Origin of the sequence: Massilia rubra, assembly GCF_011682065.1 — a bacterium.
Classification (GTDB): Bacteria; Pseudomonadota; Gammaproteobacteria; order Burkholderiales; family Burkholderiaceae_D; genus Telluria_A; species Telluria_A rubra.
In genome coordinates, this window is the sequence record NZ_VUYU01000008.1 from 111839 (window position 1) to 169509 (window position 57671).

Sequence of the window (57671 nt, forward strand, 5' to 3'; positions counted from 1 at the left end):
AGGAAAACATGGCGCCGCGACCCAAGAATATGTATGGCGTGAGCAAGGCGTTCGGCGAAGCGCTCGCCTCCTTGTTTGCTGACGATGGCACGCTCGTCACGGTGGCTGTGCGGATAGCCAACGTGGCAACGTTCCATGCCGGCGAACGGCACAGCGCGCGCGATGTTGCCGCGTTCATCAGCGAGCGCGATGTGGCGCAGTTGCTGGCGCGCTGTATCGATGCCGACCTGAGCGGTTTTACGGTCGTCCATGGGGTATCGGACAACCGCTACAAGCGCCTGGCCATCGAACGCACGCGCAGTGCGCTCAATTACCGGCCGCGCGATGACGCTTTTACGATACTTGAAGGTGAAGCGGGCGCGCGGCGTAGCGCACCATCGCCCGCCATGACGGATGAGGTGGGCGCTACGCCGGCGCGACCTTTCGGATAGGGCCAGGCGGTCACGCCAGCATGCGCGAGTGCTTGGGCAATTTGGCCGACAGATAATCGTGCTGGTCGGCCAGCACATTCCTGCCGCTCAGGATAAAGTGCTCGAAACGGCATGGCACATACGGCACGTACAGCAGCGGATGAAAATCGTGCACCATGGTGGCCCCCTTGGCCTGGTTGCACGGCTTGCAGGCGGTGACGCAGTTGGTCCAGCTATCCTTGCCACCATGGGTGCGCGCCAGGATGTGGTCGCGCGAGAGGTGCTGGCGCGCAAACACATTGCCGCAATAAGCGCAGGTATGGCGGTCGCGCGCGAACAGCAACTGGTTGTCGTCTCCGAGCGGCAGCGCCACCCGCAGTTTCTTGGTCATGCGCTCGCTGCCCATGATCGAAATGATCGGCTTGACCGTCATGGTCGAGAGCACGCCCGCATTCGACACCCCGCCGCGAAACAGAAATTCACGGTCGCCCAGTTCCCACGCCACCTTGCCGACGGCGTAATAATGGATCGCTTCCTGGGCGGAGATCCATCCGAATGGATTTCCTGCGATGTCGAGTGCTAAGATTTGCGGAGTCATATTTTCACTTTTACTGATGCCTGTTTGAATGGAATAGCAGAAAAGGCCGGCGCCGTGGCGCTGGCGGGAAGATGAAAATCCGGACAGGTGTTAAACGTGATAATACGCCTTGCAGGCAAACCAGCAAGCACGAAAATAAGGCGCAGCGCACCGCGCATTCCCGGGCGCCGTGAGGGACGCCCGAGCGATATCGCTTGCGCTGCATTGGAGTGGGGTGCCGGATTCGAACCGGCGAACAACGGTGTTGCAGACCGCGCCCTTGGACCGCTCGGGCAACCCCACGTAAAAAATGGCATCCCAGGAAGGAGTCGAACCTTCAGCCTTCGGTTTTGGAGACCGCTGCGCTGCCAATTGCGCCACTGAGATAGTGCATGGTTGATTGCGGCGCCGGGCGCGCAATCGAAAAAATGGGGTGACGTACCGGAATCGAACCGGCCGTCGCTACGGCGGTGGCCCTTGGACTCACAATCCAAAGCTCTGACAACTGAGCTAACGTCACCATTGAAAACCTGAATAACTTACTTGTTGCTGCCGGAGCAGGCCGCGATAGCGCTGTCAAGGCGGTTATGCCAGTACGAACTGCTGTCCTCATCACGGACCACCGCATCCTTGAGCGCATTCAAGCGCTCCAGCAGCAGGGGGCTGGCCATCATTTCAGCGGCGTCCAGTTCAAAGACCATGCAATTGCCGTCTAGGCGCTCCAGCAACACTGCGATGACGCGTTCATCCTTGCGTGACGCCAGTCCTGCCAGGGCTTCGCCGCTGACGCTGTCATCACTGTCGCCCAGGTTTAGCCACAGGCGCTCGCGGATCTCGACAGTGTCTGCCTCATGAATGGAGCCGAGAGCGAACGTGGCCCAATCGCGTGTGGCGTCGTCCGGGTCGGTGGCCAGTACCAGCAGTGCCTCGACCGAGGCATCGTCGCGATACGCCGCCAGGGCGAATGCCACCTTAAAGCGAATGTCCGCATCGGGGTGCGTGGCGAATGCGAGTAGCGCCGGCAGTGCCAATGGATGCGGGCGGTGACCAAAGCCGGAAATGGCCGCCGTTACCACGTTTGTTATGGGGTCCTTTAACCCGGCCAGGAGCAAGGCGTGCGTTTCCTTCACGGCATATTCGTCGCTGACGGCGCCCCATTGTTTCGAATAGCGCTTGCGCCTGAGTTGGGACGCGATATACATCGCCAGGGCGCGTTTGTGCGCGTTCTTGCTGGTCGCGAACCGTTGCGCCATCGCTAAGGTATCGGGCGAACCCAGCATTTGCAGCTCGCTGATGGCTTCCCAGCTCGCCTCGTTCTCCCATGACTGCAGCGCAATGCCGGCCAGGCGTTTCAGAGATAAGTTTTTTAGAGCGGTCTTGTTCATGGTTGCCGATCGATGAATGAATGCGGCCCAGTATAGGCCCGCTCCATGCCGCGGCAAACATGGGTTATTGGTGCGCTCGGAGGGCGTCGAACCCCCAATGCCTTGCGGCGCCAGATTCTAAGTCTGGTGTGTCTGCCATTTCCACCACGAGCGCGGTGCGGGTCCCGGTTGCCTGCCGGGGTAGTGCGCATCAAACTTTCGGAGCGCACCACGGCTTGCGCGTGCCGGGCTGATATCCGGAACTCGCGCACGGCTTTCGCCACGAACCCTATCCGGGAACTATGGGAATACCGCATGCGGGCGACACGTGCCTTGCTTGGACCCACCTGCAGGATTCGAACCTGCGGCCTCGACGTTCGTAGCGTCGCGCTCTTCCATCTGAGCTAAGGTGAGAATAATGGGGTGAGGTACCGGATTCGAACCGGTGGCCCTTGGAATCACAATCCAAAGCTCTGCCAACTGAGCTAACGTCACCATTGAAAAACTGCGTCATAGACTTGTTGCTGCCGCTGCGGATCCGCGCAAACGGCGTGATTGGTGCGCTCGGAGGGCATCGAACCCCCAATGCCTCGCGGCCCCGAATTTTAAGTCCGGCGTGTCTGCCATTTCCACCACGAGCGCGGTGCGGGTAACGGTCGCTGCCCAGATTCACAGCGGCGGCCTGGAATCACAATCCAAAGCTCTGCCAACTGAGCTAACGTCACCATCGAAAACGTGAACTACTTACTACTTACTACTTACTACTTACTACTTACTGCTTGCTGCCGGCGCAGGCCGTAGCAAACCCGGTATGTGGTGCGCTCGGGGGGCGTCGAACCCCCAATGCCTTGCGGCACCAGATTTTGAATCTGGCGTGTCTGCCATTTCCACCACGAGCGCGGTGCGGGTCCCGGTTGCCTGCCGGGGTAGTGCGCATCACCTTGTCGGAGCGCAGCACGGCTGTCGACCTCGCGCTCATTGAACTGAGCCGGGGTGGGAATAATGGGGTGACGTACCGGATTCGAATCGGCCGTCGCTACGGCGGCGGCCCTTGGAATCACAATCCAAAGCGCTGCCAACTGGGCTAACGTCACCATTGAAAAAGAACCGCGCGGTCATGCGCGGCAAACTGGCAGTGGATGCAGGGTTCGAACCTGCGACAACTTGAGTCAAAGTCAAGTGCTCTACCAGCTGAGCTAATCCACAATTGAAACTGGCTCCCCAAGCAGGATTCGAACCTGCATAACCCTGTCGGGCCTACAACGCATTAACAGTGCGTCCGCTTACCAGTTAGCGTATCGGGGAAAAGAAGGATGCCCGGCAAAGCCGGTGCATAAAAAAGAGTGGGCGACCAGGGATTCGAACCCCGTATGCACAAAGACGGCGGATTTACAGTCCACTGCAGTCACCAATGCTGCTCGTCGCCCAAGGATGATATTGGCCATTTCACAAAGCCTCTCGGCGTGACTGGCCCCTGGCAGGGCCATGCGCTGTTTGAAAGCGCTTTGTGGAATGGCGCGGGAGGGGAGATTCGCACTCCCTGTCTCAACCCATCAGGGTTGCGCTCTGCGATTGAGCTATTCCCGCACCGGTTCCACCCGCACTGGTATCGCACGTGAGGGTGCGATACCGATACAGGCGGAACCGTTTTAGTACCTGTCCGAATTGTGAAAGAACTGCGTCTGGTCCGGGTTGTCCGGGGACGGCCTCAAACTGAAAGGGCTTGACTGCGATTGCTGCGGTGCTGCGGTGCTGCGGTGTTACGGTGCTGCGGTAAAACTGTCGGCCAAAACAAAAAGGGCCCGGAGTCCTTGCGGAACATCCGAGCCCTTGAGCTTGACCTGTCGGTCAGCCGGGGAGGGGTAAGCCTCCGCAGCTAGGGGTTGCCCCCTCGGATGTTCGTTATCGGTTCCAAATTCGCGCCGCCACATGCCGGCCACTGGTGATGTTGGTGGTAATACGGTGCTGGCAATGGACGGAGCGCATTATTCGCGGCGGCGGCCAGGGCGCCGAGGCCCTTGTCCGCTGCGGCGCTGACGCCTTGCAGGGCGGCCAGCAGCGCAACTTGCAGCGACGCCAACAGACTGCAAGCGAGCAGCGACAGGCCGCGCGCTGGGCGCTGCGTCGTCATCTGTTGCTGTTGCGTCGTTGTTTTCACGGTAAATCCCTGTGGTCGTTGCTGCGGTTGGTGCTCTTGCTGAGCGAGTGAATGCATTCTGACATGCACAAAATCGGAACGCAAGCAAATTTGGAAAATAATTTGCATCAGATGCAAATAAATCGCCCTGCTTGGGTTTTTTTGCAACACATGAAAACGGGGTCAGCGGCAAACGGGTATGATGGCGCCTGTCGTAGTGAGGTACGACCAACCCATGCACACACTAAAACCATCCCCTATCTCCAAGCCCCTCCAGGGGCCACAGCGCAAAGCCGTCCTACGGGTCCAGGTTTTGATGGCTGAACACGACATCCGTTTCGTCACAGAATTGTGGAAACGCCTGAGCGCCATGGGCGTGGAAATTTCGCACTCCCAGCTCACGCGCGTGGTCAACAACAGCACCAAGTCCCTGAGCATCGACCTGCTCGAGGGACTGGCCAGCCTGTTCGACTGTCCGGTATCGGCGCTGTTCAAGGACGGCTAGCGCGACAGGGAACTAAGGGACAATCCCTTGATTGTGGAATCGCTCAGCCATTTGGTCCCATTTCTTGCGAAGATCCGCATTCGACTTATGCCAAATAGCATGCCCGCCCGGATCATTAATGATGGCAAGGAGGAGGAAGCCGTAGGCCGCGCCACCGTCGACGTAGAAAAGATAACGATCACTTTTGTTGCCGCGCTTTTTGCGGAAATTCTCCTTCCAGCGCGCCGCTTCGGCGGTTCCCAAGGGAACCATGTGCACATGGCTAAGGATTGTAGAACCTGCGTTCAAGCTGTTGCGCCCGAATACCGCTGTTTCTGCGTCGCGTCCCGGCATGGCTTTCCAATGATCGAAATCGGCGATCAACTGAGCCACACTCATATTGTTTGCTGCGAACTGCGCGTGAATGAAGCTGGACGCCTGCGTGGGCTTGGCCACAACGGGAGGTTTCAGCTACGGGTGCGTTTGGATCCGGGTGAGGACGATTCTCCGAGAAAGTGTCGGCGAGCATCATCGATGGAAAAACCGTTCTCGGATGTCAACGCGCTATACAGCGCAATCTGCTCCGCAGTCAGCTCTTCAGAGAGGGCGGGTTGGGCAATGGCGACTGGTGATTTGCGCCGTCCAAGGCCATTGACCGTGAGCGGCTTTTTTTTCAGTTGGGGCATGATGTTTTTGACCTTGCGAAGGTCTCTCAATCTAGCATGTTCCAGCGGCCCGATCAAATGCCAGTCCAATGTCGATTTGCTTGAAATCAAACAAACTTCGTATTCGGCTTCATTGTCCTCAACGTGCGGAAACGTTGACTGCTGCAGCGGTTGTTGTTAACGACGGCCGCTGCAGTCAGTCCCATCCTTACGGCTGGTAAGTCGCCTTCACGCTCAGGTTGTTATACGCCGCGTACGCATAGATACCCACATAATAGCGGCCCGCCGCCGGCGCATTGACGCTGCAGTTTTCCACGCTGCTCGGCCCGTCCGACTTGCAGTTGTAGCTGGCCGTGCTCGGGATGCCGCCGAGTTTGACGAACATGTCGGCGTCGCCATTGGCGCCGTTGAGCGCGAACGCGACCTGGCTTTTCCCCGCCGGAACGTCAATCGTGAAATATTGCCAGCCGCCCGTCGCCGCGCCCTGGCCGTTCAGCGCCTGGCCGTTGCCCAGCACCGGATAGCCGGAGCCGCCCGCGCCCGTCAGCGTCCCCTTCATCGCGTAGTAACCGAGCGAGGAATAGTTCGAGAAACCATTGGCCGGCGTGCCCTCGGCGCCGCCGCGCACCACCAGCCGGTAGCTGCCGGCCGGCAGCGACAGATTGGTGAACTGGGCCGAGCGGTTGACCGCCAGGTTGCTGCGCGCCACCACGGCTCCCGCCGCGTTGACGATGCTGGCGTCGACGTCGAGCATGCGCAGGTATTCGAGCGGGTCGATGCGCAGGTTCAGGGTGCTCACGCCGGTGGTCGTGAAGGTGAAGGTGTCGCTGTCGGTATTGCGTTCGATCTGGCCGAAGTTGCGGGTCGGATCGATGGCACCGCCCGTGCCCAAGGTCAGCGCGCGCGTGTCCGGGATGTCGTCGGCCATGTAAGGCACGGCCTCGTCCACGTTCATGATGCGCAGGTCGTCTTCGAAATTGCTGGCGGTGGTGTATTCGCCGCGGCTCCAGGTAAACAGTTGGTTGGCCCAGCCGCCGCCCATCCAGTAGTTGCCCATGATCGGCCCCCACTGATAGGCGGCAATGCCTTCGAAATACTCGCCGCCGCTGCCGCCGCGGTCGTGGTTCATGCCCATCTGGTGCCCGACTTCGTGGGCGCCGGTCATGCCGATGCCGTAACCGTAGTCGAAACCGGAGGAGGGATTGCGGTACAGGGTGCCGGCGGCGGTGGTGCCGAAGGCGCGCAGCGGCGCGAACGAGCGGCCATCCTGGTTGACGAAGTTGATGATGCCGGTGCGCAGCACGTTGGCCGTGCGCGCGGCGTCGTACACGGCGCGGCTGGTGGTCACGTTCAGGTTCAGCATCGAGTACTGGTCGGCGATCGATTGCCAGGCGCGGTACATATTGTCCTTGGTCACGCCGTTCAAGGGCGTGCTGCCGCTCATCACCGCCGTGGTGTTGAGGTAGAACACGTACGGGCTGCCCGGCTTGCTTTGCAGCTGGGTCACGTCTTCATTCTGGTACGGGCCGATATGGCGCGCCTGGCGCAGCGCCATCGGGCTGTAGACCGGGTGCGACACCGCCAGCGCCAGCATGGCCGGGGTGCGCTTGTCGCGGAAATCGGGGTCGAAGTCGGGCACGATCTTGGTGATCGGCACTTCCGTCAGCCAGACCTTGCCGGCGCTGTCGGTGGTGTATTCCCAGGCTTTCCGGGTGTCGTACTTGAGCAGGTAGCCGTACACGGCTTTTTTGTTCCCCTTGAGCACGAACACCGAATCGGGCGTGTCGATCGCGGTACCGGTGATCGATACCACGCCATTCTTGTCGGCGTAGTCGCGGATGTGGGCGGCGACGGTGTTGCCGCCGACCGATTGCACTTGCAAGCTGCGGCCGTTGGCGTGTTGCGCGGCAAAGCCGCTCAGGACCGCGTCGACGCTGCCGATCTGCAGGCCGGCGGCGGGGCGAGCCCCTTGCGCGCTGGCGATATCGGTCTGGGCGGTGGCGCTGCCGGCGAGGGCGGCAGCCATGAGCAGGAACAGGGTGGGCGAGGATGTCATTCAGTCTCCGGTTTTATCATTTTTTATCAATCTGGCACTTTCCGCGCGGATTGACAGGAAGTTGTCGGCAGGATATCTATTCCCACTGCATAACGTTACCATGAGGGAAAGATGCCGTATGTATCCAAACGGCACAACAAGACCAGTGGCGACAACGACGCCGTTCATTCACGCAAGCCGAATTTTCTTACTGTAAATACCAAAATTTCGCGAGATTGCTAGCTATAAGGGGCCTCAGTTCCACGCTTATTCGGCACAGGCCGCTGATTTCCGTTTTCCCTATGCAAGGTGGATAAGCCGGCACAGCGGCGCGCCCTGCTGACGGGGCGCAAACGATGCTATACACTACTTATCATTGAACAACTTTCGAGGCGCCACATGGGCCGCAATCCGAACGACGTCGCGGTAACCCATGTTCCAGGTGTCATTGCCGATGAAACAGGCCTGTCCGCGCCGGTCGCCCCCGAGCGGCGCGCACCGCCCCAGCCGAGCGCTTTCGGGCTGTGGAAGAAGCGCATCCCCGAGGATGGCGTCAGTTACCAGCACAGGTTGCGCGACGAATGGTAAAAGCGCTATTCGATACCAATATCCTGATCGACTATCTGAATGGCGTCGCGCAAGCGGAACTGGCCTGCGATCACTATGTCGACAAGGCCATCAGCGTGGTGACGTGGATGGAAATCATGGAAGGCGTGTCCGACGACGAGGACGAACGGCTGCTGGTCGAAGCCTTCCTGGGCCAGTTCGAACTGCTGCCGATCGACCACCTGCTGGCGCTGGAAGCGTCGCGCGTCCGGCAGGCGCACGCCATGCGCCTGCCGGACGCCGTGATCCTGGCCACCGCGCACCTGTCCGGGCGCGTCCTGGTCACGCGCGACACCCGCGATTTCGTGCCGGGCGAGAGCGTGCTGGTACCCTACACCCTGGCCGCCGCCGACCCGCTGTAAACGGCGGCGGCGCGGGCGCCTGTTCTTCTCGTTCCCCTGAGAAATCGATATAGAATATCAAGTAAGTGCGCATAAATTCTTGTAATTTCCAGCTTTCATAAGCGGCGCCTTGCTGCGTTGCCCACCGCTAGCAGTGCTCGCACTGCGTCGCGGCGTGCGCCTTGCCAGGCATCCGCTTCTGTTCGCTAGAAATCACAATCATTCCTGCACACTTACTTAGAGCGCAAAGACCGGCCACCCAGGCCGGCGCAGCGTTGTCCAGCCACTCATTTCACGTTGCACACGATAGGGAAGTCATGTCAGTTACCAGATCAGTTACCAGATCCAAGGCGCACGCCGGCGCTGCCGTGGTGTCCGCATTATTACTGCTGGGCGCCGTCAGCGCTTGCGGCAAGACCGAAACGTCGGCGTCGCTGGTGGCTGACGCCAGGCAGTTCATCGCCAAGGGCGACAGCAAGGCCGCTGTGATCCAGCTCAAAAATGCGCTGGTGAAAAACCCGTCGGATGCCGACGCGCGCCTGACCCTGGGCCTGGTGTATCTCGACATCGGCGACGCCGTCTCGGCCGAGAAGGAATTGCGCAAGGCCATCGAACTGGGTGCGCCCAAGGACAAGGCCGTGCCCGCCCTGGCGAAAGTCCTGATGATGCAGCAGCAATTCCAGAAGGTGCTGGACGAGACCGCAAGCGCGACTGCCGACGCCGACATGCTGGCGCTGCGCGCCGAGGCCAGCGCCGGTCTCGGTCACGCCGACCAGGCCAAGGACTTGTACGCCCAGGCCCTGGCCGCCAAACCCGGCCATGTCGGCGCCCTGATCGGCGCGGCGCGCCAGGCGCTGGCGCGCAAGGACCTGGAAGAAGCCAACCGCCTGGCCGACCAGGTCGTCGCCAGCAACCCGTCCGACGCCACCGCCTGGATGTTCAAGGGCGACCTGCTGCGCGCCCAGGCCAAGGGAAAAGAAGCGCTGGCCGCCTACGACCAGGTCATCAAGCTCAAGCCGGAGCACCGCTCGGCGCACCTGGAGCGCGCCTTTGTCGAGATCGCGGAAGGCAAGTTCGACGCCGCCAAGGCCGACCTCGAGGCCGCCCGCAAGATCAGCCCCAACGCGCTGATGGTGTCCTACGCCCAGGCCTTGCTCGACTTCACCCAGGGCAAGCACGCCGCCGCCAAGGAAACGCTGCAAAAAATCTTGCGCGTGGCGCCCGAGCACATGCCGAGCGTGCTGATGGCCGGCGCGGTCGAGCATGCGCTCGGCTCCATGCCGCAGGCCGAACAGCACCTGCGCAAATACCTGGCCGCCATGCCCGAGCACCGTTACGCGCGCAAGCTGATGGTCAGCACCCTGCTGAAAATGGGCCAGACCACCGAAGCGCTGGCGCAGTTGACGCCGATGCTCGAGTCCGGCAAGGATGACGTGCAAATGCTGGCGCTGGCCGGCGAAGCCTATATGCAGGCGCGCGACTATGCCAAGGCCACGGCTTACTTCGAGCAGGCCAGCGCGCTGGCGCCCGACGCGGCCGGGCTGCGCACCTCGCTGGCGCTGGGCAAGCTGGCCACCGGCGACGATGCGCGCGCGATCAGCGAACTCGAACAGTCGACCAAGCTCGACGCCAAGTCGCCCAAGGCGGCGGTGCTGCTGGTGATGACCGAGCTGCGCCTGAAGCGCTACGACAAGGCGCTGGCCGCCGCCAAGGCGCTCGAAGCGACCCAGCCTACCGATCCAATGGTGCATAACCTCAAGGGCGGCGTGTACCTGGGCATGAACGACATGGTCAACGCCCGCGCCAGCTTCGACAAGGCGCTCTCGCTCAAGCCCGACTATTTCCCGGCCGCCGCCAACCTGGCCCAGCTGGCCCTGCGCGAGAAGAAGCCCGACCTGGCGAAACAGCAACTGGTCAATTTCCTGACCAAAGACAAGAAAAATGTCGAAGCCTATTACGCCCTGACCAAGCTGGCCCTGGCGCAAGGGCGCAACGACGAAGCGAACCAGTGGCTGGAAAAGGCCAGCAGCGAAAATCCCGACGCCATCGGCCCGGCGCGCACCCTGGGCGCGCATTACCTGTCGATCGGCCAGAAGGACAAGGCGCTGACCCTGGCGCGCAAGTTCCAGGTGGCCAATCCGAAAAACCTCGACCTGCTCGACTTGCTGGGCCAGGCGCAGCTGGCCAACGGCGACTTGCCGGGCGCGCTGGACACCTACGGCAAGTTGGCCGGCGTGGCGCCGAAATCGGCGATGGCGCATTTCCGCCTGGCGACGGTGCACGCGCAGATGAAGAACCTGAACGCCACCGCCGGCGACCTGAAAAAGGCGTTGGCGCTGCAACCGGACTTTGTCGACGCCCAGGTGGCCCAGGCCGAGCTGGCCGCCAATGCGGGCAAGCTCGACGACGCGCTGGCGATTGCGCGCCAGATCCAGAAACAGCGTCCGAAGGAAGCGCTGGGCTTCCAGCTGGAAGGCAACCTCAGCCTGGCGCAGGGCAAGCCGGCGCAAGCGGTGGCCTCGTTCGACAAAGCGTTCGCGCTGACGCCGTCGAGCGCCAACCTGATCAAGCTGCATGCGGCCATGCGCCAGTCCGGCAAGGGCAAGGAAGCCGACGCGCGCCTGGCCAAGGCCGCCAGCGAGCATCCGAACGACGTGGCGCTGGCCTTGTACGTGGCCGAGAACGACCTGGCGGGCAAGCGCTACAAGGCGGCCATCGGCGGGCTCGAAGCGGTGCTCAAGCAAGCGCCGGAGAATGCCGCGGCCCTGAACAACCTGGCCTGGGCCTACCAGCAGGAAAAAGATCCGCGCGCGCTGAAAACCGCCGAAAAGGCCTTCGCGCTGGCCGGCAACAGTGCGGCGGTCACCGATACGCTGGGCTGGATGCTGGTCGAGCAGGGCGACGCCAAGCGCGGCCTGAGCCTGTTGCAAAAGGCGGTCGCGCTGGCGCCGGAGGCGGCCGATATCCGCTTCCACCTGGCGGCCGGGCTGGCGAAAACGGGTGACAAGGCTGGGGCCAAGCGTGAACTGGAGAAAGTCATGGCCAGTAAGAACTTTGCCCAGATGGAGGAGGCGAAGGCGCTGGCCAAGGAGTTGTAGTCGACCCGGCCGGCGATTTTCCACCGTCGCCGGCGCACGCCCTGACAGCGTCGCGAATCACCTGAAAACCGTCATTCCCGCGCAGAGAATGGCGGTTTTGCATTTTTGCCAAGCTTTTTGCTCAGCTGTTGCATATTTGCGAACAAAAATTTTAATTGTCTCCCTGCATCTTGCCGTCGATGTTAGGATAGTCCCTGTTAGCAATATGTTACTGAATTCGCAGCTTGGACAATATCTTCGGGATCATAGTCGATGGATCAGTTTCTCAATAATGTTGAAACAAATCGTTTCAATTTTCCCGCGCCCGATACAGGGAATCTGGGCAGCCATTGTGTTTTTGTGGAAGATAATTCTGATAACATCTCCGAGATGACGATCAATACACGAAGCTTCGGGATTCGCGTTGCCGACACCGAGGAAGGGCGTAATCGCGCCAGCATGCTCATCAATAAGATGTATGCCTGGCGTGGCTATGCCGGTACCCATCGGCTTGAAGACAATCCCAACCAGATCACCCTGTCGGCCTTCGACCAGGGCGACGTCATCGGCACCGTCACGCTCGGGGTCGATTCCCCGGTCGGCATCCTGGCCGACGAGGTGTTCAAGGATCACATCGACGAATTCCGCGCGCGCGGCGCCAAGGTCTGCGAAATCAGCAAGCTGGCCTTCGACCCCACGGTGCGCTCCAAATTCGCGCTCGGCTCGCTGTTCCACATCCTGTACATCTACGCCCATCATATTTACCAGTGCACGGATGCGTTTATCGAGATAAATCCACGTCACCGGCGCTATTATGAGCAGATGCTCGGTTTTCGCACCCAAAGCGGGGTGCGCGTCAACCCGCGTGTCGACGCGCCCGCCCATTTGCTCTGGCTCAGCCTCGATTTCATGGGTTCCGAGATCGAACGCCTCGGCGGCGTGCACGAAGACGCGGGCACCGAACGTTCGCTGTACCCCTATTTTTTCTCGCAGCGCGAGGAAGCCGGCATCGCCGAGCGCCTGCTGTCGATCGGCTGACCGCGGTGTTCGCGGTGTAACGATCCGCAGCCGCGCCGGTGCGGCATCCCTGCGCCGCTTCATTCATGCAATTGGCGGCAGGCGCGACCACGCCACCGCTGTGTAACAACAGGATCGTCATGTCAACCCAAGCGCACTCCCTGGCCACCGCCGCCCTCACCACTGTCCTTATGCTCGGTGCATTGGCCGGCTGCGGCAAGCCCGACACGGCGGCGACCCTGCTGGCCGAAGCGAGGCAATTCCAGCAGAAGGGCGACCATGTGTCGGCCCTGATCCAGCTCAAGAACGCGGTCGCCAAAAACCCGTCCGACCCGGAAACGCGCCTGGCGCTGGGCGAAGCCTATAACAAGCTCGGCGACGCCGTCTCGGCCGAGAAGGAAGTGCGCAAGGCCATCGAGCTGGGCATGGCGGCGGACCGCGCCTTGCCCGAATTGTTGATGGCGCAATTGTTCCAGGGACAGTTCCAGAAAGTCGTCGACGGCACCGCCGACAGCGCCTACACGGCCAACGTCAAGGTGCTCAGCCAGCGCGGCGCCGCCTTTTACCAGCTCGGCAAGCGGGCCGAAGCGGCCGACGCCTTCGAGCGCGCCCTGAAAATCGATCCGGGCTACCCGGTCGCGCTGATGGGCCTGGCAAATATCGCGCTGGCCAATGGCGACAAGGCGGGCGCGGCGCGCTATGTGGCGCAGGCGGTCGAGAAAAATCCGAAGGATGTGGCGAGCTGGCTGTTCAAGGGTGACTTCGAGCGTTCCCAGGGCAAGCCGGCCGAGGCGCTGGCCGCCTACGACCAGGTGCTGGCGCTCGAGCCGGGCAGCGCCGGCGGCCACCTGCAAAAAGCCTATCTGTTCATCGCCGAACGGCGCTACGACGAAGCGGCCGTCTCGCTGGCCGCCGCCAAGAAAAGCGCACCGAAGAACCTGATGGTGACCTACGCCCAGGCCATGCTCGACTTCACCCAGGGCAAGCACGCGGCCGCGCTCGAATCGCTGCAGCAAGTGTTGCGCGTGGCGCCCGACCACATGCCGTCGGTGCTGCTGGCCGGGGCCGTGCACTTTACCCTCAAGTCGCTGCCGCAGGCCGAGCAAAACCTGAAGAAATACCACGAAGCCCACCCCGAAAACGATTACGCGCGCAAGCTGCTGGCCTCGACCCGCATCGCCGCGGGCGACCCCAAGGGCGCCATCGCGGTGCTCGCGCCAGTGCTGGCCGCCTCGCACGACCCCCAGCTGCTGGCGATCGCCGGCAAGGCCTACACCGACAACCGCGAGTTCGGCAAGGCTACCGAACTGCTCGAGCGCGCCAGCACGCTCGACCCGAAAAAGGCGCAACTGCGCACCGCCCTCGGTTTGAGCAAGCTCGAGCAGGGCGAAGAAGCGCGCGCCCTGTCCGAACTGGAACTGGCCAGCACGCTCGACCAGACCACCAGCACCGCCGGCACCACCCTGGCCATGACGGCGCTGCGCCTGAACCAGTTCGACAAGGCGCTGGCGGCCTTGGTGCCGCTCGAAGCGCGCACCCCGGGCGACCCGATACTGCTGAACCTCAAGGGCCTGGCGCTGCTGGGCAAGAAGGACCAGGCCGGCGCCCGCAACGCCTTTGAAAAAGCGCTCAGCCTGCACCCCGATTTCTTCCCGGCGCTCGACAACCTGGCGCGCCTCGACATGCAGGCGAGCAAACTGGACGCCACGCGCCAGCGCTACCAAGGCTTTTTGGCCAAGTATCCCAACAGTGTCGAGGCGCTGACCGCGCTCGGCGCCATGGCCGTGGCCCAGCGCCGCCTGCCCGAAGCCGGCGTCCTGCTCGAGCGCGCCAGCGCGGTCGACCCGGCTGCGGTCGGGCCGGCCATCGTGCTGGCCAATCACTACGTGCGCATGGGCGAGGCCACCCGCGCCCTGACCCTGGTGCGCAAGCTGCTGGTGGCCAATCCGGACAATCCCGCCGTGCTCGACCTGCTCGGCCAGTTGCAGGCCGTCACCGGCGACCAGGGCAGCGCCATGGAAACCTTTACCAAGCTGACCGTGGTCGCGCCGCAGTCGGCCGAAGCGCATTTCCGGCTCGGCGCGGCCCATGTTGCGATCGGCAACCTGCCGTCGGCCAGCGCCTCGCTCAAGCGCGCCCTGGTTTTGCAGCCCGATTATCTCGACGCCCAGCTGGCGCTGGCGGCCGCCCAGCTGCGCCAGAAACAGTATGGCGACGCGCTCGGCGTGGCGCGCAGCATGCAAAAGCAGCGCCCCAAGCTGGCGGTCGGCTTCGTCTCCGAAGCCGACGTGTTATTGGTGCAGGGCAATGCCGCGGCCGCCATCCCCTTGTACGATAAAGCGTTTTCGTTGGGCAACAACGCCGAGCTCTTGATCAAGCTGTACGAAGCCTTGCGCATCGGCGGCAAGGCCAAGGAGGCCGATGCCAAAGTGCAACAGTGGCGCGCTACCCATCCGGACGATGTCAAGGTGCCGGGTTACCTTGGAGAGCAGTATATTTCCAATAAAAAATATCAATTAGCAATTACGGAATTTGAAGCCATACTGAAGAAGTCGCCTGGCTATCCTAGCGCGCTCAACAATCTGGCGGTGGCCTACGACCTCGCCGGCGATGCGCGCGCGCTGCCGGCCGCCGAGGCGGCCGCCAAGGCATTGCCTGGCAACCCGGTGGTGATGGATACCCTGGGCTGGCTGCTGGTGCAGCAGGGCGACCTGGCGCGCGGGCTGGCCCTGTTGCGCGAGGCCAGCGCCAGGCTGCCGGGCGTGCCCGATGTCCGCCTGCACCTGGCCAAGGCCCTGATCAAGTCGAAGCAGGAGGCGGCCGCGCGCAAGGAACTTGAAATTTTGCTGGAGAAACATAAGCAATTTCCGCAAGTGGAAGAGGCGCGGGGCTTGCTCAAACAACTATAAACCGGTTGCTTGCCGCTTTCCGCGGGTCGCGCCGGCGCCACTGGGAGTTTTCACATGAATGCAGAGCACGACGCAGTGGAAGCAATGGGCAGGGAGCAGGCCCATCTTGAGTCGTCCTACGTGGTCGGCGGCGAGGAGGACGTGGCGGCCGAGGATGGTAGTCTTTTGATCGGCAACTTTACCGATAACGACCGCACCTTCGGCATCCGCCTGGCCGATACCGACGAGGGCCGCAATTCGGCCAGCCTGTTGATCAGCAAAATGTACGCCACGCGCGGCTACAACGTGGCGCGCATGGAAAAGGACCCGAACCGGATCACCCTGTCGGCCTCGGACAAGGGCAGCGTGATCGGCACCGTGACCCTGGGGCTCGATTCCGAGCGCGGCATCCTGGCCGACGAGATTTTCCACGACCATGTCGACGCCTGGCGCGCGCGTGGCGCCAAATTGTGCGAAATCACCAAGCTGGCCTTCGACCCGCAGGTGAAATCGAAGATGGCGCTGGCGGCCCTGTTCCACACCCTGTTCATCTACGCGCGCTACATTCATGGGCGCACCGACGTGCTGATCGAAGTCAATCCGCGCCACCGGCGCTTTTACCAGACCATGCTCGACTTCCAGGACCAGGCCGAGCTGCGCCACAATACCCGGGTCGACGCCCCGGCCTACCTGATGTGGCTCAGCGTCGAGCACATGGCGCAGCAAATCCGGCGCCTGGGCGGCACCAGCAGCCATCCCGGCAGCGAACGTTCCCTGTATCCCTTCTTTTTCTCGCAACGCGAGGAAGAAGGCATCGCCAATCGCCTGATCAAGCTGGGCTAGGTTTTCGGCACGGCCGGCTGGGCGTCGTAGCGGCCTGGCGCGATGATGCCGTCCGGGTCGAGCCGGGTCTTGAGCGCGTGGATCACGGCCCAGTAATGCGGATCGCGGCGCACGATGGCGGCCATCATGTCGGCGCGCGCGCGGTACACTTCCAGCCCCATCTCGTGGATCTTGTCGAGCAGGCGGTCGGCGCAGAAGTGGGCGCGCTTGACCCCTTCCAGGTTGCTGCGGTCGAACAGCAGGTTGATCACCGCCACCAGCGAGGTCGGGGTTTCGATATTGATGGTGATGTACAAGGTGTCGTGATAATAACGCGCCGCCGTCTTCTTCATTTCAGTGATGAAGCGGTCGACGAAGGCCCCGTCCAGCGGCAGCGCCGGATTAATGAACAGCAAGCCGCAATTCGACTGGTCGAGCTGGGCCGCGCTGAGGTCGGCGCGGCCGAATTTCCACAGCAAATTATCGATCGCCGCATCGGTCGGCACCCCCAGCGCCAGCGTATGAAGGGGCCGGATCGCCGAGATCGCGGCGGCGTTGGCGCGCGCGGCCGGAATGAAGCGCAGCCGGTGCGCCACCGCGTAGGCGGTGTCGAGCAACTGGTGCGTGATCGGGCGTACCCGCGCCAGCCCCTTCATGCGGCGCCGGATCTCGACCAGGTTGGCCTTCACCTGCGCCTTGGTGCCGGTGATCGCGCCCAGGCTGGCCCACTCGCCCGGCGCGATCAGGTCCATCACGCTCTCGGCCTCGGCAAAGGCGCGCTCGGGCGTGTAAGCGCATTGCTGCTCCAGGTAGCGCGTCACCCCGTAGGCCAGGGTGGCGTGGGTGCGCGCGCGGTTGGCGATGTGGGTGACCGACTCGATCAAGCCTTCGCGCTTGCAGTTGGCCAGCTCGTCGATAAAGGCCGGCAAGTCCTCTTCGCGGCGCAGCGACAGCGACAGCGCCACTTGCTTGGGGCGCTTGGGCACCAGGCGGAAACAGGCGCTGACCACGAGGCCGAAATTACTCTGGAAAAAAAGTCCGTCGAGCATCGGCCCCAGGCCGTACGGATTGCTGGTGCCCAGCGGCGAGCGCTTCAGGCGCCGGAAACCGGTGCGCAGCAGCTTGCCGTTGCCGCACACCACGGCCAGCCCGAACAAGTCTTCCTTGCGCGGGCCAAAGTAACCGACCCCGCGGTCGAGCGAATTGCCGATGATGCTGGTGGCGCGCGCCGAGCCGGTCACATTGAAGGTCAGGTTCGGATGGTGTTCTTCCAGGAAGTCGTACAGCATGCCTTGCGTCACGCCCGGTCCGATCACGGCCACCGGCAACACCCGGCCGTTGCTCTTGTCGACCGTCATGCGGATCGTGTTCAGGGCGCCGAGGTCGACCAGCAGGCTGCCGGCGGCGGTGGGCGACTTGCCGCCGTAGCCGAAGTTCAGGCCGGTGGAGAAGGGGTACAGCGGGGTGCCGTTCCTGCGCGCTTCGCGCACCAGCTTGATGACGGCGCGCACACTGGCCGGACGCACCTGGCCGAGCACATCGGTGGCGCGGCCGGTGATGTTATTGCTCGGATGCTCGCTCTGGGTGTAGGCCATGGGACATTATCGCCTAAAAAGACGAACGACCCGAGCGCCACCGGCGGTCGGGTCGTTCGTTGATGCGATGCGCAAACCGGCTGGCAAGCCCGGCTGGCGCATGCGCTGCTTACTTCTTGGCCGCTTTGCGACGCGATGCGGCACCCAGGGCCAGCAGGCCCAGGCCGACCAGCACCATGCTGCCCGGTTCAGGCACGGCGCGCACTTCCGAAGCGATCGAATTCGACGCCTGGTTGATGGTCAGCTTGTAGGTGCGGCCGGTGGTCAGGGTCACCAGGTTCGACAGCACGGTGCCCGACGTTTCCTTGATCGAATTTTGCGACAATTCACTCGAAGCGACGCCATCGTTGATTTCGCTTGGGGACCAGTTCATGATCGTGGTCGACACATTGCCGATCACTTCCTGCAGCGACAGCGCCCAGCTGATCGTGCCCAGCGAAGAACCGTTGACGCCGGCGGCGGCATTGACGAACGCGGCCACATAGGCTTCGAAGCCGAGTGCGAAGCGCGCTTGCAGGGTGGTGCTGGCGACGAACACGGTTTCCGAGGTCGCCGAGTTGGCGATGGTGGCGTTGGCGCTGCCGGCGTTACCTGGCGACATGACGGACGAATCGGCGCGGGTCAGGCCGTTGGCGCCAATACCGATCGCGCTGCCGGCGATGTACATATCGCCCAGGGCGTAGTTGCCGCTCGGCGCAGGAATGTGCGCGGAGAAATTGTTTTCCACGCCGCCTGGGTAGTTACCGACTGGCATAGCAACGCAGGAAGGACCGGCGCAACGGTTCTTGACGTCGACGGTGCCGCCGATGGTCGTGCTGAAGATGTTGCCGCTGCCGGCGCCGGTGCCGTCGTTACCGTTGAAGTTAGAGGCGGCGGTGCCGGTGCGGTTTTCAGTTTTGATGGTGATGCCGGTGGCGGCGTTGTTGTTCGCATCGAGGATGATCAGGCCGGTGATGGCCAGGTCGGCCATGCCCATGGTGGCGGCCGATGCCGGCGCGGCGATGAACGCGGCTGAGACGGCGGCGGCGGCGAGGTATTTTGTCAGTTTCATAAGTGGTTCTCCCGATTTTTGTTTGTTGATCCTGCGTGCCTTCCTATAAGCAGGAGTCGTGCCAGAAGCCGGGGATTGTTTAAAATCAAGTGCTTAGCACCGTTTTCATGGTATGTGCATGCCTTGGTGTAAGGAAAACCGACAGCCTGGACGCCGTTTAATCTTTACCGGGAGAAATAAATGCCTTGTGAAACAGATGTCGGGTTAATAACATCGGTGGCATGCGCAGCCAGTTGCCGCGGATATACAGCAAAAAGCGCGCGGCGCCGCTGAAGCGGTCGCCACAGCTGCGGTGATGCGGCAGCAGGGCGCGCAGGAACAGGGCGTCCATCAGGGCCAGCAGCGGCGCGCCGGGGCCGGCCGCGCGCACGGCGGCCTGGGCCGCCTCGGGCACGGGCGTGTGCAGCAGGCGCGCGCCATAGCGCAGCGCGTAGAACAGCGGGCGGCCCAGTTCCAGTTCGGCCGCGCGCGCGGCCAGCCCGTCCCAGAAGCCGGGCGTGGCGCTTGAGTGGCTCAGCAGGCGGTGCAGGTCGAGCAGGTCGCGCAGGCCATGGTCGAATTCGCCGTCGTAGAACAGATGCAGCGCGCTGTGCAGCACCATGTCGGCCGGGGCCAGCACCTGCAGGGGCGCCTGGCCGGCTTGCGCGGGCAAGGCCACGGCGGCGGCGCGCAGCTTGGCCGGGTCGGGCCGCAGGCGCGCCGTTTCCGGCAGGATCGCGTGGTGGACATCGATCACGCTGGCGCGCCGCCCATGCTTCATCGGCGGCAATTCGTGCATCCAGGTACGGTAATAGCGCTGGTCGTAGGCGTCCTGCGCCACCGTGGCCCAGCCGTGCAGCATCAGCGCCGCCTCCACCTCGGCCAGGCGGTCCTTGGGCACCAGGATATCGATGTCGGAAAACAGGCGCCCGCGCCCGGCCGCCAGCTGCGCCATGGCGTAGGCGCCGCCCTTGAGCAGGAGCAGCGGTATCGCGTCGCCCCCGCTGGCGGCCAGCGCCGCGCCGATCTGCGCCACTTCGAAGCGCACCGCGCGCGCGTGCCGTTCGGCGTGCACGCCGGCCCAGTCCAGGTGGCGGCGGGCGGCGGGCGGAATCGCGCCGGCCAGGCCGTGTTCGTCCAGCAAGCCGTGCAGGCTCGCTTCGAGCCGCGCCGCCGCCGCCTGGCGCAGCAGCAAGTCCCATTCGGCCAGGCCCAGGCTGGCCGCGCGGCTTGGGTCGCGCAGCAGTTGCAGCAGGAGCGGCACGGCGCAGCGGGTCACGCCGCGCCCGCCAACTGCTCGAACACCGCGATCGCCTCGTCCAGCGCGCTGTAGGTAAAATCGATGCAGCGCGATTGCGCCACCAGCTCGCCCAGGGCGCTAAACCCGCGCGCGCCCAGCACGCTGTAGTTGAAACCATTTTCGGCCACGCGCATGAAGGCGCGCGCCGGGGTCAGGTCGCGCAGCGTGGTGGCCGCGCCCGCCGTGTATTTGGGAAACACGATCCAGCCCGGGCGCGCCAGTTCGTGCGCGCGCGCGATGCTGTCGGACGGCGCTTTCAGGTGCGCCACCGTGCCCTTGGTGGTGTCCGGCACCGGATTGCTGATGACGGCGTCCGGCTGGTAGCGCCGCATCACCGCGATCGAGGCATTCTTCAGGCTGATCGGGCGCGGCAGCGGCGCCAGCAAGCCGTCCTGCGGGCGCACCAGCGCCAGTTCGTCCGACAGCAGGCGCCAGCCGCGGCTGACCAGGGCCGCGCACAAGGTACTTTTGCCGGAACCCGGCGGGGCCGGCAGGATGGCGGCGCGCCCGTTCTTCTCGATCACGGCCGCGTGCAGGATCAGGTATTCATGCGCGCGGCTCGACACGCACCAGTTCATGCCCCATTCGAACATCGGAAACGCTTGCGCGGCCGGCAGCGGCAGGAACGGCGCCATGCCATCGTAGACGAAGCGCGCCAGCGGCTTGTACCAGCGGCGCAGCGAGGGCGGCGGCGCGATATCGACGTGGAAGTCGGCAAACTCGTTGTTGTCCAGCAGGGGGTAGTCGGCGTACAGCAAATGCAAGCCATCGGCCACGCTGGCGAAGGGGCTGTGGATGCGGGTGACGAAGGCGCCGGTGCGCAGGTCGATGCTGCCCTCGCGCAGGCGGCGGCCCAGTTCGGCGCGGCCGAGCGCGCTGACAGTGCTCATGCGCGCTGTTCGATCAGGGAAATGGACGCCAGTTGCTCGAGCAGCGCTTGCAGCGCGCCGTTGGCGTCCTGGTCCTCGTCCGGCACGCCCAGCGCCAGCCGCAGCGCCGCCACATCGCGCGCGCCGCCGTGCACGGCCAGCAGCAGCGCCAGCGCATCGGCGTCGAGCAGGTGGGTGTCGCCACTGAGGTCGTTGAACAGGACCGCTTCCTGTTCCCATTGGCGGTATTGCAGGCGCTGGCCGGGAAGGACGTGCCAGGAAAGGGCGTGCGGCATGATCTGGGAAAGGCGGGCGCACGCGGCGCCGGCGCCGTGCAGGCTACTGATGGAAGGTGGTTTTCAGGTAAGCGACGATCTCGTCGCCATACCATTTGACGCCCGCCGTCGGCGAGTAGTAGCCCAGCTTGCCGCCGCCGTTGAACTGGTATTCTTGCCAGATGGCGCGCAATTGGTTTTCGGTCAGTACGGTCGAGCGCTTGCTCTGGATGTTCAGGTAGGCGGCGAGCACATGGCTGGCCACATTGTGGGGATCCAGGTCTTCGCTCTTGAACGGGCCTTTGCCGCCCTTGCCGCCGTGCGGATTGCCATTGGTCTTGAACACCTCGGCCAGGGTCAGGTCGCCGAGCGCGGCCTGGCTGGCGTTGACCGGGAAAATATCCTTGAATTTACGCGCCGGCGCCGGGTTCGACGGCCATCCGGCCGCGTTGTTGGCATAAAAGCCGGGCGAATTGCCGCCGCAGGTGAGCGGATTGTCGGGCCGGTGGCTCGATTGCAAGCCGTTCGAGAGCGAGCCGGACGGGGAAGCGCAGACGGTGGCGGCCATGCCGGGCTGGCTGGCCAGGGTCATCAGGACCCCGGACGCGCCCAGGCCGGCGCGCGTAAAGCGGCGCCGCGCGTTGCCGGACGCCGACAAAGGCGCTGGCGGCGCTACTGCTTCGCCGTTGGCGCGGTCCGGTTGATGATTGATAGTCACGTCAGTTTCCTCGAATTGAACGGCAGCGTCAGGCGTGCCTGATACAAAGTTAAAGCAATTTTTATTCCAATGCCGCGCCCCGGCGCTAAAATCTGATGCAGATCAAGGGCTTGGTGGCGCTATGTGTTAGCGGCGCCGGCGCCAGGCGGTCTGTCCTGTAAAAAAAACCGACATCCTGTCTTTCGCGCAAGTATTCCACCATTTGGGCCGTCTGTCGACCGCCTTTAGAAGAAGCTTTCCGGAATCACCAGCACATCGCCCGGGCGCATATAGATATTCGCCGAAATATCGCCCTGCTTGATCAGGTCGTTCAAGCGCACGGCCAGCTTTTCCGACTTGCCGTCCACCTTGCGGATCACGATAGCCTTATTGCCCGAAGCAAACTCAGTGACGCCGCCGACCGCGATCAGCACATCCATCAGCGACATGTCGCGCCGGTAAGCGAGCGCTTGCGGACGGGCGGCTTGCCCGATCACGCGGATCTGCTCACTGTAATTGCCGACGAAACTGGTCACGATGACGGTCACCACCGGTTGCTGGATGTATTTTTCCAGCGCTTTTTCGATATCGCGCGCCAGGATGGTCGAGGTTTTGCCGCTGGCTTGCAAGTCTTCCACCAGCGGGGTGGTGATCTTGCCGTCCGGACGCACCGGCACCGTGGTCGACACTTCCGGATTGCGCCACACCACGATATTGACGGTGTCGCCCGGGCCGATCAGGTATTCATGGGCGCTGGCCGGCGCCGGATCCGCCACCACGGTCGAGACCGGGGAGGCGCAGCCGCCCAGGAACAGGGCCGACAGGGCCAGCGCGCTGGCGCCAAGCCATTTCATCGTATGCGATTTGAACGTGTTCACCTGATTTTCCTTTATGCGGACCGCGCCGGTATTAAATTACTATCGTGCAATTTTAATTACAACAGTTTCTATTTTAGCATGAAGTTTTTCAAGCGAAAGGGATGACGCGTTTTTCTTTCCTCACGGTGTTGTTTGCGGCATTGTTTGTTGTTGCAGCAGCGCCCGCACATGGATCACCGGGATGGCGTAGCTGATGCCGCTTGGGTTGGTGATCGCATTTTCCTTCAATCCCTTGACGAACACCATGTTCAGCACCGCCAGCACCTGGCCGCTGTCGGGATCGTAGACCGGGCTGCCGCTGTTGCCCGGATACGCCGTGCCGTCAAGCTGATAGATGGGCGAGGGTGCGCGCGCCAGTTGCGCAATCGCGCGCGCATCGAGCTTGCGCGCGCTGACCGAGGGCATCACCAGCGGCGTAATGGCCGACAACATGGCGCGGTGGGTCACCGGATGCAAGCCGAGCACCATGCCGAGCGGAAAGCCGGTAAACGCCAGCGCCTGGCCTTCCTCGACCGCGCCGCCGTCGCCCAGGCGCAGCGCCGGCATCGGCGCGCCGGCCAGGCGCAGGTGGGCCAGGTCGTGCAGGCGGTCGAGCCCGGCCAGCCTGGCGGGGCGGAAGTCGACCTTGTCGCCTTTGGCGATGACGATGCCCAGCGTTTCATTGCGTTCGCTGTCGAGCGTCTCGGGGATGCCGTGCGCGTTCGTGATCACGCTCAGGCCGTCGCCGGTGACGAAGCCGGTGGCCACGAACACGATGGCCGGGCTGCGCGTGGGCTGGTAGGTGCCGATCCCGACCACCGAGGGCTTGACCGCGGCGATCACCTGGCCGAAGGTGGCGCCGGCGGCCGCGCCGGGCGCCCATGCAAGAGCGGCAAGCAGTGCGCCGGCCAGGCCAAACCCGGCGCGCAAAAGGAGGGAAGAAGTCATGCGCCGACAGTACCCGATTGGCGCGCCGGCAACAACTAGTTTCATTCACGCAAACCGGCTGACAATGGTCGCTTCACCACTGTTGTAATTTCGGCTTGCGGGTCACGGTTTTCTTCCTTTTTTACGAATCGATGTGCGAAACTCTTTGCGAAGGGCAACAGGATTGGCCGAATTGTCATTGAATACATGAGTGATGCCGTAAACAATTGTTGAACGTGTACTATGCGGGCGAATTCAGTATCAGTAGGCAAGAGATTTCCTGTATCATATGATTATTAATCAATGCCTTAGAGCAATTTATTGTCATGCTCCTTGAGCTGCCCCAGCAAATTGCTTTTTGTGCATCCGATAACACGTTGGCTGGCGCGATGCGGCACCGGGCGCTCCGCCCGCATGTGCGTGCACAGCGGCCGGCCTGGGCCACCCTCCCGGGACACCTTCCCGGGATACCCTTTATGGCGAGATTGACGAGATGGCAGAACTGCAGGCCCTACTGACGAACTTCCTCAAAGCGATCTGGAAATACCGCTGGTATGCGGTCGTCATTTCCTGGATCGTGGCCATCGTGGGCTGGGCGGTGGTGTACCGCTTGCCGAACGAATACCAGGCCTCGGCCCGGGTGTACGTCGATACCCAGAGCATCCTGCAACCGCTGCTGTCGGGCATGACGACGGTACCGAACGTGGACCAGCAGGTGGCCTTCATGCGGCGCACCCTGATCAGCCGTCCCAACGTCGAGCGCGTCATGCGCATGGTCGACCTCGACATCAAGGCGTCCACGCCCAAGGACAATGAAAAGCTGATCGACGAGCTGATGGCGCAGATCAGCATCGGCGGCACCGAGCGTGACGACATCTACACGATCTCTTACAAGAATTCCAACCCCAAGCTGGGCAAGGACATCGTGCAGTCGCTGCTGACCATCTTCGTGGAAGGCAGCTTCGGCGGCAAGAAGCAGGATTCCGAAAAAGCGGTGCAGTTCATCGACGACCAGATCAAGAATTACGAAGAAAAACTGGTGCAGGCCGAAAACGCGCTCAAGGAATTCAAGATCAAGCACCTCGGCATGCTGCCGCGCGCCGGCGGCGACTTCAGCGCCAACATGGCCACGCTCGAAGACTCGCTCAACCAGGCGCGCCTGGAACTGACCGAAGCCGAGCAGGCGCGCAACGCCATCAAGCGCCAGATCGCCGGCGAAGAACCGGCCCCGCTCACGCCGCCGGAAGCGGCCACCGTGGCCAATCCCGAAATCGATGCGCGCATCGCGGCGCTCAACAAGAATCTCGACGGCCTGCGCATGCAGTACACCGACGCCCATCCGGACATCGTGGCGGCGCGCCGCCTCATCGCCCAGTTAGAGGCGCGCAAGCTCGAAGAAGCCAAGCGCAACAAGCGCAACAACGACCCCGGCGCCAACTACAGCCCCATGCTGCAGCAGATGAACGTGGCGCTGTCGGTGGAAGAAGCGCGGGTCGCTTCGCTCAAGGCGCGCGTGGGCGAGTACACGACCCGCGTGGCGCGCCTGCGCTCGCAGAGCACCAACGCGCCCGAAGTCGAGGCCCAGCTGGCCCAGCTCAACCGCGACTACCTGATCAACAAAGAGAATTACGAAAAACTGGTGGGCCGGCGCGAAGCGGCCAAGCTCTCGGGCGACTTGAGTTCGGCCACCGACATGCTGACCTTCCGCGTGATCGATCCGCCGACCGTGCCCTCGACGCCGTCGGGACCGAACCGCCACCGCCTGTTCTCGTTCGTGTTCGCCGCCGCGCTGGCGGCCGGCCTGGGCGTGGCCCTGTTGATGAGCCAATTGCGTCCGACCTTCATGAGCCAGGGCAGCCTGCGCGACGTGACCGGCATTCCTATCCTCGGCAGTATCGGCATGAACTGGACCAACGAACAAAAGGTCATGCGCACCAAGCGCCTGTACGCCTTCAGCGCGGCCGTGATCGTCCTGTTCGGCGCCTACGGCGGCGTGATGGCGGCCCTATTTGTCCGACCGCTGCTCTGATGCGGCCTTCACTGGAGAGAACAGCGTGAGCATTATCGAAAAAGCGGCCAGCCGCATCGAACAGAAAAAAGACGAACAGGGCGTGCCAGGCGCCGCTGCGCGCGCGGCCGATAACCTTCCGCCGCCGCCGCCGCCGTCCGTGGCGGCCCCTTCGCACGAGCCGGCCGCGCCGCCCGCAGCCCCGCCGCACGCGCCGCGCCGCACCGCCAACCAGGTCGAACTCGACCTGGAACGCATGCAGCGGCTCGGGCTGGTGACAGCGGCCGGCGGGCGCACCACCCTGGTCGAGGACTTCCGCATCATCAAGCGGCCCTTGCTCAAGCGCGCCTTCGGGCCGCGCGCGCCCGGCGAAAAACCGGGCAACCTGATCATGGTCACCAGTTCGCTGCCGGGCGAAGGCAAGACCTTCTGCTCGATCAACCTGGCCATGAGCATCGCCATGGAACTCGATCACACGGTGCTGCTGATCGACGCCGACGTGGCCAGGCCCTCGGTGCTGCGCACGCTCGGCCTGCCGGCCCATCGCGGCCTGATGGACATCCTGCTCGACGACAAACTCGACATGGCCGACGTCATGCTGCGCACGAACGTGAACACGCTCAGCATCCTGCCGGCCGGCAGCAACAACCCGCGCGCGACCGAACTGCTGGCCAGCCAGGCGATGAGCACCTTCGTCAACGAAATCGCCAACCGCTACCCGGACCGGATCGTCATTTTCGATTCGCCGCCGCTGCTGCTCACCAGCGAAGCGCACGTCCTGGCCAGCCACATGGGCCAGATCGCGCTGGTGGTCGAAGCCGAGGGCACCACCCAGCACGCGGTCAAGGAATCCCTGCGCCAGCTGGAAGGGTGCAGCAATGTGAACCTGATCTACAACAAGACGCGCGAATTCCCCGGCACCGAAACGTATGACTACCACTATGGCTAAGCGTTGCGACAGGCGGCGCCGCGCCGTGCTCGTGCCGGCGGCGCTGGCGGCCCTGTTGGCCGCACCAGGCGCGCGCGCCGAGTGGCGCTTCACGCCCACCGTGGACCTGCGCGAGACCTACACCGACAACGTCGCCCTGAGCCGCGCGCAAGACGCCAAGAGCCGCTTCGTGACCGAACTGACGCCGGGCTTCACGCTGTTGAACAAAGGCCCGCGCCTGAAAGCCTCGGCCAACTACCAGCTGCACTACTACGCTTTTGATGACGACGGCGTGGAAGGGGTGCGCCACGCGCAGTCGCAACTGCGCACCGACGTGCGCGCCACCGTCATCGACGACCTGCTGTTCCTGGACGCCGACGGCGCCATCGGCCAGCAGCCAGTATCGGCCTTCGGCCCGCAAGTAAACGGCAACGGCTATGCCAGCGCCAACCGCGCCAACGTCAAGACCTGGAGGGTCAGTCCCTACCTGCTGCACCGCTTCGGCAACAGCGCCAGCGCGGCCGTGCGCTACACCCACGATGCGGTCGACGCCGGCCGCACCGGTTTTGGCGACAGCACCGGCGACGTGTTGACCATGAACCTGAACAGCGGGCGCGCCTTCCGCCGCCTCGGCTGGGGCTTGCAATACAGCCTCCAGCGCGTGGACGACAGCATCGCGCCCGAATCGAGCGTCAAAATGGTCAGCGCGAATACGCGCTACCGCCTCGGCGAAGACCTCAACCTGACCGCCAGCGCCGGCTACGACGAATACGATTACCAGTCCGATGGCGAGCCGACAAAAGGGCGCTTCTGGCAGGGCGGCGTCGAATGGACGCCGAGTCCGCGCACCAGCCTGGTGGCCGGGGCCGGCAAGCGCTATTACGGCAATACCTACAACCTGCAGGCGCTGCACCGCAGCCGCCGTTCGGTCTGGAGCATCAACTACAGCGATTCGGTCACCACCACCCGTTCGCAACTGCTGCTGCCGGCCACCATCGACACGGCCACCATGCTCGACCGCCTGTTCATCGCGCAGATTCCCGACGCGGCGGCGCGCGCGCAGGCGGTCGACGCCTACATCCGCGCCACCGGGCTGCCGGCCGCGCTGGCCGACAGCATCAACTACTTCAGCAACCGCTTCATCCTGCAAAAGCAGTTGCAGGCGTCGGTGGCCTTCAACACGGCGCGCACCACCCTGATCCTGAGCGCGTTCGACAGCCGGCGCGAGGGCCTGTCGCTGATCCAGACCGACAGCCTGCTCACCGGTCCCGCCAGCGCGCGCCTGAACGACGACACCACCCAGCGCGGCGGCAGCGCCATGTGGAACATGCGCCTGACCTCGCGCAGCGCGATCAACGCCTCGTGGATCAGTTCGCGCCAGGAGTCGAACGGCACCGGCATAGCGAGTAAGAATACCGCCTTGCGACTGGCCGTGACGCGCCAGTTTTCGCCCAAAGTGCGGGGCGCCTTCGAGGCGCGCCGCGTGTCCGGCACCACGGCCGACCAGGCCGCGTCGTACCGCGAGAACGCCTTAACGGCTTCTCTGTCCTTGCAGTTCTAGCCGAATCGAGTCAGCGATGTATGAAACCTATTATGGGCTGAGCGACAAGCCCTTCCGGCTGCGGCCGGACCCGCATTTTTTCTTTGCCAGCAAAGGCCACAAGCGCGCCATGGCGTACCTCGAGTACGGCCTCTCGCACGGCGAAGGCTTCATCGTCATCACCGGTGAAGTCGGCGCCGGCAAGACCACCCTGGTGCGCAACCTGTTCAAGCAGATGCCGTCCGAGCAGATCGTGGCCGCCCACATCGTCAACACCCATCTCGATGCCGACGACACCCTGCGCACGGTGGTCGCCGCGTTCGGGCTGCCGTATGAAAACGCGAGCAAGACCGCGCTGCTCGAGCGCCTCGAACAGTTCCTGCGCGCCTGCGACGCCGACGGCAAGCGCGCCTTGCTGGTGGTCGACGAAGCGCAGAACCTGACCCCGCGCGCGGTCGAGGAACTGCGCATGCTGTCGAACTTCCAGACCGACGACAAGTCGCTGCTGCAAACCTTTTTGCTGGGCCAGCCGGAGTTCCGCACCACCTTGCATAGCGCCGGCATGCAGCAGCTGCGCCAGCGCATCACGGCCAGCTATCACCTCGGTCCCATGGATGGCCCGGAAACCCAGGCCTATGTGGAGCACCGCCTGCACACGGTCGGCTGGAAGGACGATCCATCCTTTTCGGCCGGCGCGCACGCCGCCATCTACGACTACAGCGGCGGCATTCCGAGGAAGACCAACGCCCTGTGCGACCGCCTGCTGCTGATGGGCTACCTGGAAGAGATGCACGCCTTTACCGAAGCCGACGTCAACGAAGTGGTGCGCGACATCCGCCAGGAATACGAACTGCCGCCCGAAGTGGTGCGCGAGCAGGCCGCAGCCGCCTTGGCCGGCGTGACCTCGCTCGGCACGCTGGATAATCCCGGCTACCTGGACGAACGCATCCTGAAGATGGAAAAATCGATGGCCTCGGTGCTGTCGATCCTCAAGAAAGTCGTCAGTACCTTGCCGGCGCTGGCGCACCAGGCGTCGGATCACCATGCGTCGGATCACCACCAATCGGACCATCACGAATGAACGACCGCCTGCATCCCGCCGCCATGCCGCGCGCGCTCGGCCAACCGATCCGCAATGCGATGACGATCGACGTCGAAGATTACTTCCAGGTGTCGGCCTTCGCGCCCATCATCGCGCGCGAGTCCTGGCCGTCGCGCGAGTGCCGGGTCGAAGCGAACATCGAACGCATCCTGGCCATCCTCGCTGGCGGCGACGTGCATGCGACCTTCTTCACCCTGGGCTGGATCGCCGAGCGCTATCCCGAGATGGTGCGCCGCATCGTCGCCGGCGGCCATGAACTGGCCAGCCACGGCTACAGCCACCTGCGCGCCTCCGACCAGACGCGCGCCGAATTCGCCGACGACGTCGGGCGCAGCAAGGCCCTGCTGGAAGACATCGGCGGCCAGGCCGTGCTGGGCTACCGCGCGCCGAGTTTTTCGATCGGCAGCGCCAACCTGTGGGCGCTCGACGTGCTGCACGACGCCGGCTACCGCTATAGTTCGAGCATCTACCCGATACAGCATGACCACTACGGCATGCCGGACGCGCCGCGCTTCGCGTTTTTCCCGAACGGGCCGGATGGCTTGCTGGAAGTGCCGATCACCACCGCCATGCTGGGCCGGCGCAAGCTGCCGGCCGGCGGCGGCGGTTACTTTCGCCTGCTGCCTTACAGCCTGTCGCGCTGGATGATGCGGCGCGTGAACAGCGACGACGGGCAGCCGGCGATCTTCTACTTTCACCCGTGGGAGCTCGACCCCGGCCAGCCGCGTCCCGCGGGCGCCAGCCTGAAAACCCGTTTCCGCCATTACGTTAACCTGCAACGCATGGAAGGGCGCATCAAGCTGCTCACCCGTGACTTTGCCTGGGACCGCATGGACCGCATTTTTTTAGGGACCAAATGAGTTCGATTACCGACGCTGTGCAGGACCGCCCGGCCACCACCACTGGCGGCGCCGCCACCGTGCATCTTCTGCGCGCCGGCGACGCGGCCGACATGGCGCGCTGGGACGCGTTTGTCGCCGCCTGCCCGGAAGCGACCTTCTTCCACCGCGCCGGCTGGCAAACCATCATCGAGCGCGTGTACGGCCATAAAACCTGGTTCTACTACGTCGAACAGGATGGCCGGATCGTCGGCGTGCTGCCGCTGGCCGAAATCAAGAGCCGCCTGTTCGGCCATTCGCTCGGCTCGCTCCCGTTCTGCGTGCTGGGCGGCGTGGCGGCCACTTCCGACGTCGCCCGTCCGCTGTTGGATGCCGCCGCCGACAAGCTGGCCGCGCAACTGAACGTCGGCCACCTGGAATACCGCAACCTGCTGCCGGCGCACGCGGGCGACCCGGCCTGGCACCAGAAGGAGCTGTACGTCACCTTCCGCAAGGCCATTACGGCCGACGACGACGAGAACATGAACGCCATCCCGCGCAAGCAGCGCGCCATGGTGCGCAAGGGGATCAAGTGCGGCTTGACGGCCGAAATCGACCAGGGCGTGGACCGCTTCTTCATCGCCTATGCCACCAGCGTGCATCGCCTGGGCACCCCGGTGTTCCCGAAAAAGTACTTCGCCGTGATCAAGGAAGTCTTTGGCGAGGAATGCGAAATCCGCATCATCGTCAAGGATGGCGCGATCGTGGCCGGGGTGCTCAGTTTCTACTTCCGCGACGAAGTGCTGCCGTATTACGGCGGCGGCATGCCGGCCGCGCGCGAATTTGCCGGCAATGACTTCATGTACTGGAACCTGATGCAGGCCGCTAGCGCGCGCGGCGCGCGCATCTTCGACTTCGGCCGCAGCAAGCTCGGTACCGGCGCTTTCGACTTCAAGAAGAACTGGGGCTTTTCGCCCACGCCGCTGGCCTACGAATACCGCCTGTACGCCTCGACCGAACTGCCCGACAACAACCCGCTCAATCCCAAGTACCAGCTGTTCATCAAGCTGTGGAAAAAGATGCCGCTGGCGCTGGCCAATGCATTGGGTCCGCACATCGTCAAGAGCCTGGGCTGAGCGTGGACGACCTGCTGCTGCTGATCCACCGGATTCCCTACCCGCCCAACAAGGGCGACAAGATCCGTTCGTATCACCTGCTTAAGCACCTGGCGCGCCACTACAAGGTGCACCTGGCGACGTTTGTGGACGACGCCGACGACTGGCAGCACCTGCCGCGCGTGCAGGCCCTGTGCGCGTCGAGCCACTTCGCCCGGCTCGATCCGACCAGGGCGCGCGTGCGCAGCCTGGGCGCGCTGCTGGCCAACCGCTCGCTCTCGCTCGACTACTACCGCGACAAGGGCCTGCGCGACTGGGTCGGCCGCACCATGGCCGCCAACAAGATCGAACGCATCCTGGTGTTTTCGTCGGCCATGGCGCAGTATGCGGAGCCGTACCGCCAAGCGCGCCGCGTGGTCGACTTTTGCGATGTCGATTCGGACAAGTGGCGCCAGTACGCCGCGCAAAAGTCCTGGCCCATGAGCATGCTGTACGCGCACGAGGCGCGCCAGTTGCTGCGCTACGAGCGCAAGGTGGCCCTCGACAGCGCCGCCGCGCTGTTCGTGTCGGCGCCGGAAGCGGCGCTGTTCCGCCAGCTCGCGCCCGAAAGCGCCGAGCGCACCGGCTTTTTCAATAACGGCGTCGATACCGACTACTTCACGCCGCAGGCCGCGCAGGTCGATTACCCGAATCCGTTCGTGGCCGGCCAGCAGGCGCTGGTGTTTTGCGGCGCCATGGATTACTGGCCCAACGTGGACGCGGTCAGCTGGTTCGCGCGCGAGATTTTTCCAGCGGTGCTGGCGCGCCATCCGGCGGCGCAATTTGTCATCGTCGGCGCGCGTCCGTCGGCCGAGGTGCTGCAACTGGCGGCGCTGCCCGGCGTGACCGTCACCGGCACCGTGCCCGACGTGCGCCCGTTCGTGGCCCACGCCGCGCTGTGCGTGGCGCCGCTGCGCATCGCGCGCGGCATCCAGAACAAGGTGCTCGAAGCCATGTCGATGGCCAAAACGGTGGTGGTCTCGCCGCAAGCGCTGGAAGGCATCGCCGCCGAGCCGGGACGCGACCTGCTGCTGGCGCACGATGCGCCGCAGTTCGCCGCCGCCATCGACCAGGCCTTGGGCGCGCCGCGCCCGGAGATGGGCGCCTGCGCGCGCCACGTGGTCGAAACCCGCTACGGCTGGACCAGCAACCTGGCGCCGGTTGTCTCCCTGCTGGAACAGATGTCCGTCGAAAGCGCATAGTGGAACAAGGCCTGACCCTCAACCCGGCGCGCCCGGCCCGATCGTATGCGCTGCAGGCGCTCCTGATCGGCGCCGTGCTGCTGTTTCCCCTGCTGGCCTACTTCCGGACGGCGGCCTCGATCGTCAACATCTGGGACAGTTCCGGCACCTTCGCGCACGGCTACGTGATCCTGCCGATCAGCCTGTGGCTGATCTGGGGCCGGCGCGACCTGCTGCGCAGCATGCAGGTAGCGCCATGGTGGCCGGCCCTGCCGATGCTGGCCGCCTGCGGCGCGGCCTGGCTGCTGGGCGAAATGGGCGACGTGCAGATCGTGCGCCATTACGCGTTCGTAGCCATGCTGCCCTTGTCGGCGCTGGCGATCCTCGGCCTGCCGATCGCGCGCAGCCTGGCGTTTCCATTGGGGTTTCTGTTGTTCGCGGTGCCGTTCGGCGACGTCTTCATCGAACCGCTGATCGGCATGACCGCCAACTTCACGGTCGACGCGCTGATCGCCACCGGCATTCCGGTTTTCCGCGAAGGGAACAACTTCAGTATCCCGAGCGGCAACTGGTCGGTGGTGGAAGCGTGCAGCGGCGTGCGCTACCTGATTTCGTCGGTGACGCTCGGTTCCCTGTACGCCTACCTGACCTACCGCACCACCTGGCGCCGCGCGCTGTTCATCGTCGCCTCGATCATCGTGCCGATTTTCGCCAACGGCGCGCGCGCCTACCTGATCGTGATGATCGGCCACCTGAGCGGCATGACCCTGGCGGTCGGCGTCGATCACCTGATCTACGGCTGGATCTTTTTCGGCATCGTGATGTTCCTGCTGTTCTGGATCGGCGCGATCTGGCGCGAAGACACCGCGCCGGCTACCGCGTCCGCCGTCGTGGTGGAGGCCGCGCCGGCACTGCCGGATGCGCCGCCGGCGCCCATGGCAAAACTGCTGCCGGCCGCGCTGGCGATCGTCGCCTGCGTCGGCCTCTGGCCCGCCTACCAGTACTACCTCGAGAAAACCGCAGCGGCGCCCGCGCCGGTGGTGCTGAACGAGGTGGTCGCAAGCGCGCCGCGCGGCCCCGCGTTCGTCGACTGGACTCCGGCCTTCCCGAAAGCGAGCGCCGAACTGCAGCAGTTCCACACGGCCGATGGCCAGCCGGTCGGCGTCAAGCTGCTGTACTACCGCAAGCCGCCGCCAGGCACGAAGCTCATTACCACCACCAACCGCCTGTCGCCGGTCGAGGCCCCTGTGTGGCGCACCGTCAGCACCATTGTCCGCGATGAAGCCGTCGGCACGCGCGGCTTGCGCCTGCGCGAGAGCGACATGTCCGGCCCGGGCGGCAAGATGCTGGTGTGGCACTGGTACTGGATCGACGGCAGCACCACCAGCAACGACTACGTCGGCAAACTGCTGCAAATCCGCCAGAAGCTGCTGCACGCCAGCGACGACGGCGCCGCCGTGATGGTGTTCGCCCACTACGACGAGAATCCGGAGCCGGCGCGGGTGGCGATGCGCGCCTTCCTCAAGGGCGACCTGGCCGCCATCGAGGCCGCGCTGGCCGCCAATACGGGGACCAGATGACCGCGCAGGCGAACAACACACCACCGCTGGTCGTCCACCTGATCTACCGGCTCGATTTCGGCGGCCTGGAGACCTTGCTCGTCGAGCGCATCAACCGCATGCCGGCCGCGCATTACCGTCACGCGGTGGTGTGCCTGACCGACTACACCGCCTTCGCCGACAAGATCACCAAGCCGGGCGTGCAGCTGTTCGCGCTGCACAAGCAGCCCGGTTTGTCGCTTGGCACCCACGCGGCCCTGTTCACACTGCTGCGCCGCCTGCGCCCGACCATCCTGCACACCTACAACCTGTCGGCGGTCGAATACGCCCCGGCGGCTTTGCTGGCCGGCGTCCCGGTGCGCATCAACGGCTTGCACGGGCGCGACGCGGGCGACCCGCAAGGGCGCAACCGCAAGCACAATCTGCTGCGCCGCCTGATGCTGCCCTTCTACGACTGCTGCTACGCCAATTCGGCTGACATGCTGGCCTGGAACCGCACCGTCATCGGCGTGGCCGGGAACAAGAGCCGGCTGCTGTCGAACGGCATCGACGCCGACAAATTCACCCCGCAGGGCAGCGTGGCGCGGCATTTCGGGCCTGAGACCATCGTCATCGGCACCGTCGGCCGCATCCAGGACGTGAAGGACCACGCGACCTTGCTGCGCGCCTTCGTGCTGCTGCATGCGCGCCTGCCGCAGGTGCGCCTGGCGATCGTCGGCGGCGGTCCGCTGCTGGCAGCCTTGCAGGCGCAGGCCGAACAGGCCGGCGTGGCGCACCTGGTCTGGCTGCCCGGCGCGCGCCTTGATGTTGCCGATATTTTGCGCGGCTTCGACGTTTTCGCGCTGTCCTCGATTGCCGAAGGCACGCCCGGTTCGGCCCTGGAAGCGATGGCCAGCAGCCTGCCGGTGGTGGGCACGCGCGTCGGTGGCGTGCCCGAAGTGGTCGCCGACGGCGTGACGGGCATCCTGGTGCCGCCGTCCGACGCCCCCGCCATGGCCGCCGCGCTGGAACGCTACGCGTTTGATGCCGCAATGCGGCTGCAACACGGCGCGGCCGGGCGCGCGCGGGTCGAGCGCCACTACAACATGGCCGCCATGGTGGCCGCTTACGAATCTTTGTACGACGCCTTGTGCGAACATAAAAAACAATTCAGGAAGAGTGCGAAATCATGTGTGGAATAGTCGGCATTTTTGATACGCGCGGTGCGCGCGAGATCGACCCGGCGCTGGTCAAGCGCATGAACGAAACCCAGCACCATCGCGGTCCGGACGAAGGCGACGTGTACACCGAGCCCGGGGTCGGCTTCGGCCACCGGCGCCTGTCGGTGATCGACATCCTGAGCGGCCAGCAGCCGATGTTCAACGCCGAAGGCAATGTCGGCGTGGTCTTCAACGGCGAAATCTACAACTACCCGGAGCTGACCGAGGAACTGCAAAAGCTCGGCTACGTGTTCCGCACCAAGAGCGACACCGAAACCATCGTGCATGCCTGGTCGGCCTGGGGCGAGGACTGCGTGCAGCACTTTCGCGGCATGTTCGCCATCGCCGTGTGGGACCGGGTCAAGCAGACCATGTTCATGGCGCGCGACCGCCTCGGGGTCAAGCCGTTCTATTACGCCGTGCTGCCGGACGGGATGTTCATCTTCGGTTCCGAGCTCAAGTCCCTGCGCGCGCACCCTGGCCTGCCGCGCGCCATCGACCCGCGCGCGGTCGAAGATTATTTCGCCTACGGCTACGTGCCGGAACCGAAAACCATCTACAGCGGCGCCCTGAAGCTGTCGCCGGGCTTTTGCCTGCTTGTTACCATCAACCAGCCGATCCCGCAGCCGCGCCAGTTCTGGGACGTGCCGTTCAAGCTGCACGGCGCCATGACCCAGGCCGACGCCGAGGGCGAGCTGGTGGAGCGCCTGCGCGAAGCGGTCAAGATCCGCCTCAAGGCCGAAGTGCCGCTCGGCGCGTTCTTGTCGGGCGGCGTCGATTCGAGCGCCATCGTGGCCATGATGGCCGGCCTGATGAAGGACCCGGTCAACACCTGCTCGATCGCGTTCAACGACAAGGCCTTCGACGAATCGGAATACGCCGAACAGGTGGCGCGCCAGTACAAGACCCATCACCACACCGAAACGGTGGACACCGACGACTACGCGCTGCTCGACACCCTGGCCGACCTGTACGACGAGCCGTATGCCGACAGTTCGGCCATTCCCACCTATCGCGTGTGCCAGTTGGCGCGCAAACGCGTGACGGTGGCCTTGTCTGGCGACGGCGGCGACGAGAACCTGGCCGGCTACCGCCGCTACCGCTACGCCATGGCCGAAGACAGCGTGCGTTCGCGCCTGCCGACCGGCCTGCGCAAGCTGGTCTTCGGGCCGCTCGGAAAATACTATCCCAAGGCCGACTGGGCGCCGCGCATGTTCCGCGCCAAGACAACCTTCGAGGCGCTCTCGCGCGACCTGGTCGAAGGCTATTTTCACGGCGTGTCGATCATGTCCGACGCCATGCGCGCGCAGCTCTTTACGCCCGCGTTCCGCACCCGGTTGCAGGGCTACCGCGCGATCGACGTGATGAAAGGCCACGCTGCCAAGTCGCCCACCGACGATCCGCTGTCGATGATCCAGTACCTCGACATGAAAACCTACCTGCCGGGCGATATTCTCACCAAGGTCGATCGCGCCAGCATGGCGCACGCGCTCGAAGTGCGCGTGCCGCTGCTGGACCACAAGCTGGTGGAGTGGATTTCGGGCCTGCCGCCCGAGATGAAGCTGCGCGGCAGCGAAGGCAAGTACATCTTCAAGAAAAGCCTGGAGCAGTACCTGCCCAACGATATTTTGTACCGCAAGAAGATGGGCTTCGCGGTGCCGCTGGCCGGCTGGTTCCGTGGCCCGCTGCGCCAGCGCGTGCGCGATTCGCTCCTTGGCGACACGCTCAAGGAAACCGGCATCTTCAACATCGACTACCTGACCGAGATGGTCGAGCAGCACGAGTCGGGCCGGCGCGACTACAGCGCCCCGATCTGGACCCTGCTGATGTTCGAAGCCTTCCTGCGCAAGGAATTGCTGGGAGCGGGGGCATGACGTTGGAGGGCGCACCATTGCGCATCCTGCACGTGCTCGATCACTCGATTCCGCTGCACAGCGGCTACACCTTCCGCACGCGCGCAATCCTCAACGAACAGCGCATCCTGGGCTGGCAGACCTTTCACGTCACCAGTCCCAAACAGGGGATGACCCAGGCGGCCTTCGAGCACGTCGACGGCCTCGATTTCTACCGCACCGCGGCCGCCGGCGGCCCGCTCTCGCGCCTGCCGGTGTTCAACCAGGTCGCCGTCATCGACGTGCTGGAAGACCGCCTGCTCAACGTCGCCCTCGAAGTCAAGCCCGACGTGCTGCACGCGCATTCGCCGGCCCTGAACGCCGTGGCCGCGCTGCGCGTGGGGCGCCGCCTCGGCATCCCGGTGGTGTACGAAATCCGCGCCTTCTGGGAAGATGCCGCCGTCGATCATGGCACCAGCCGCGAATGGGGCCTGCGCTACCGCATGACGCGCGCGCTGGAAACGTATGCGCTCAAACGGGTGGACGCCGCCACCACCATCTGCGAAGGCTTGCGCGCCGAAATCGTCGGGCGCGGCATCCCGGCCGACAAGATCACCGTCATCCCGAACGCGGTCGACGTGGCCGACTTCAGCGTCGATGGCGCGCGCGACGAGTCGCTGGCCTTGCGCCTGCACCTCGATGGCAAGTCGGTGCTCGGCTTCATCGGCTCGTTCTACGCCTACGAAGGCCTGGACGTGCTGCTGCGCGCCTTGCCGGCCATGCTGGCGGTGAACCCCGCCATCCGCGTGCTGCTGGTCGGCGGCGGCCCGCAGGACGCGGCGCTCAAGGCGCTGGCGCAACAGTTGAACGTGGCGGAGCAGGTGATCTTTACCGGCCGCGTGCCGCACGACCAGGTGCAGCGCTATTACAACCTGGTCGACGTGCTGGTCTACCCGCGCCTGAAGATGCGCCTGACCGACCTGGTCACGCCCCTGAAGCCGCTCGAAGCGATGGCCCAGGGCCGCCTGCTGGCCGCCTCCGACGTGGGCGGCCACCGCGAACTGATCGACGATGGCCGCACCGGCGTGCTGTTCGCCGCGGGCGATCCGGCCGCGCTGGCGCACAAGGTGCTCGATCTCCTGGCCGCGCCGGAACGCTGGGCCGCGCTGCGCGCCAACGGCCGCGCATTCGTCGAGCGCGAACGCACCTGGGCCGCCAGCGTGGCGCGCTACCAAAAGGTGTATGGCTCGCTCAAGCGCGCCGGCGACCAATGAAAATCCTGACCTTCACGACGCTGTTCCCGAACCAGGTCAAGCCGAACCACGCCATTTTTGTCGAGACGCGCCTGCGCCACCTGGTCGCCAGCGGCCAGGTGGAGGCGCGCGTGGTCGCGCCGGTGCCGTGGTTTCCGTTCACGGGCAAGCGTTTCGGCCAGTACGGCGACTTTGCGCGCGTGCCCGCCAGTGAAGAGCGCTTCGGCCTGCCGGTGCTGCACCCGCGTTATCCGGTGATCCCGAAGATCGGCATGAATTTTTCGCCGGCGCTGCTGGCCAACGCCGCCAGGGCCACGGTGGGCCGCATGCTGGACGAGGGATTTGACTTCGACCTGATCGACGCCCACTATTTCTATCCCGACGGCGTGGCGGCGGTCAAGCTGGGCAAGCATTTCAACAAGCCGGTGGTGATCACCGCGCGCGGTTCGGACATCAGCCTGATTCCCAATTTTGCCAAACCGCGCAAGATGATCCAGTGGGCCGCCGCCAACGCCGCCGCCGTCATCACCGTGTGCGACGCGCTCAAGACGGAGCTGGTGCAACTGGGCGCCGACCCGGCGACCATCACGCCGCTGCGCAACGGCGTCGACTTGCAGCGCTTCCGGCAGGGCGATCGCGCGGGCCTGCGCCGCGAGCTCGGGCTCGATGGCTTTACCTTGCTCTCGGTCGGGCACCTGGTGGAGCTCAAGGGCCACGACCTGGCCATCGGCGCGCTGCCGCTGCTCCCTGGCGTGACCCTGCTGATCGCCGGCAGCGGCGTGGAACTGCCACGCTTGCAGGCGCTGGCGCGCGAATTGAAGGTCGAAGAGCGCGTGCGCTTTTTGGGCGCGGTGCCGCAGCCCGAGCTGCCGCGCTATTACGGCGCCGCCGACGCGCTGGTGCTGGCGTCGAGCCGCGAAGGCTGGGCCAACGTGCTGCTCGAATCGATGGCCTGCGGTACGCCCGTGGTGGCGTCCCGCGTATGGGGCACGCCGGAAGTGGTGGCGGCGCCAGCCGCCGGCGTGCTGATGGTCGAGCGCAGCCGCCAGGGCGTGGCCGACGCCGTCAACGCGCTGCGCGCCGATTATCCGGCGCACGACGACACGCGCCGCTACGCCGAACAGTTCAGCTGGGACAGCACCACCGCCGGCCAGCTGAAACTCTTTAACGCGATCGTGGGGAAACCGCCATGCCGTTGACAAGCACCCCGCTCATTTCGGTCATCATCCCCTGCTACAACGCGCAGCGCTACATCGGCGCGACCATCGCCTCGGTGCTGGCGCAAAAAGACATCGCGCTTGAGATCATCGTCGTCGACGACGGCTCGCGCGACGAGTCGGTGGCGCTGGTGCGCAAGGGTTTTCCGGCGGTGCGCATCATCGAGCAAGCCAATGCCGGCGTGGCGGCGGCGCGCAATACGGGAATCGCGGCGGCGCGCGGCGAGTGGATCGCGTTTATTGACGCCGACGACATCTGGCTGCCCGGTAAGCTGGCCGCCCAGCTGGCGCAGATGGCGGCGTTGCCCGAATGCCGCATGTGCTACACCGCGTGGAAGGTGTGGCCGAGCGACGTGCCGCAGCCGGCGCAGGACTACCTGGCGCGCCTGCAAGAGGAAGCGGTGGATGCCGCGCTTTGGCGTGGCGCGACCGGCTGGATCTATCCGCAACTGCTGCTCGACTGCGTGGTGTGGACCTCGACCGTGCTGATGCAGCGTACCTTGCTGGCCGAATTGAACGGTTTCGACACCAGCCTGCGCCTGGGCGAAGATTACGACCTGTGGCTGCGCGCCTCGCGCATCACGCCGATTGTCCGCGTGGCGCGGCCGTACGCCCTGTACCGGATTCACCCTGCCAGCATCACCCGCGCCACGCCGGCCGAAAACTACCGCGCGCGCGTGATCGGCCAGGCGCTCGGCCGCTGGGGCCTGGCGTCGCCCGACGGGCGCAGCGGCGACGCCCAGGCGGTACGGCGCATGCTGGCCAAGAGCTGGAGCGACTTCGCCGGCGCGCACCTGGCCGCGCGCAACCTGGGCCAGGCGCGGCGCGCCGCCTTCGCCGCGCTGCGCTCCGACCCCACCCACATGCCAGGGTGGAAAGTGCTGGTCAAGACGGGCCTGAAGGCGCTGTCGCCATCAAAGGAAAAAGCATGACACTCAATATCGGACTGGTGGCGCGCTGCCTGAACACCGAACATATTCGCGGCATGGGCAAGTACGTGTTCGAGCTGCTCAGCCACTCGAAGGAGCATCCCGAGATGCACTGGCGCCTGTTCGGCGACGACGACCGCCACGGCATGGTCACGCCGCCCGGCGCCAACCTGGAAACCGATGTGTTCACCTTTCGCGGCGACCGTTTCCGCGCCTGGGAGCAGCTCGGCCTGCCGCTGCGCCTGCGCAAGCTCGATATCGACCTGCTGCACGCGACCGAGGGCGCCTTGTCGCTGTGGCAGCCGAAACCGACGGTGGTAACGGTGCACGACACGCTGGCGTGGGAAGAACGGGCCGACACGCTCGGCGCGCGCCTGTACTGGGACCACACGATCCCGGCGGCGTTGAGAAAATGCGCGCACGTGATCACCATCAGCGAATGCTCGCGCACCGACATCCTGGCGCGCTGGCCCTGGCTGGAACCGAAGCTGACGGTGATCCCGCACGGGATCGACGAAGCCTACTTCACCAATGAACAGAGCGCGATGCATGCGGATCTGGCGCAGAGAATCGGCACGTCGCCGTATGCCGTCTACCTGGGCGGGCCGATGAAGCGCAAGCGCCCCGAGTGGGCGATGGAGGTGATCGCCGCCAGCGCCCAGAAGGACCTGAAACTGGTCATCTGCGGCTTCGGCGCCGCCGCCCGCCGCACCGCCCTGGCCGAACTGCCGCCCCATTTGCAGGGCCGCGTGCTGTTCGCCGAATTCCTGTCCGACGCCGAACTGCGCGCCTTGTATCGCGGCGCCCAGGCGGTGCTGTACCCGACCCTGTACGAAGGCTTCGGCTTTCCCGCGCTGGAGGCGCAGGCGGCCGGGGTGCCGGTCATTTTCAGCGCCTTGGGCAGCCTGAAGGAGTTGATTGGCCCGCTGGCGATGGTGGTGCCGCCGCACGACCTGGACGCCTGGGTCGCGGCGCTGGACCGGGCCGGCACGCTGGGCGAGCAGCGCGCGCCGATGGTGGCCGCCGCCGCGACATGGGTGCGCAAGTTCGCCTGGTCCGAGAGTTTCGCCAGCCACCTGGCGGTGTATCGCAAAGTGCGTGGCTGATCGATGAAGAAAGTGCTGGTCATCGCCTATCTGTATCCGCCGATTTTCAATTCGGGGACGCGCCGCAGTCTCGAATTCGTCAACCATTTGCCCGATCATGGCTGGACCCCGACCGTGCTGACGGTCGACAGCCCCGACCCCCAGCACTGCGACCCCTCGCTGCTGGACGAAGTGCGTCCCGGCACCCGCATCGAACGCGCGCCCTTGTGGACGCGCCACATGGCGCCCAGGTTCGCGGCAAGATTCGCCGCCGTGGTCGACCCGCAACGCCTGGCCGGCGCCCTCGAGTGGCGCGTGCGCCGCCTGTGGAACGTGCCGGACGAATGCGCCAGCTGGATTCCGATGGCGGTGGAGCATGCGCTGCGCCTGCATGCGCAGGAGCCGTTCGACGCCATCTACGCCACCGGCTGGCCGTGGTCCTCCTTTTTGGTCGCCGAAAAAGTCAGCCGCCGCAGCGGCGTGCCGTTCGTGGTCGATTATCGCGACCTGTGGAAGCCGGCCGAGGTGGCGTGGGACAAGACCAGCTGGCTGCAACGGCGCCTGAACCCGGGCCTGGAGCGGCGCGTGCTGCGCGCGGCGTCCGGCGTGATCGCCACCACCGAATCGTTCCTGGGCCTGCTGCCGCAAGCGCTGCTGCCGAAGAACCGCTTTTTCATCACCAACGGCTTCGATGAAGACGACTTTCCACCGGCCGCGCCGGCGCCGGCCGATGAGCGCATGCGCATCGTCTACACCGGCGTATGGCGCCCCGGCTACGGCCCGGACGACCTGTATGCGGCGGTGCGGCTGCTCAAGGAGCGCGGCACGCCCAAGCTGGCGCGCTTGACAATCGTGGTGGCCGGCTACGCGCCCGGTCCCGCGCGCGAGTACGGCATCGACGACATCGTCGAGGAACGCGGGCGCGTGCCGCATGCCGAGGCAACCGCGCTGATGTCGGGCGCCAGCGTCTTGTACCTGCCGGTTTCGAAAGGCGTCTACGAGCACGCCAGCATGCCGGGCAAGCTGTTCGAATACCTGGGCAGCGGGCGCCCGATCCTGGCGTCGGCGCAGCCGGTCAGCGAAGTGGCCAAGACGCTCACCCAGGTGGGCGGAGCGCGGCGCGCCGATCCGGGCGATGTGGCCGCACTGGCCGACATCCTCGCCACCCTGTGCCAGGACGGCCCGGGCGCGATTTTTTCAAAGCGCATTCCGAGCGAACTGGCGATGTACACGCGCGCCAGCCTGACCGGCAAGCTGGCGCTGGCCCTTGGCGCCATCGTGCGGCACCCACGGAGCGCCGCATGAGCACCGTGCGGCGCGCCATGGTGTTTTCCTTCCTCGAGAGTTATCTCGGCATCGCCCTGAACCTGGTGTCGTTCGTGCTGCTGGCGCGTTTGCTCACGCCCAAGCAGGTCGGCCTGTTTTCGGTGGCGCTGGCAATCATCAGCGTCACGCAGGTCATCCGCGATTTCGGGCTGGTGAATTTTCTGATCCAGAAAAAGGAGCTCACCGGCGAATACATCGCCAGCGCCTGGGGCCTGGCCCTGATCCTCGGTTGCAGCCTGTTTTTGCTGATTCAACTGTGCGCGCCGCTGATCGGCGCCTTTTATCATGAAGAGAGCCTGACCACCATCGCCCGCATCGTCGCGCTCAATTTCCTGATCCTGCCCTTCAATTCGGTGTGCCTGGCGCTGCTGCGGCGGGAACTCAATTTCCAGTCGGTGATGCGGATCAACCTGTCGGCGGCCGTGCTCTCGACCATCGCCACCCTGCTCATGGCGTGGCAGGGCGCGGGCGCGTACGCGCTGGCCTTCGGCGCGGTGTTGAACAACGCGATCATCGCCGCCGGCATCTGGCACGTGGGCGCGGCCGGCCGCCTGCTGCGTCCCGCCCTGACCAAGTGGCGCGAGATCATGAAGTTCGGCGGGCCGCTCACCGTGGCCAACGTGATCACCTCGATCACCATGGATATCAACGATCTGGCGGTCGGCAAGATCATGGGCTTTTCGGCGGTGGCCATCGCCAGCCGCGCCCAGGGCTTGATGAACCTGTTTCATCGCGATTTCATGGGCGCGGTGCGCAATGTGGCTTATCCGGCGTTTTCGAAAGCGGTGCGCAATGACGATAACCTGGAAGAAAAATATGTCGTCAGCGTCACCAATGTGACCGCGATCGCCTGGACCTTTTATGGCTTTGCCGCGCTGTTTCCGCTCGAAGTACTGCGCTTGATGTTCGGCCCGCAGTGGGACCAGTCGGCACCGCTGGTGCCGTTCTTTTGCCTGGCCGGCGCGGCCAGCGCCATGATCAACCTGACCCCGACCGTGCTGCTGGCGGCCGGCCACTCGAAACTGGTGGCCACGGCCGAACTGATCATCCAGCCGGTCAAGGCGATCGCCCTGTGCCTGGTGGTTTTCTATTACCGCAACCTGCAGTATTTCGCGATCGGCTTCATGGTAATGGCCCTGGTCAGCGTGCCGTACTGGTATGCGCTCAAGCAACGCCGCCTGCCGACCGACTTCGGCGCCCTGTTGCGCTATGTGGGCATGAACCTGATGCTCGCGCTGCTCAGCCTGGCGCCGGCGATCGCGCTCACGCTATGGCTGCGTCCGGCCGGCCAGGCGCTCGGCCACGCGGCCTTCTTTAGTTGCGCCGGCGCCACCTGCGTAGCCTGGCCGCTGCTGCTGTGGGCTTTTCGTCATCCCTTGTACCGCGAGTTCCTGGCCATCGTCCAGGCCCGCCGCGCGAGCGCCGCCGGCAAATAAGACGCCGGTATTGTCAAACATATTAGCGCCGTTGGTTTTCTATAATTGTTATCCCGATCGCCGCAAGCTATTCATTACCGGCCTCACCGGTTAATATAGCGGCGCTGCGCTCGCGATAATGCCAAGCCGGCCACAATATTATACTCGCGGTAATATTGACCGGCTCTTCATTCTTATTCCAATTCGGCAAGTTAATAATCATTGCCATTCCATCATTCCACGAAAATATATATTCATATTTCCCGTTTTGTTTATGAACCGTCATTTCATACGCATGAAATATGCGGGTAAAATGCTGTTTCCATGCCGCAACTAAAGATTTCATCGCCGCGCTATTGGGGTTGTTTAAAGAACGAGCGACGCCGCGTTAATAGCACTTTTTTCATTGTTATTACGAAGAAACCATTATGACCGATCTGCAACGCCGTATATTCCTCCGACGCTCCACCATGCTCGTTGCCTCCGGCGCGCTCACCGCTTGCGGTGGGGGCGGTGGCGGCGGCGATGGCGCCGCAGCCGCGCCCACCTCGACCGCCGCCAGCGGCGTGCAGACCACCGCTTCCGGTCCCTTCGACCAGGGGACGCCGCCGGTCGTGCCGCAGCCGGGCGCGCCGGTTCCGAACGCCTCGTTTACCGTTGTCAGCACCACCGGCCAGGCCTCGGCGCCGTTCTGCCTGGGCTTCGCCTTCCGTCGCGGCGATGTGCCGGCGGGACGCACGCTTGGCTCGGACCAGGGCGCCCTGCAGGTCAACGTCAAGAACGTGTGGCCGGACGGTTCGCTCAAATTCGCGCTGCTCTCCGGCCAGGCCAGCCTGCCCACGCCATCCGGCACCACCGTCAACCTGGGCGTGCTCGCGACCGGCGCGAGCGAGAGCCCGATCGAGACGGCGCGCCTGCGCACCAGCGGCGCGGTGGCCGCGGTCGGCTGCGGCGCGTTCGGCACCGTCAGCTGGCAGGGCGCCGACTGGGACAGCCCGTTCAAGACGTGGGTCAGCGGTCCGCTGATGTCGTCCTGGATCTACCGCAAGCCGGTCGGCAGCGACCCGCACCTGGTGGCCTGGCTGGAAGTGCGCCTGTGGGCCAGCGGCGCGCTCGAAGTGCTGCCGTGGATCGAAAACGGTTACCTGCGCGTGGCCGCGCCGTCGAACAAGGCGGCCACCTACACCTTTTCGCTCAATGGCAGCTTGCGCATGTCGGCCGCGATCGACCTCAAACACCATCAGCGCACCCCCTTGATCAGCGGGACCGCCCTGTCGTATTGGGGTGGCGCCGATCCCGGCGTGGTGCCGCGCCAGAACGCGAACTATTTGCAGGCGAGCGAACTGGTGCCGTCGTACCAGGCGCGCCTGACCGCCGACGCAAGCGCGGTCAAGGCCCTGGTGGCCAGCTACACGCCGCTGCAGGCGGGTAACTTCACCTACGACAGCGACAGCATGGCCTCGTCCGGCTACCAGGATCCGATCGGCCTGCTGCCGCAGCATGACGTGCTGTTCCTGGTGGCCGACACCCCGGCCACCTTCGCCGGCGTGGTGCGCAACGGCTTCTCGGCCGGCCGCTACGGCCTGCATTACCGCGACGAGAGCACCAATCGCCCGCTGCGCTTTTCCAGCTATCCGACCCTGAACATCCGCAACGGCCATGGTTTCAAGGATACCGGCGGCTCCACCAACGGCCAATACACCCCGGTGGCCACGGGCGGCAATCCGCCCGGCTGGGATGTGGCGCACAGCCCTTCGGTCGGTTTTGCGGCCTACCTGGTCACCGGCCGCTTTTACTTCATGGAGCAGGTGCAGTTTGCCGCCACCGCCAATTACCTCGGCAATGGCGACAATACCGCGCTGCGCACCGGCAGCCTGGGCCTGGTGCAGACCGCCGTCGCGGCTTGGCAGACCCGCAGCTGCGCGTGGGACTGGCGCACGCGCGTGCAAGCCCTGTGCGTGACGCCCGACGACGACCGCGAGCTGCGGGCCGAATTCATCGCCTCGGTGGAAGCGAATATCGAACACTTCCACGGCCGTTACGTGGCCCGTCCGAACAACCCGTTCGGCTGGATCAAGCCGGGCGAAGGCTATGACGGCACCATCCGCATGGGTTCACCATGGCAGCAGGACTTCGTCACCGCGGCCTTTGGCTATTCGGTCTCGCTGGGTTTACCGATTTCGGCGGCCGCCAGCACCAAGCTGGGCGCCTTCTTCGCCTGGAAGGCGCGCAGCGCGGTCGGCCGGCTCGGCACCAAGGACGCTTTCTGGTACATCAACGCGGTGCCGTACACGATGGTGATTTCGCCCGACGCCAGGCCCGATTACGATAACGGCACCGGTCCCTGGTACAGCTCCGAGGCCGAGGTGTACCGCGCCACGTACGCCACGCCGCCGGTCTGGATGGGCAAGACCGAGGGCGTGCTGGCCGCCGAATACATGCCGGGCGAGCGCGCCATGTGGGGCAACCTGGTGCCGGCCATCGCCTACGCGGTGCGCCATGGGGTGCCGGGCGCGCGCGAGGCGTACGAGCGCATGACGCGCGCCACCAACTGGGGCGCCTTGCGCGCCGCCTTCGACGCCAAGCCGGTGTGGGGCGTGAAACCGGCGCTGTATGCGCCGACCCAGCCAGTGCCGGTGCCAAGCACGCCGCAGGAAGGCGATCCATCGTGGTTCGCCGGCACCGGGCTGGGCGAGTGGATCGAGATCGCCGGCACCGCCGGCGCCGGCGGCTCGGCGGTGCATGCCTACAGCGGCATCGCCTTCAATGAACGCAGCAATGAAATCCTGATCGCGGCCGCCGGCGGCCACCTCGATTCGCCCGACAACCGCGTGGTGTCGCTGCGCCTGACCGACAATGCGCCGGTGTGGCGGCTACTCCACAGCCAGAGCTCGCCCGCGGCGATGGACGTGGCCTATTACGCCGACGGCACGCCGACCTCGCGCCACCTGTACAGCACCATGCATTACGTGCCGCAGTTGAACCGGGTGATGACCTTCGGCGTGCGCGGCGCCTACGGCAATGCGCACTCCTTCCACAACGTCGATGGCTTCGACCTGGAAACGAACACCTGGGACCGGCCCGGCACCTGGGCCGACATTCCGACCGGGCACCTGGGCGCGGTATCGATCCGCGCCACGGGCGACATCTGGAGCACCGGGCTGGCGCGTTTTTCGGCCAGCACCCGCACCTGGAGCGAGCCGATCACGCAGCGCACCAACGATACGATCCGCTGGCCGATCGCGCACGACACGCTGCGCAACCAGCTGTTTTCGCTGAACTGGGCGGACGGCATGGGTTACGGGGCGCTGGGGGTGTTCGCTTCACGCGTGCCGCTCGCCGGCACGGCGCAGATGTCGGTGGCGTTCAATCCGAGTGCGGCGCTCGAGAGCTTCAAGGCCGACAAGCCCACCTACGCCGGCATGGATTACGACCCGGCCAACGACCGCTTCCTGTTTTACTGCGGCCAGGGCGCGGGCGCCGGCCGCATCTACGTGATCAAGCCGAACGGGGGCAATACCTGGGACATGAGCATGTTCGAACTGGCCGGGCGCACCCGTCCGCCCGAGAGCACCGGGGCCGGGGTGCATAACCGCTTCCGCTACGTCGCGGCGCTGCGTGGTTTCATGCTCATGCCGAACGGGAAGGACAACATCTTCTTCATCCGTACCTCGGCCTAAGCACGTTCAGCCCAGGCGGTCGGCCACGCCGCGCGCGGCGCGGCCGGCCGCTTCGCGCGCCAGTCCCTTCAGGCCGCGCAGCGACTTGGGGTTGTACGCCACCATGCCCCAGCGTTCGCGCCGGTGGCTCATCCACGTCTTTTTATAGGCGTCGTCGCCGATCAGGTAATCGATTTCGGTGACCTTGTCCTTGTCGATCGCGTGCTCCATCAGCATGGCCGTGACCAGGGTTCCCGGCGAATAGGCCTTGAAGCCTTCGTCGTAGGCCAGCTTGTAGATCTCGGCCCGTCCGTACGAGACGATCCACAATTGCGCGGCCACCGGTTCGCCCTTGATCCACGCCAGTCCCAGGCGCAGGAAGCCCTTGGCGGCGTAGGTCTGCATCAGCGCCGGCATGAAAGCGGGGAAGGGCTCGGGCTTTTTCCAGCTGGCCGCGTACACCTTTTCATAGGCCGCAATGGCCACCGGCAGATCCCTGGCGCTGGTGACGATTTCCAGGGTGCCGCCATCGTTGGCGAACTTCTTGCCCATGCGCCGGATGGTGTTTTGCAGCTGTCCGCCGCGCGCGGCCAGGTAGCCGGCCCAGTCGCCGCTGATCGGCTGGTACCAGTTGCCGAAGGCGAAATACTCGAACGCCAGCCAGCCCTTGATGCGCATCGCGCCCAGCATGGTCTGGTAGGCATGCGAATCGGGGTCCATCGGCGTGAGCGTCAGCGACGCGATCCTGGGAAACTCGTCGTGGATGGCCGAGAGCACCGTCACCATCTCGCGCGGTTTCAGGCCGGCGTCGAGCACCGGCTCGTACAGGCTGGTATAAAAATTCGACAATGAACTCAGTTGCCAGGCGCGGCCGACTTTCTGGGCGCGCAGCGGCAGCACCGCCACCACGTGCTGGCCCTGGCGCAGCACGTAGAAGCGCAGTCCCGGATTGGCCGGATAGACCGTCTCGACCAGGTTGCGGTACCACGCCAGGCCGCCGGCCACATTCTGCTTCTCGGCCTTGGTCATGAAGCTTTGCACGTCGGCCGCCAGCGCGTCCGGATGGTGGACCACCTCGACCGCCAGGCCGTCCTGCGCGGGCGGCTTGCTGTGCCATGCGCGCAGCGACACCTTCAGCGCTTCGGCCACGTTCCAGCGGTACAGCGTGCGGTGCCGGATCCAGCGCTGGCTGCTGGCCCATTCGAGCAGGTTGTGGTCGGCGTCGGTGTAGAACTCGATGGCGCCGCCCGGATCGGCCTCGAACGCCCGGTCGATCACGCCGCGCAGCAGCAGGCGGCCCGGCGAATATTCGGCAAAGCTCTCGTCGTAGCTGGTCTTGAGCATCACGTACATGCCGTTCTGGCACAGGATCAGGCGCGAGGCGGCCAGCTTGTCGTCCAACCACAGCTCGCAGACCAGGGCGTGGCCGTCCACGGCGGCGCGCCGCAGCAGGTCGCGGTAGAACTGGTGCTGGGCCGGGGTGGCGCCGACCGCGGTGCCGGTGCGGCCCTTCCAGCCGGCGCTTTCGAGCGCGGCGTAGCGGTCCACCGCCGCGTCCATCTGGTCGGCCTCGACGATGTGCACGTGGCGCTTGCTCACGCCCTTTTCCAGCAGGCGTTTCTGGTAGCGCTTGATATTGCTTTGCAGGTGAGCGCGCGCCGACCAGTAATCGTCAACGCCGCCATCGAGCGCGATGCGCATGGTGCGCGCGTGGTTCATCAACTGCTGGCCCGGCGCCGGGCCGGCCAGCACGGCGCCCACTTGCGGGTCGTTGCAGAGCAGGTCGAGCTGGATCACCAGCGGCGGCAGGCTGCCCCAGAGCGAGTCGAGCAGCGCGGCGTCGGCCACCAGGGTGGCGCCGATCTGCGCCTGCGGCGGCAGGAAACTGGCCCACACCAGCGCATTGCGCCGCTTGAGCACGCACATCGCCTCGACCTGGCCGTCGCGCCGGCAGGTCCACAACTGCTCGCTGCCGTCGCCGAACTGGGCCAGCAAGCCGTCGATGAAGCGCGCGTCGAGCAGCGGATGGCCGCCGAACAGGCGCCGGTTCAGTGCATCCCAGGCCGCGCCATGCTCGCCGAGGGAGCGCTGCAGCGGCACGCCGCTCCAGCCGCTCATGCCAGCGCTTTCGATACCAGCGCCGTCATCCATGTCATCTGCTGCGCCGACAGTGCCTGGTGGCAGGGCAGGTGCAGCAGGTGCAGGCGGTAGTTGCGCGCCACCGTGCAGCTCGACACCGCCATGTCGTCCCAGCGGAAAATCGGCATGCCGGCTTGCTTTAACTGGTAGAACACCGGGTCCGGCTGGGCGATCGTGATCGGGAACATATAGGGTGCGCAGTCGTCGGGCAGGTCGGGCATCAGCGCCTGGCCGCCGCGCGCGCCGGCCACCGCTTCGAGCCACTGGCGGTAATGCTGGCGGCGTTGTTCGACCAGGGGGGCGAGGCGGGTGCGCCGCATCACCCAGCGCGACAGCGCCAGGCTGTTCTTGTTTTCCATGGCACGCTCGTAGAAGGGGGAAGGCTGGTCGTGGCGCTCGAAGATATCTTGCCCGCGCAGGGTGGGGTCGCGCGGCTCGGCGTCGGCGGCGATCGCGCGCGCGGCGCGGTTGCGCGACCAGGCTGTCTTGAGCGCCTTGAGTTCGCGCAGCAGGCCGGGTTTGGCCGGCGGCGTGATCGGAAACAGCGCCGGGTTGGCCCACAACACGCCGCCGTCTTCGCAACCGAAAAATTTGTAGGGGCTGGCCATGAGCACATGGTCGGCGTTGGCCTGGCCGGTCTGGGCGCGCTTGGCCGCCACCTGCCAGGCATGCGAACAGTCTTCGATCAGCATGATGCCGTGGTGGCGGCATACCGCGCTCACCGCCGCCATCAGGGCCGGCGGCTGCTCGAAGCCGAAGTAGTGCGGCAGCACCAGCGCCTTGATGCCGTGGTCGCGCGGCGCCAGCAGGGCGCGGATGCTGTCCACGCGCGGGGTCAGGTCGCTGTCGACTTCATAGAACAGCACCGTGCCGCCCAGCGCCAGCGCCGGGTCGATCATGGTGCGGCAATGGTAGGACGGCGCCAGCAGCGCCGTGCCGGGACCGATGCCGCCGGCCTGGCAGGCGGCGTGCATGGCGTAGCGGCCGCGCGCGAAGTGGCGCACGGCGGTGCCGTCGATCAGGGCCGGGGCCACGGTGCCGCTGCCGAAACCGAGGTCGGCCCAGCGCAGGACCGGCAACAGGGGCGCGCTCGGACGGGGGAAATCACATGCAACGGCGTCGAAACGCTGGTAATCGGGCATCGGTATCAGCTTTGCGGTGCGGAGCGCTGCTTGAACCACTGCTCCATCATCATCAGTACCCACACCATGGTCCCATGGTAGCCGGCGTGTTCGTCCAAGTGCTGGCCGACCAGCGCGTCGATAAATTCGGGACGCACGATCTGGCGCGCCTTCAGGTCGGCCAGGCTGTCGAGCGCGAGCTGCTGCAGCGGCTTGTGCTTTTGCAGCCACACGCCGAACGGCAGGCCGAAGCCGTGCTTTTGCTTGGTGATGATTTCGTCGGGCAGGAAGCCGCGCAGCGCTTCCTTGAAGAAATAGCGCAACTGGGTGCCATTGAGTTTCTGCTTGGCCGTCAGGCGCGCCGAGAAGGCCACCATCCGGTCCGACAGGAAGGGGAAGGCCGCTTCCATCGCCGCCAGTTCGCAGGCCTTGATCACCTTGGGCAGGTCGTTGTCGGCCAGGGTGACCTTCAGGTCGAGCGCCAGCATGCGGTTGATCAGGCTCGATGCGTCGTTCTGGGCGTACGTGTGCGACAGGCTGGCCAGTGGCGCGCCGACGTCGGCGCCGGCCAGGAAACCGGCGGTAAACACTTGCGCGGGGCCGAAGCGGCCCAGCAGGTTGTAGGTTTCCAGGCGCGCCGGCATCGGCAGCGAGGCTTGCTCGATGTAGCTGCGCGCCTTGCGAATCAGTTTGAGGCGCTCGCCGGCCGGGAAGTTGAAGACGGCCGGTTCCAGCAAGGCCTTGCGCAGCAGGCCCGGCACCTTGTCGTACAGGGCGAACACATGCTGCTTGGAGTAGCGCTCGTTGCCGCCGAATAGTTCGTCGCCGCCGTCGCCGCCCAGCATGCGGGTGACGCCGTCGGCGCGCGCCAGGCGCGCGCAGTAAAAGGCCGGCACCGCCGAGGCATTGCCGAAGGGCTGGTCGAACACCGCGCCGATGCGCGGAATGGCGGCCACCACGTCGTCCGGGGTGACGTAGTATTCGTGGTGGCTGGTGCCGAAGTGTTTCGAGGCCAGGCGCGCGTACGACATTTCGTCGTAGCCTTCGGCTTCGAAGCCGATCGAATAGGTGTTGACCGGCTGGTCGCCCAGCTCGCGCATGATGCCGGCGATGGTGGAGCTGTCGGTGCCGCCACTGAGGAAGGCGCCGTACGGCTGCTTGCCGGCCGCCTCGCGCACGCTGCTGCGCAGCAGGTCGCGGAACTGCTGTTTCAGGTCCTCGAACGAGTGCTGCGGCTGTTCGTCGAACACCATGCGCCAGTAGGCGCGCTTTTCCACGCTGCCTTGGCGGAAGCGCAGGCATTCGCCCGGCAGCAGGCGTTGCTGGCCGCGGTACACGGTGCCCGGCGCCGGAACCATGTGAAAGTAGACGTAGTTGTACAAGCCTTGCGGATCGATCGCCGCCGGCGTTTTGGGGTGGCGGATCAGGGCGTCGGACGAGGTGGCGAACACCAGCGCCTCGCCTGCCGTCTGGTAGCTCAGTTGGTGCGTGCCCATGCGGTCGATCGCCAGCAGGGCGTCGCCTTTGGCGTCGTCGAGGATGGCGAGCGCAAAGGCGCCGCTCAGTTTGACGCAGACGGCGTCCGGGTCGCGCCGCCACAGGCGTGCCACTCTTTCAGCCAACCCGTCAGCCAAGCCGGCGTCCTGCCGGCCCTGGGCGTCGAGGCCATCGGCCAGTTCCGGTTCGCCCCACACGGCCACCAGCAGGCCGTCGCCCTGGTACAGGTGGGCGCTGGCCGCGCGCGCCGACACCGCCAGCGCGCTGCGCGCCGCTTGCAGGGTGCCGATGGCGTTCTGGTCGAAGGCCGCCAGCGGCGCCGCCATGGCGCCGATCAGGGCCTGGTTGTCAGCGACACTGGCGCCGTGGCCGATCCAGCCACACAAGCCGCTCACTGCGGCTTCCCGGAAAATTGACTCATTGCTATCCTCGCGCTTGCGTTGATGTTATTCGTTGATTGCGGATCGAGTGCGGATTATGGCATCAGACCAGCACTTCCAGCGCCACGGGATGGCTGAGGAAGGCGACCGGGCTGGCGGACAGGCCGTAGGCGCCCGACTGGAACACCACCACCAGGTCGCCCACCTCGGCTTTGGCGAGCGACATCTGGTCGGCCAGCAGGTCGAGCGGGGTGCACAGCGGGCCGACCACGGACACGGTTTCGCGCTCGCCGGCGTGCATGCGGTTGCCGATGGCGACCGGGTAGTTCTTGCGGATCACCTGGCCGAAGTTGCCGGACGCCGCCAGGTGGTGGTGCAGGCCGCCGTCGGTGACCAGGTAGACCTGGCCGCGCGACTCTTTGCGCTCGATCACGCGGCTGACGTAAATGCCCGCTTCGGCCACCAGGTAGCGTCCCAGTTCGATCACGATCTCGGTGCCGGGCAGCGCGCGCCGCACGTCGGGCAGGATGCGCTTGAGGTTCTCGCCCACGGCGGCCAGGTCGAGCCGTTCTTCGCCGGGGAAGTAGGGAATGCCGAAGCCGCCGCCGATGTTGAGCGAGCGCAGGGGACCGGGCCAGTGCGCGGCCAGGCGGATCGCCAGGGCGAAGGTTTTTTCGTGCGCCTCCTGGATCGACGCCGCTTTCAGGTTTTGCGAGCCGCTGTAGATATGAAAGCCCTGGAAGTCGAGTTCCAGTTCGCCGATGCGTCCCAGCATGGCCGGCACGCGCTCGGCGTCAACGCCGAACTGCTTTGGCCCGCCGCCCATTTTCATGCCCGACGACTTGAGTTCGAAGTCCGGGTTGACCCGCACCGCCACGCGCGGCGCGAGGCCCAGGCGCCGGCCGATCACGGCGATGCGCTCCATCTCCGCTTCGGACTCCATGTTCAAGGTGACCCCGGCGGCGATCGCGCAAGCGAGGTCGGTATCGCTCTTGCCCGGGCCGGCGAAGCTGACCAGGTGCGGCGCCATGGGCGTGTCGAGGGCGACGCGCTGCTCGCCGCCGGAGGCGATGTCGATGCCGTCGACCAGGGTGGCCATGTGCTGGACCACGGCCGGCATCGGATTGGCTTTCATGGCGTAGTGCAGATGGATCTCGGGCGGCAGGTGGCGGCGCAGCAGTGCGACCCGCTCGCTCAGCTTGGCGCGGTCGTAGGCGTAGAAGGGCGTGCGCCCGACCCGTTCGGCCAGGCGCGTGAGCGGCATGCCGCCGATCTGCAGGCAATCGCCCTCGACCTCGAATTGCGCCAGCGGCGCGTGTTGCGGGCGCGGGGCGCTCATTGTGCGGCCTTCGGGTTTGCTTCGGTCGATGCTTGCATAAACAGCTGTTCCATTTGTACGCTCAAGAGTTTGCGGTCGATTTTGCCGTTCGGGTTGCGCGGCAGGCTCTCGGGCGCGATGATCACGCGCGCCGGCAACATGTAGGCCGGCAGGTGCGGTTTGCAGGCGGCCAGCAGGCTTTCCGCAGTGAGGCCGCTGCCTTCTTTCGGGTGGGCGATGACGACGATGGCCTGGCCCAGGGTCGGGTGGGCCAGGCCGATGGCGGCCGCTTCGGCCACGCCCTCGCGCGCGTAGACCACTTCTTCCACTTCCGAGGGGCTGACCCGGTAGCCGGAGGTCTTGATCATTTCATCGTTGCGGCTGATGAAGTATAAAAAGCCTTCTTCATCCTTGCGCACCGTGTCGCCCGACCATACCGCCATTTCGGTCAGGGTCAGGCCGTGATGCACGCTCACCACCGGCTTGAAGCGCTCGGCGGTCTTGGCGCGGTCGTTCCAGTAGCCGAGCGAGACCAGCGCGCCGCGATGCACCAGTTCCCCGGCTTCGCCGGGATCGCATTCGGTCCCGTCGGGGCGCAGGACCATCACTTCGGCATTCGGGATCGCCTTGCCCATCGAATCGGGACGGCGATCGAGTTCGGCCGGCGGCAGGTAGGTGCTGCGGAAGGCTTCGGTCAGGCCGTACATCAAAAACGGTTGCGCGTTCGGCAGTGCGCGGCGCAGCGCGTCCAGGGTGGGGCGCTGCATGGCGCCGCCCGAATTGGTCAGGTAGCGCAGGGTGCAGTCGGCCGGCCAGGGCAGGGGGGCGATCTGGATCCACAGCGGCGGCACCGCGGCCAGGCCGGTGATGCGCTCCGCTTGCACGGCCTTGAGAATGTCGCGCGCCAGCAGGTGGTTGATCAGTACGGCGGTGGCGCCGACGCTGAAGGCCGTGGTCAGCTGGCTCAGGCCATAGTCGAAGCTTAGCGGCAACACGGCCAGGATGCGGTCGGCCGGGGTATTGTCCAGGTAGCCGGCCACGCTGTTGGCGCCGGCCACCATGTTGCGGTGCGACAGCACCACGCCTTTTGGCTTGCCGGTGCTGCCCGAGGTGTACAAGATCGCCGCCATGTCGGTGTCGATATTGCGCGCCGGGGTGGCCGGTTCGGCTGCGGCTTCCAGGGCGGCGTCCCAGGCCAGCACCTTGATGCGGGTCAAAGCGGGCGCGTTGTCGATGTTGCCGGTGACGATGACGGTGTGCAGGTCGGGACAGGCGTCCAGGGCGCCGGCCAGCAATTTCAGGCGGTCGGCCGAGGTCACCAGGATGCGCACATTGCAGTCGGCCAGGATATAGGCCACCTGTTCCGGCTTGAGCAAGGGATTGACGGGAACGAACACGCCGCCGGCGGCGGCGGCGCCGAACATGGCGGCCACATTCTCGATGTTTTTCTCAAGATACACCGCCAGCCGCTCGCCGCGGCCCAGGCCCAGGCCGAGCACGCTTGTCGAGACTTGCCGTACGGAATCCGCAAGTGTTGCGTAATCCAGACGGCGGCTGCCATAAACGAGCGCCTCCGCTTGTGGGGAGCGGCCGGCAGAGCGGAAGATGAAGTCGTGGATCAAGTCACTCATTGAAACCTTGCGTACGGCTGGAAGCCAAAGCGTTGCTGTTCGGGACGATAAGGGGCGACTTACGCCGTGGATTGTGCGATGCGTGACGCTAGCCAAATTGTGCGGAGATCAATTTCTCCGTGCAAGCGAAATTTGGAAGAAGTTCAAGTACAATCTTACCACTTGAACACTAACAATATCAATTACATATTACTTAAGCGAATCCAGGCAGGCTGCCAGGGGCGCTTAGCCTAACCGGACCGCGCCAGATCGTTCATGAGAGACTTAATCATTACGCTGCTTGTGTTCGGTTCCTTGCCGTTCATCCTCAAGCGCCCCTATATCGGCGTGCTGATGTGGGTATGGATCAGCGTGATGAATCCGCACCGGCTCAGCTGGGGCTTTGCCTATTCGTTTCCGTTCGCCGCCATCATCGCCGGCGTGACCCTGATCGGCCTGCTGGTCACGCGCGACCCCAAAAAGCTGCCCATGACGCCCATTGTGCTCACGCTCATGGTGTTCGGCCTGTGGATGGGGATTACCACCATCTTCTCGATGTGGCCGGACGAATCGGTGGTGATGCTCAACCGCGTCTCGAAGATCTTCCTGATGACGTTTGCCACCGTCATGCTGATCAAGACGCGCCGCCAGGTGGAGCTGCTGATCTGGACCCTGGTCGGCTCGCTCGCCTATTATGGGGTCAAGGGCGGCATCTTTACCGTGGCCACCGGCGGCAGCAGCATTGTGTGGGGGCCGCAGGGCAGCTATATCGAGGGCAATAACGAAGTCGCGCTGGCCTTCATCACCATCATTCCCGTGATGTGCTTCCTGTACACCATCCTGAAAAACAAGTGGGCGCGCCGGGGCATGGTCGCGTCGATCATCCTGTGCGCCTTCGCCGCGCTCGGTTCCTATTCGCGCGGGGCGCTGGTGGGGATCGGGGCGATGCTGTTCTTCCTGTGGCTGAAAAGCCCCAAGAAAGTGCTGCTGGGCGGCTTGATGGTGCTGATGGTGCCCATTGCCATTACCTTCATGCCCGACAAATGGTCTTCGCGCATGGAGACCATCAATACCTACAAGGAAGATAGCTCGGCCATGGGGCGCATCAATGCCTGGTACATGGCCTACCACATGGCGCTGGACCGCCCGCTCGGCGGCGGCTTCGAGATCTATAACCGCACCGCGTTCGAGTTGTACGCGCCGGTGCCGGATGATGTGCACGCGGCCCACAGTATCTATTTCCAAGCGCTGGGCGAGCATGGCTTTATCGGGCTCGGCATCTATTTGTTGTTGGCTTTCCTCACCTGGCGCAAAGCGGCCTGGATCGTGCGCACGACGGCGAAAAGGGAGGACCTGAAATGGGCGGGGGACCTTGCCCGCATGATCCAGGTCAGCCTGCTCGGCTTCGGCGTGGGCGGCGCTTTCCTC

At 64.9% G+C, this 57671-nt stretch carries 47 protein-coding genes and 12 tRNA genes (2 of these 59 running past the window's edge); 26 read left to right on the plus strand and 33 right to left on the minus strand.

What is annotated here, in order from left to right:
* Positions 1 to 431 carry the 3' portion of an NAD-dependent epimerase/dehydratase family protein gene (locus F0185_RS14360; protein WP_167225494.1) on the plus strand. Its footprint begins 376 nt before the window's first position, so the window shows 431 of its 807 coding nt (coding positions 377–807); its start codon lies beyond the left edge, outside the window; it ends in the stop codon at positions 429 to 431.
* 10 nt (positions 432 to 441) lie between these two features.
* On the opposite strand, the gene F0185_RS14365 is transcribed toward F0185_RS14360, so the two are convergent.
* From F0185_RS14365 to F0185_RS14440, 16 genes are all read right to left on the minus strand, one after another.
* Complete coding sequence (locus tag F0185_RS14365; protein WP_166891376.1) at positions 442 to 1008, minus strand: HNH endonuclease; 567 nt, start codon at positions 1006 to 1008, stop codon at positions 442 to 444.
* Positions 1005 to 1166: a hypothetical protein gene (locus F0185_RS14370; protein ID WP_166891379.1), complete on the minus strand. Its 162-nt coding sequence runs from the start codon at positions 1164 to 1166 to the stop codon at positions 1005 to 1007. The genes F0185_RS14365 and F0185_RS14370 overlap by 4 nt, the downstream gene beginning before the upstream one ends.
* 47 nt (positions 1167 to 1213) lie before the next feature.
* A tRNA-Cys gene (locus tag F0185_RS14375) sits at positions 1214 to 1290 on the minus strand.
* Positions 1291 to 1298: 8 nt separating this feature from the next.
* Positions 1299 to 1374: transfer RNA gene (locus F0185_RS14380), tRNA-Trp, on the minus strand.
* A gap of 42 nt (positions 1375 to 1416) precedes the next feature.
* Positions 1417 to 1507, minus strand: a tRNA-His gene (locus F0185_RS14385).
* 19 nt (positions 1508 to 1526) lie between these two features.
* Positions 1527 to 2372, minus strand: coding sequence for a HEAT repeat domain-containing protein (locus F0185_RS14390; RefSeq protein ID WP_167225496.1), 846 nt, complete (start codon positions 2370 to 2372; stop codon positions 1527 to 1529).
* Between the two features lie 68 nt (positions 2373 to 2440).
* Positions 2441 to 2526, minus strand: a tRNA-Leu gene (locus F0185_RS14395).
* A gap of 163 nt (positions 2527 to 2689) precedes the next feature.
* A tRNA-Arg gene (locus tag F0185_RS14400) sits at positions 2690 to 2765 on the minus strand.
* 5 nt (positions 2766 to 2770) lie between these two features.
* Positions 2771 to 2846, minus strand: a tRNA-His gene (locus tag F0185_RS14405).
* Between the two features lie 61 nt (positions 2847 to 2907).
* A tRNA-Leu gene (locus F0185_RS14410) sits at positions 2908 to 2993 on the minus strand.
* Positions 2994 to 3165: 172 nt separating this feature from the next.
* Positions 3166 to 3251, minus strand: a tRNA-Leu gene (locus F0185_RS14415).
* Between the two features lie 103 nt (positions 3252 to 3354).
* Positions 3355 to 3445: transfer RNA gene (locus tag F0185_RS14420), tRNA-His, on the minus strand.
* 120 nt (positions 3446 to 3565) lie between these two features.
* Positions 3566 to 3656 (minus strand) — tRNA-Asn (locus tag F0185_RS14425).
* Between the two features lie 39 nt (positions 3657 to 3695).
* Positions 3696 to 3778, minus strand: a tRNA-Tyr gene (locus tag F0185_RS14430).
* A gap of 86 nt (positions 3779 to 3864) precedes the next feature.
* Positions 3865 to 3938, minus strand: a tRNA-OTHER gene (locus F0185_RS14435).
* Positions 3939 to 4227: 289 nt separating this feature from the next.
* Positions 4228 to 4626 (minus strand): hypothetical protein, encoded by a 399-nt coding sequence (locus F0185_RS14440; RefSeq protein WP_167225498.1) that lies wholly within the window; start codon positions 4624 to 4626, stop codon positions 4228 to 4230.
* A gap of 178 nt (positions 4627 to 4804) precedes the next feature.
* Between F0185_RS14440 and F0185_RS14445 the strand changes: the two genes are divergently transcribed.
* A complete protein-coding gene (locus F0185_RS14445; protein WP_166891385.1) occupies positions 4805 to 4993 on the plus strand; it encodes a helix-turn-helix domain-containing protein in 189 nt (62 codons plus the stop codon).
* 12 nt (positions 4994 to 5005) lie between these two features.
* Here the strand turns inward: F0185_RS14445 and F0185_RS34820 are convergent, their stop codons facing one another.
* From F0185_RS34820 to F0185_RS14460, 3 genes are all read right to left on the minus strand, one after another.
* Positions 5006 to 5428, minus strand: coding sequence for a type II toxin-antitoxin system YafO family toxin (locus F0185_RS34820; protein ID WP_166891387.1), 423 nt, complete (start codon positions 5426 to 5428; stop codon positions 5006 to 5008).
* A gap of 11 nt (positions 5429 to 5439) precedes the next feature.
* Complete coding sequence (locus F0185_RS14455) at positions 5440 to 5748, minus strand: ACT domain-containing protein (RefSeq protein ID WP_167225500.1); 309 nt, start codon at positions 5746 to 5748, stop codon at positions 5440 to 5442.
* A gap of 97 nt (positions 5749 to 5845) precedes the next feature.
* Positions 5846 to 7693 (minus strand): pre-peptidase C-terminal domain-containing protein, encoded by a 1848-nt coding sequence (locus F0185_RS14460; protein ID WP_167225502.1) that lies wholly within the window; start codon positions 7691 to 7693, stop codon positions 5846 to 5848.
* A 378-nt stretch (positions 7694 to 8071) separates the two neighbouring features.
* On the opposite strand from F0185_RS14460, the gene F0185_RS14465 reads away from it, so the two are divergent.
* From F0185_RS14465 to F0185_RS14490, 6 genes are all read left to right on the plus strand, one after another.
* Positions 8072 to 8260, plus strand: a complete 189-nt coding sequence (locus F0185_RS14465; RefSeq protein WP_167225504.1) for a hypothetical protein — start codon at positions 8072 to 8074, stop codon at positions 8258 to 8260.
* The gene (locus F0185_RS14470) at positions 8254 to 8640 is read left to right on the plus strand and encodes a type II toxin-antitoxin system VapC family toxin (RefSeq protein ID WP_167225506.1); all 387 of its coding nucleotides are present in this window, start codon (positions 8254 to 8256) and stop codon (positions 8638 to 8640) included. The genes F0185_RS14465 and F0185_RS14470 overlap by 7 nt, the downstream gene beginning before the upstream one ends.
* A gap of 350 nt (positions 8641 to 8990) precedes the next feature.
* Positions 8991 to 11717 carry an XrtA/PEP-CTERM system TPR-repeat protein PrsT gene (prsT, locus tag F0185_RS14475; protein WP_370664015.1) on the plus strand — a complete coding sequence of 909 codons (2727 nt, stop codon included), beginning with the start codon at positions 8991 to 8993 and terminating at the stop codon, positions 11715 to 11717.
* A 369-nt stretch (positions 11718 to 12086) separates the two neighbouring features.
* Positions 12087 to 12734, plus strand: a complete 648-nt coding sequence (locus F0185_RS14480; protein WP_229477011.1) for an N-acyl amino acid synthase FeeM domain-containing protein — start codon at positions 12087 to 12089, stop codon at positions 12732 to 12734.
* 119 nt (positions 12735 to 12853) lie between these two features.
* On the plus strand, positions 12854 to 15622 hold the full coding sequence (gene prsT, locus F0185_RS14485; protein WP_167225510.1) for an XrtA/PEP-CTERM system TPR-repeat protein PrsT: 2769 nt from the start codon (positions 12854 to 12856) through the stop codon (positions 15620 to 15622).
* Between the two features lie 54 nt (positions 15623 to 15676).
* Positions 15677 to 16444: an N-acyl amino acid synthase FeeM domain-containing protein gene (locus F0185_RS14490; RefSeq protein ID WP_229477012.1), complete on the plus strand. Its 768-nt coding sequence runs from the start codon at positions 15677 to 15679 to the stop codon at positions 16442 to 16444.
* On the opposite strand, the gene F0185_RS14495 is transcribed toward F0185_RS14490, so the two are convergent.
* The 8 genes from F0185_RS14495 to F0185_RS14530 all read right to left on the minus strand — a co-directional run bounded on the left by F0185_RS14495 (position 16441) and on the right by F0185_RS14530 (position 23994).
* The gene (locus F0185_RS14495) at positions 16441 to 18018 is read right to left on the minus strand and encodes an FAD-binding oxidoreductase (RefSeq protein WP_167225512.1); all 1578 of its coding nucleotides are present in this window, start codon (positions 18016 to 18018) and stop codon (positions 16441 to 16443) included. The genes F0185_RS14490 and F0185_RS14495 overlap by 4 nt on opposite strands.
* A 109-nt stretch (positions 18019 to 18127) precedes the next feature.
* Entirely contained in the window at positions 18128 to 19069 is a 942-nt protein-coding gene (locus tag F0185_RS14500; RefSeq protein WP_167225514.1) for an EDSAP-1 family PEP-CTERM protein, read from the minus strand.
* 157 nt (positions 19070 to 19226) lie between these two features.
* Positions 19227 to 20327 (minus strand): nucleotidyltransferase domain-containing protein, encoded by a 1101-nt coding sequence (locus tag F0185_RS14505; RefSeq protein ID WP_167225516.1) that lies wholly within the window; start codon positions 20325 to 20327, stop codon positions 19227 to 19229.
* The gene (locus F0185_RS14510) at positions 20324 to 21238 is read right to left on the minus strand and encodes an HprK-related kinase A (protein ID WP_167225518.1); all 915 of its coding nucleotides are present in this window, start codon (positions 21236 to 21238) and stop codon (positions 20324 to 20326) included. The genes F0185_RS14505 and F0185_RS14510 overlap by 4 nt, the downstream gene beginning before the upstream one ends.
* Positions 21235 to 21513: an HPr-rel-A system PqqD family peptide chaperone gene (locus F0185_RS14515; RefSeq protein ID WP_167225520.1), complete on the minus strand. Its 279-nt coding sequence runs from the start codon at positions 21511 to 21513 to the stop codon at positions 21235 to 21237. The genes F0185_RS14510 and F0185_RS14515 overlap by 4 nt, the downstream gene beginning before the upstream one ends.
* 43 nt (positions 21514 to 21556) lie before the next feature.
* Complete coding sequence (locus F0185_RS14520; protein WP_166891414.1) at positions 21557 to 22210, minus strand: hypothetical protein; 654 nt, start codon at positions 22208 to 22210, stop codon at positions 21557 to 21559.
* 224 nt (positions 22211 to 22434) lie between these two features.
* Positions 22435 to 23043: an XrtA/PEP-CTERM system exopolysaccharide export protein gene (locus tag F0185_RS14525; RefSeq protein ID WP_167225839.1), complete on the minus strand. Its 609-nt coding sequence runs from the start codon at positions 23041 to 23043 to the stop codon at positions 22435 to 22437.
* A gap of 144 nt (positions 23044 to 23187) precedes the next feature.
* On the minus strand, positions 23188 to 23994 hold the full coding sequence (locus F0185_RS14530; protein WP_167225522.1) for a S1 family peptidase: 807 nt from the start codon (positions 23992 to 23994) through the stop codon (positions 23188 to 23190).
* Between the two features lie 472 nt (positions 23995 to 24466).
* Here F0185_RS14530 and F0185_RS14535 point away from each other — a divergent pair, with 472 nt between their 5' ends.
* The 16 genes from F0185_RS14535 to F0185_RS14610 are packed head-to-tail and all read left to right on the plus strand — an operon-like array spanning position 24467 to position 44540.
* Positions 24467 to 26002 (plus strand): XrtA system polysaccharide chain length determinant, encoded by a 1536-nt coding sequence (locus F0185_RS14535; protein WP_167225524.1) that lies wholly within the window; start codon positions 24467 to 24469, stop codon positions 26000 to 26002.
* Positions 26003 to 26027: 25 nt separating this feature from the next.
* Positions 26028 to 26930 carry an XrtA-associated tyrosine autokinase gene (locus F0185_RS14540; protein ID WP_167225526.1) on the plus strand — a complete coding sequence of 301 codons (903 nt, stop codon included), beginning with the start codon at positions 26028 to 26030 and terminating at the stop codon, positions 26928 to 26930.
* On the plus strand, positions 26923 to 28470 hold the full coding sequence (locus F0185_RS14545) for a TIGR03016 family PEP-CTERM system-associated outer membrane protein (protein ID WP_167225528.1): 1548 nt from the start codon (positions 26923 to 26925) through the stop codon (positions 28468 to 28470). Before F0185_RS14540 ends, F0185_RS14545 begins: the two co-directional genes overlap by 8 nt.
* Positions 28471 to 28486: 16 nt before the next feature.
* Positions 28487 to 29530, plus strand: a complete 1044-nt coding sequence (locus tag F0185_RS14550) for an XrtA/PEP-CTERM system-associated ATPase (protein WP_167225530.1) — start codon at positions 28487 to 28489, stop codon at positions 29528 to 29530.
* Positions 29527 to 30411, plus strand: a complete 885-nt coding sequence (locus F0185_RS14555; RefSeq protein ID WP_229477013.1) for an XrtA system polysaccharide deacetylase — start codon at positions 29527 to 29529, stop codon at positions 30409 to 30411. The genes F0185_RS14550 and F0185_RS14555 overlap by 4 nt, the downstream gene beginning before the upstream one ends.
* Positions 30408 to 31505: a FemAB family XrtA/PEP-CTERM system-associated protein gene (locus F0185_RS14560; RefSeq protein WP_167225532.1), complete on the plus strand. Its 1098-nt coding sequence runs from the start codon at positions 30408 to 30410 to the stop codon at positions 31503 to 31505. Before F0185_RS14555 ends, F0185_RS14560 begins: the two co-directional genes overlap by 4 nt.
* A 2-nt stretch (positions 31506 to 31507) precedes the next feature.
* Positions 31508 to 32725, plus strand: a complete 1218-nt coding sequence (locus F0185_RS14565; RefSeq protein ID WP_167225534.1) for a TIGR03087 family PEP-CTERM/XrtA system glycosyltransferase — start codon at positions 31508 to 31510, stop codon at positions 32723 to 32725.
* Positions 32725 to 34284, plus strand: a complete 1560-nt coding sequence (xrtA, locus tag F0185_RS14570; protein ID WP_370664016.1) for an exosortase A — start codon at positions 32725 to 32727, stop codon at positions 34282 to 34284. Before F0185_RS14565 ends, xrtA begins: the two co-directional genes overlap by 1 nt.
* Positions 34281 to 35444 (plus strand): TIGR03088 family PEP-CTERM/XrtA system glycosyltransferase, encoded by a 1164-nt coding sequence (locus tag F0185_RS14575; RefSeq protein ID WP_167225536.1) that lies wholly within the window; start codon positions 34281 to 34283, stop codon positions 35442 to 35444. Before xrtA ends, F0185_RS14575 begins: the two co-directional genes overlap by 4 nt.
* Positions 35432 to 37336, plus strand: a complete 1905-nt coding sequence (locus F0185_RS14580; RefSeq protein ID WP_167225538.1) for an XrtA/PEP-CTERM system amidotransferase — start codon at positions 35432 to 35434, stop codon at positions 37334 to 37336. Before F0185_RS14575 ends, F0185_RS14580 begins: the two co-directional genes overlap by 13 nt.
* A gap of 17 nt (positions 37337 to 37353) precedes the next feature.
* Positions 37354 to 38568: a TIGR04063 family PEP-CTERM/XrtA system glycosyltransferase gene (locus tag F0185_RS14585; RefSeq protein WP_167225843.1), complete on the plus strand. Its 1215-nt coding sequence runs from the start codon at positions 37354 to 37356 to the stop codon at positions 38566 to 38568.
* Positions 38565 to 39746: a glycosyltransferase family 4 protein gene (locus tag F0185_RS14590; RefSeq protein WP_167225540.1), complete on the plus strand. Its 1182-nt coding sequence runs from the start codon at positions 38565 to 38567 to the stop codon at positions 39744 to 39746. The genes F0185_RS14585 and F0185_RS14590 overlap by 4 nt, the downstream gene beginning before the upstream one ends.
* Positions 39737 to 40696: a glycosyltransferase family 2 protein gene (locus F0185_RS14595; protein WP_167225543.1), complete on the plus strand. Its 960-nt coding sequence runs from the start codon at positions 39737 to 39739 to the stop codon at positions 40694 to 40696. The genes F0185_RS14590 and F0185_RS14595 overlap by 10 nt, the downstream gene beginning before the upstream one ends.
* Positions 40693 to 41799, plus strand: a complete 1107-nt coding sequence (locus tag F0185_RS14600) for a glycosyltransferase family 4 protein (RefSeq protein ID WP_167225545.1) — start codon at positions 40693 to 40695, stop codon at positions 41797 to 41799. Before F0185_RS14595 ends, F0185_RS14600 begins: the two co-directional genes overlap by 4 nt.
* Before the next feature lie 3 nt (positions 41800 to 41802).
* Positions 41803 to 43083 (plus strand): glycosyltransferase family 4 protein, encoded by a 1281-nt coding sequence (locus F0185_RS14605; protein WP_167225547.1) that lies wholly within the window; start codon positions 41803 to 41805, stop codon positions 43081 to 43083.
* Complete coding sequence (locus tag F0185_RS14610) at positions 43080 to 44540, plus strand: lipopolysaccharide biosynthesis protein (RefSeq protein WP_167225549.1); 1461 nt, start codon at positions 43080 to 43082, stop codon at positions 44538 to 44540. Before F0185_RS14605 ends, F0185_RS14610 begins: the two co-directional genes overlap by 4 nt.
* A gap of 67 nt (positions 44541 to 44607) precedes the next feature.
* Here F0185_RS14610 and F0185_RS14615 read toward each other — a convergent pair whose 3' ends face one another.
* Positions 44608 to 44865: a hypothetical protein gene (locus F0185_RS14615; RefSeq protein ID WP_167225551.1), complete on the minus strand. Its 258-nt coding sequence runs from the start codon at positions 44863 to 44865 to the stop codon at positions 44608 to 44610.
* Between the two features lie 124 nt (positions 44866 to 44989).
* On the opposite strand from F0185_RS14615, the gene F0185_RS14620 reads away from it, so the two are divergent.
* Positions 44990 to 48199: a hypothetical protein gene (locus F0185_RS14620; protein ID WP_167225553.1), complete on the plus strand. Its 3210-nt coding sequence runs from the start codon at positions 44990 to 44992 to the stop codon at positions 48197 to 48199.
* Positions 48200 to 48205: 6 nt separating this feature from the next.
* On the opposite strand, the gene F0185_RS14625 is transcribed toward F0185_RS14620, so the two are convergent.
* From F0185_RS14625 to F0185_RS14645, 5 genes are all read right to left on the minus strand, one after another.
* Complete coding sequence (locus F0185_RS14625; protein ID WP_167225555.1) at positions 48206 to 50329, minus strand: GNAT family N-acetyltransferase; 2124 nt, start codon at positions 50327 to 50329, stop codon at positions 48206 to 48208.
* Positions 50293 to 51459 carry a DegT/DnrJ/EryC1/StrS family aminotransferase gene (locus F0185_RS14630; RefSeq protein WP_167225557.1) on the minus strand — a complete coding sequence of 389 codons (1167 nt, stop codon included), beginning with the start codon at positions 51457 to 51459 and terminating at the stop codon, positions 50293 to 50295. The genes F0185_RS14625 and F0185_RS14630 overlap by 37 nt, the downstream gene beginning before the upstream one ends.
* Positions 51460 to 51464: 5 nt before the next feature.
* Entirely contained in the window at positions 51465 to 53330 is a 1866-nt protein-coding gene (locus tag F0185_RS14635; RefSeq protein WP_167225559.1) for an asparagine synthetase B family protein, read from the minus strand.
* A gap of 88 nt (positions 53331 to 53418) precedes the next feature.
* Positions 53419 to 54654 (minus strand): pyridoxal-dependent decarboxylase, exosortase A system-associated, encoded by a 1236-nt coding sequence (locus F0185_RS14640; protein ID WP_167225561.1) that lies wholly within the window; start codon positions 54652 to 54654, stop codon positions 53419 to 53421.
* Entirely contained in the window at positions 54651 to 56264 is a 1614-nt protein-coding gene (locus tag F0185_RS14645; RefSeq protein ID WP_167225563.1) for an acyl-CoA ligase (AMP-forming), exosortase A system-associated, read from the minus strand. The genes F0185_RS14640 and F0185_RS14645 overlap by 4 nt, the downstream gene beginning before the upstream one ends.
* A gap of 255 nt (positions 56265 to 56519) precedes the next feature.
* On the opposite strand from F0185_RS14645, the gene F0185_RS14650 reads away from it, so the two are divergent.
* Positions 56520 to 57671: the 5' portion of a putative O-glycosylation ligase, exosortase A system-associated gene (locus F0185_RS14650; RefSeq protein WP_167225565.1), read on the plus strand. The gene runs 183 nt beyond the window's last position; only the first 1152 of its 1335 coding nucleotides appear in the window; the start codon lies at positions 56520 to 56522; its stop codon lies beyond the right edge, outside the window.

What these genes read in the sequence shown, in the direction of transcription:
- F0185_RS14365 (WP_166891376.1), bottom strand. Translation starts at nt 1,008, where the DNA reads ATGACTCCGCAAATCTTAGCACTCGACATCGCAGGAAATCCATTCGGA.
- F0185_RS14370 (WP_166891379.1), bottom strand. Translation starts at nt 1,166, where the DNA reads ATGCGCGGTGCGCTGCGCCTTATTTTCGTGCTTGCTGGTTTGCCTGCA.
- F0185_RS14390 (WP_167225496.1), bottom strand. Translation starts at nt 2,372, where the DNA reads ATGAACAAGACCGCTCTAAAAAACTTATCTCTGAAACGCCTGGCCGGC.
- F0185_RS14445 (WP_166891385.1), top strand. Translation starts at nt 4,805, where the DNA reads ATGGCTGAACACGACATCCGTTTCGTCACAGAATTGTGGAAACGCCTG.
- F0185_RS14460 (WP_167225502.1), bottom strand. Translation starts at nt 7,693, where the DNA reads ATGACATCCTCGCCCACCCTGTTCCTGCTCATGGCTGCCGCCCTCGCC.
- F0185_RS14465 (WP_167225504.1), top strand. Translation starts at nt 8,072, where the DNA reads ATGGGCCGCAATCCGAACGACGTCGCGGTAACCCATGTTCCAGGTGTC.
- F0185_RS14470 (WP_167225506.1), top strand. Translation starts at nt 8,254, where the DNA reads ATGGTAAAAGCGCTATTCGATACCAATATCCTGATCGACTATCTGAAT.
- F0185_RS14480 (WP_229477011.1), top strand. Translation starts at nt 12,087, where the DNA reads ATGACGATCAATACACGAAGCTTCGGGATTCGCGTTGCCGACACCGAG.
- prsT (WP_167225510.1), top strand. Translation starts at nt 12,854, where the DNA reads ATGTCAACCCAAGCGCACTCCCTGGCCACCGCCGCCCTCACCACTGTC.
- F0185_RS14490 (WP_229477012.1), top strand. Translation starts at nt 15,677, where the DNA reads ATGAATGCAGAGCACGACGCAGTGGAAGCAATGGGCAGGGAGCAGGCC.
- F0185_RS14495 (WP_167225512.1), bottom strand. Translation starts at nt 18,018, where the DNA reads ATGGCCTACACCCAGAGCGAGCATCCGAGCAATAACATCACCGGCCGC.
- F0185_RS14500 (WP_167225514.1), bottom strand. Translation starts at nt 19,069, where the DNA reads ATGAAACTGACAAAATACCTCGCCGCCGCCGCCGTCTCAGCCGCGTTC.
- F0185_RS14510 (WP_167225518.1), bottom strand. Translation starts at nt 21,238, where the DNA reads ATGAGCACTGTCAGCGCGCTCGGCCGCGCCGAACTGGGCCGCCGCCTG.
- F0185_RS14515 (WP_167225520.1), bottom strand. Translation starts at nt 21,513, where the DNA reads ATGCCGCACGCCCTTTCCTGGCACGTCCTTCCCGGCCAGCGCCTGCAA.
- F0185_RS14525 (WP_167225839.1), bottom strand. Translation starts at nt 23,043, where the DNA reads ATGAAATGGCTTGGCGCCAGCGCGCTGGCCCTGTCGGCCCTGTTCCTG.
- F0185_RS14530 (WP_167225522.1), bottom strand. Translation starts at nt 23,994, where the DNA reads ATGACTTCTTCCCTCCTTTTGCGCGCCGGGTTTGGCCTGGCCGGCGCA.
- F0185_RS14535 (WP_167225524.1), top strand. Translation starts at nt 24,467, where the DNA reads ATGGCAGAACTGCAGGCCCTACTGACGAACTTCCTCAAAGCGATCTGG.
- F0185_RS14545 (WP_167225528.1), top strand. Translation starts at nt 26,923, where the DNA reads ATGGCTAAGCGTTGCGACAGGCGGCGCCGCGCCGTGCTCGTGCCGGCG.
- F0185_RS14550 (WP_167225530.1), top strand. Translation starts at nt 28,487, where the DNA reads ATGTATGAAACCTATTATGGGCTGAGCGACAAGCCCTTCCGGCTGCGG.
- F0185_RS14555 (WP_229477013.1), top strand. Translation starts at nt 29,527, where the DNA reads ATGAACGACCGCCTGCATCCCGCCGCCATGCCGCGCGCGCTCGGCCAA.
- F0185_RS14560 (WP_167225532.1), top strand. Translation starts at nt 30,408, where the DNA reads ATGAGTTCGATTACCGACGCTGTGCAGGACCGCCCGGCCACCACCACT.
- F0185_RS14575 (WP_167225536.1), top strand. Translation starts at nt 34,281, where the DNA reads ATGACCGCGCAGGCGAACAACACACCACCGCTGGTCGTCCACCTGATC.
- F0185_RS14580 (WP_167225538.1), top strand. Translation starts at nt 35,432, where the DNA reads ATGTGTGGAATAGTCGGCATTTTTGATACGCGCGGTGCGCGCGAGATC.
- F0185_RS14590 (WP_167225540.1), top strand. Translation starts at nt 38,565, where the DNA reads ATGAAAATCCTGACCTTCACGACGCTGTTCCCGAACCAGGTCAAGCCG.
- F0185_RS14595 (WP_167225543.1), top strand. Translation starts at nt 39,737, where the DNA reads ATGCCGTTGACAAGCACCCCGCTCATTTCGGTCATCATCCCCTGCTAC.
- F0185_RS14600 (WP_167225545.1), top strand. Translation starts at nt 40,693, where the DNA reads ATGACACTCAATATCGGACTGGTGGCGCGCTGCCTGAACACCGAACAT.
- F0185_RS14605 (WP_167225547.1), top strand. Translation starts at nt 41,803, where the DNA reads ATGAAGAAAGTGCTGGTCATCGCCTATCTGTATCCGCCGATTTTCAAT.
- F0185_RS14610 (WP_167225549.1), top strand. Translation starts at nt 43,080, where the DNA reads ATGAGCACCGTGCGGCGCGCCATGGTGTTTTCCTTCCTCGAGAGTTAT.
- F0185_RS14615 (WP_167225551.1), bottom strand. Translation starts at nt 44,865, where the DNA reads ATGAAATCTTTAGTTGCGGCATGGAAACAGCATTTTACCCGCATATTT.
- F0185_RS14620 (WP_167225553.1), top strand. Translation starts at nt 44,990, where the DNA reads ATGCTCGTTGCCTCCGGCGCGCTCACCGCTTGCGGTGGGGGCGGTGGC.
- F0185_RS14625 (WP_167225555.1), bottom strand. Translation starts at nt 50,329, where the DNA reads ATGGATGACGGCGCTGGTATCGAAAGCGCTGGCATGAGCGGCTGGAGC.
- F0185_RS14630 (WP_167225557.1), bottom strand. Translation starts at nt 51,459, where the DNA reads ATGCCCGATTACCAGCGTTTCGACGCCGTTGCATGTGATTTCCCCCGT.
- F0185_RS14640 (WP_167225561.1), bottom strand. Translation starts at nt 54,654, where the DNA reads ATGAGCGCCCCGCGCCCGCAACACGCGCCGCTGGCGCAATTCGAGGTC.
- F0185_RS14645 (WP_167225563.1), bottom strand. Translation starts at nt 56,264, where the DNA reads ATGAGTGACTTGATCCACGACTTCATCTTCCGCTCTGCCGGCCGCTCC.